The sequence below is a fragment of the Amycolatopsis sp. genome (assembly GCF_036008905.1).
Lineage (GTDB): Bacteria > Actinomycetota > Actinomycetes > Mycobacteriales > Pseudonocardiaceae > Amycolatopsis.
In genome coordinates this window covers 1-54,877 of the sequence record NZ_DASYMU010000072.1, presented here as the reverse complement: position 1 = coordinate 54,877, position 54,877 = coordinate 1, and the positions used below count along the sequence as shown (strand labels likewise).

Genomic DNA, 54,877 nt, shown 5'->3' with positions numbered 1-54,877 from the left:
TTCATTGCACCAGGTCCTCGCCGGACTCAACCGGTGCCTTCCCGATCTGCCGGCCGAAGTCCGTGCCGAGCGTGACGACATGGCCCGTCAGCTGATGGTGCACATGTTCGCCGAACGCGAGCGCGCGCTCGCCGAAGGCACCCCCACCCCCCGGTCGACCTGGCTCGACGCCGCGGCCGGGCTGGCCGACGCGATCGTCGGCCTGTACCTGGCCCCGGTCACCCGACGGCCATGACGAGAGATACGAACAGAGGAAGCTCATGAAAATCAGTGTGGACGAGGAAAAGTGTTGCGGCGCCGGACAGTGCGTCCTGATCGCGCCGGAGGTGTTCGACCAGCGTGAGGACGACGGGATCGTGATCCTGCTCGACGCCGCGCCTGGCGAGGACCAGTACGGCGCGGTCAGGGAGTCCGCCGACGTCTGTCCCGCGGCCGCGATCGTGCTGCACGAGAACGCGTGAACCCGCCGGCCGACGTCCTGGTGGCCGGCGCTTCCGCGGCCGGGCTCGCCACCGCGGAAGCTTTGCGGCGCAAGGGTTATCAGGGCCACCTGACGATACTCGGCGCCGAGACACATCTGCCCTACGACCGGCCACCACTGTCCAAACAGGTCCTTTCCGGTAGCTGGCTCCCGGAACGGACCCAGCTGCGAACCCAGGAAGTCCTGTCCGCGCTGGACGCCGAGTTCGTCCTCGGTGATCCGGCCGTCGGCCTGGCTGTCGCGGAACGGACCGTGCACACGGCGTCGGGAAGGGCCTTGCGAGCCGACGCTGTCGTCGTGGCCACCGGGGCACGACCCCGCACCCTTCCCGGGCAAGCCGATCTCGCCGGGGTGCACGTGCTGCGCACCCTAGACGACGTGCTGGCGTTACGGGCGGACCTCCTGGTCTCCACCCGGCTCGTGGTCGTCGGCGACGGTGTGCTCGGCGCCGAAATCGCCACCACCGCAAGGGAAATGGGCCTCGACGTCACGATGGCCGGACCCCAGCCGGCCCCGATGGCCAGTCAGGTCGGGTCGCTGGTCTCGGCGATGCTCGGCGAGCTGCACACCGAACGCGGGGTGCGCCTGCGGCTCGGAACCGGCGTCAGCGGACTGTCCGGTGTGGACGGACGGGTCACCGGGGTGCGCCTGGAAACCGGTGAAGTGCTGCCCGCGGACGTCGTCGTCGTGGCGGTCGGTGCCATCCCGTCGACGGAGTGGCTCGAAGGCAGCGGGCTGCGCCTCGAGAACGGGCTGGTGTGCGACTCCCGTTGCCGCGCGGCGGACGGCATCTACGCCGTCGGTGACGTCGCCCGGTGGCACCACGAGAAGCTCGGGACGTTGCTACGGCTGGAAAACCGGACCAACGCCACCGAGCAGGCCATGGCCGTCGCGGCCGACCTCCTCGGCGCCGAACAGCCCTACCACCCCGTGCCCTACTTCTGGACCGACCAGTTCGACGCCAAGCTCCAGATCCACGGTCTACTGCCCGCCGACGCCGACGTGACCATTGTGGACGGTGAGCACGCGAGCCGCCGCTTCGTCGCGCGGTTCAGCCGGCACGGCCGGGTCACCGGCGTCCTCGGCTGGAACATGCCCAAACAGACCCGCCGGCGCCGGCAGGACGTCGTCGACGCGTTGTCCCACCACGTTTCCTAGGAGAAACCTTGACCAGCTCCGTGCATCCCACCGAGATCCCGGACTACCCGATGACCAGGGCGGCCGGCTGCCCGTTCGACCCGCCGCCCGCGCTGCGCGCCCAGCAGGAGGAGGGCGCGCTCGCCAAGGTGCGCCTGTGGGACGGCACCACCCCGTGGATCGTGACCCGGTACGCCGAGCAGCGCACGCTGATGGCCGATCCCAGGGTCAGCGCCGACATCACCCGCCCCGGCTATCCGAGCCCGGCCCCGCTCCCCCGCCCGGCTGAGGACGGCTCCTCGAAAAACAGGCCAGGCTTGAGCTTCATCCTGATGGACGACCCCGAGCACGCGCGGCAGCGGCGGATGGTGACCGGGCAGTTCACCGTCCGGAAGGTCGAAACGCTCCGGCCCGCCGTGCAGAAGATCGCCGACGACCTGATCGACGAGATGCTGGCCGGGCCGAAGCCGGTGGACCTGGTCGAAGCGTTCGCCCTCCCGGTGCCGTCACTGGTCATCTGCGAACTGCTCGGGGTCCCCTACAGCGACCACGACCTGTTCCAGAACCACAGCAAGACCATCATCAAACGGGACGCGACCCAAGAGCAGCGAATGGCGGCCACCGGCGCGCTGGTGGCGTACCTCAACGGCCTGATGGACGAGAAGCTCGCCGCCCCTGCCGACGATCTGCTGTCCGGGCTCGCCGAGCGGGTCAGGGCCGGGGAACTGACGCGGGAAGAAGCGGCGCAGATGGGCGTCCTGCTGCTGATCGCGGGGCACGAGACCACCGCCAACATGATCGCTCTCGGCACGCTCGCCCTGCTGGAGCACCCCGAGCAATTGGCGTTGCTGCGCGACACGGATGACCCGAAGCTCGTGGCGTCGGCGGTGGAGGAACTCCTGCGCTACCTGAACATCACGCACAACGGGCGGCGCCGGGTCGCGACGGAGGACATCGAAATCGCCGGGCAGGTCATCCGCGCCGGCGACGGGCTGATCATGGCCAACGACATCGGCAACCGCGATCCCGGGGTCTTCACCGACCCCGACGACCTCGACCTGCGCCGCGACGCCCGGCGTCACGTGGCCTTCGGTTTCGGCGTGCACCAGTGCCTCGGCCAGCCGCTCGCTCGCCTCGAACTGCAGGTCGTCTACAGCACGCTTTACCGGCGCATCCCGACGCTGCGGCTGGCGGCCGGCCTGGACGAGATTCCCTTCAAGCACAACGGTTCCGTCTACGGCGTCTACTCCCTCCCCGTCACCTGGTGACACCCCGCTCCCACCACGACCAGCCGAAGGGGACTTCATGACGGTATCCATCGACGAAGACAAGTGCGTCGCATCAGGACAGTGCGTGGTCGCCGCCATGGAGGTGTTCGACCAGCGCGACGAGGACGGTGTCGCCGTCCTGCTCAACTCCGACCCGTCAGCCTCGCAGGCCGACGACGTCCGGCAGGCCGCCGCCGTCTGCCCCGCCATGGCCATCCACGTCCAGGACTAGCGCCCCCCGAGGCCGCCATCTGTCGACAGATGGCGGGTGGGGGTCGTGAGTGCGTAACAGTGTTCAAACACTGTTACGCGCTCACGACTGCGGAGACGAAGGTGTCGATGAGGGCGAAGGTGGCTTCCGGTTGTTCGATCTGGGGCAGGTGACCGGCCTTGGGGATGATCTCGAGTCGTCCGTTCCCGAAGGCCTCGGCGTAGGCCGCGCCATAGGCCGGGGTGACGACACGATCGCTTTCACCCCACACCAGAAGGACAGGGAGATCGAGACGGCCCAAGCGGCGAAGCAGTTTGGGGTCGTGCATGTACGGATCGCCCGCGAGGACGCGCATGGTGGCCATGTTCGCCTGCTGGGTGGCGAGTTGGGCGGCGGGGATGTCGGCGGGATCGCGGTAGAAGCGGTCCGAGTCGTGCCAGGCGTAGTCCGCGACGCCGCGGGCGTCCAGCGCGAAGAAGTCGACGATCGGTTCGGACTCGACGTGGACGCCGGCGGCGTCGATCAGGACCAGTCCGGTGATGATCCCCGCGGTGTCGCGCACGGCCATTTCGGCCGCGGTCCAGCCGCCGAGCGAGGAGCCGATGACGAGTACGTCGCGGAGCCCGGCGTCCCGAAGGTAGTCGAGGTAGGTGAGCGCGAGGTCGTCGATGCCGGTCAGCCAGGCGGGGCGCTCGGTGCCGTCCCAGCCGGGGTGCGTGGGCGTGATGGTGTGCGTGGTCCGCGCGAGGTGGTTCGCGAGCCCCGCGACGGTGGCCGGTCCCCCGCCTCCGTGCAGGATCAGGACGGGACGGCCGGTACCGGCTTCGGACAGGGTGAGGGACAGCTCAGCTGGGTTCGCAGGCATGACGACACTCTAACTAAAGATGTTTAGATAAGCTAGTTTAGTCATGGTCTAGACTGAGTCCGTGCCCGACGAACTGCAGGTCCTCGGAAGAGCGGTCAAGCAAGCCCAGTACCACCAGCACCGCGCGCTGGACAGCCGGCTCACGAGCGTGGGCACGACACTCGCGCAGTGGGACGCCCTCCGCGCGATCAGCCGCTCACCCGGGGCATCAGCCCGCGAACTGGCCGCCGCGACGTTCCAGAGCGAGCAGGCGTTCGGAACGCTCGCCGGCCGATGCGCCGCTCAAGGCCTGATCGAACGCAGGCCCGGCAACGGCAGGCGCATCGAGCACTACCTCACCGAAACCGGCGAACAGGTCCTGAAAGCCGGACACCGGATCGCCGACGAAGTCCTGGCCGCGTGCTACTCCGCGCTTTCCCCCGCCGACCGCACGACCCTGCTCGACCTGCTTCAGCGCGTCGAGGCCGGCAAGGACGCATGAATCAAGCGAGGAAATCGAGCACCAAAGGGCTTGCCACAGCACGGAATTCCTCGAAGTAGGCGTGCCGGGCGCCTTCGATGAGGTGCAGGCGGGCATCCGGGATACGGGCGGCGAGCACCGGGGCGTTGGCCGCGGGGTTGAACGTGTCGTCGGTGCCGTGGACTACCAGCGTCGGCGCGGTGATGTCCGGGAGGACGTCCCAGGCGTTGTGCCGATGACTGGCGACGAGGTGCCGCCGCTTGGCGTAGTCGGGCATGTCCGCGTCGCCGAGAGTCGCGTACGGGCCGTGATGCGAAACCAGCCACGACGGCGTGTACATGAGGTCCAGCAGGATTTCCCGCGCCCCGGCCGGGGTGGCGTTGGCCAGCGCCCGCCGGATCGACGCGTCCCGTTCGACGCTGTGCGGCCCACCCGGCGCGGCGCAGCCCAGCACCAGGTTCCGCACGCGGCCGGGATGACTTGCGGCGAGCCGTTGCGCGACCCGGCCTCCCATCGAGGTGCCGTAGACATCGGCACGCTCGATCCCCAGATCGTCGAGTACCGCGATCGCGTCTTCGGCGAATCCGGCGGTGCTGTACGGCTCGTCGGGCTTGTCGCTCTGCCCGGTGCCGCGGTAGTCCAGGACGATCGTGCGGTGCACGGCGTCGAAGTCCTCGCGCACGACGTCCCACCAGTGGTGGTTGTTCGCTTGTCCGGCGAGCAGGAGCACCGGGGTGCCCGTGCCGTGGTCCTGATAGGCGATTCGACAACCGTCGGCGGCGGTCGCGTGCTGCATGGCGCTCTCAATCACAAGTGGAACAGGACCGCCGCAAGCATAGGCAACGGACGCGGCGTGACCGCAACTACCGCCATCTGTCGACAGATGGCGAAGGTCCGATGCCGCCAACTCGGCAATCCCAAACAGGAACCCCTTGTTCAAGGTGAATGGACAACATGTCCGATCGGGATATTTCCGGTGCCCTGAACGGATTTCGGGCCAGAAGAATGGTCTGGACCTGTTAGGGTTCGCCAATCTCTCTTCCCCGTGATCCCGAAGGGAAAACCGTGAAACGCTTACCCGCCTTGGGTACCGTCTTGGCGCTGTCGCTCGTGTTGTTCTCGCCACCGGCGGCCACCGCCACCCCGTCCCCCGCCCAGACGACAGGCCATTCCCAGGGCAAGGTGATGGCCTACTTCGCCGACTGGGACGTCTACGCCCGCAACTACCACGTCAAGAACATCGAGACGTCGGGGTCCGCGGCCAAGCTGACCCACATCAACTACGCGTTCGGCAACGTCGCCGACGGCAAGTGCACCGTCGGCGATCCGTGGGCCGACCACGACATGCCTTACGACGCCGCGAACAGCGTCAGCGGCGTCGCCGACAGCACCGAACCCGGCTCCCTCCACGGCAGCTTCAACCAGCTGCTGCAGCTGAAGAAGCTGCATCCCGGTCTGAAGGTCCTCTGGTCCTTCGGCGGCTGGACCTGGTCGAGCGGGTTCACCGAGGCGGCGAAGAACCCGGCCGCGTTCGCGGAGTCCTGCTACAACCTGGTCAACGATCCCCGCTGGGCCGGGGTGTTCGACGGTATCGACATCGACTGGGAGTACCCCAACGCCTGCGGACTGGTCTGCGACACCAGCGGCCCGGACGCCTTCACCAAGGTGTCCAAGGCACTGCGCGCGAAGTTCGGCCGTTCACAGCTGGTGACCGCCGCGATCACCGCCGACGGCACCCGCGGCGGCAAGATCGACGCCACCGACTACGCCGCGGCGAGCAGGTACCACGACTGGTACAACGTGATGACCTACGACTACTTCGTCGCCGGCGCCAGCCCCACCGGTCCCACCGCGCCGCACTCGCCGCTGCGGCCCTACGCCGGTATCCCCACCGCGGGGTTCCATTCGGACGCCGCCATCCAGAAGCTGCGCCGCGCGGGCGTGCCCTCGGAGAAACTGTTGCTGGGGCTGGGTTTCTACGGCCGCGGCTGGGAAGGCGTCACCCGCAAGCAGCCCGGTGGCACCGCCACCGGACCGGCGCCGGGCACCTACGAAGCCGGTGTCGAGGACTACAAGGTCCTGAAGGACACCTGCCCGTCGAACGGCCTCATCGCCGGAACCGCGTACGCCAAGTGCGGCTCACAGTGGTGGAGCTACGACACCCCCGCCACCGCCTCGGCCAAAGCCGGATACGCGAAGTCGCAGGGACTCGGTGGGGTCTTCGCGTGGGAACTCTCGGGTGACACCGCGAACGCCGAACTGCTCACGGCCATCTCCCGCCGCTGAGCCAGCACGGAGAAGCGGGCCCCGGGTGCTGAACCCGGGGCCCGCTTCTTCCCCGCCAACGGACAGGTCCACAAAGGACTACTCGGCTTCGTATCAGCGCTCCTGGATAAAGGAGGCCGCCTTGATGCAGGCCTCGTATTCGTCCGCCGCGCGGGAATAGTCGAGCTTCCCGGACATCACGCCGACGTCGACCACTTCCAGGCGCGCCTGGAGATCCTGGGCCCGGGCAAGGTGTTCTTCGACGTTGTGCGACTTCAACAATTGCGTGGCAATGGTGGCGGCGATCGAGCATACGGCGGCCAATGCGCACAGCAGCCGCCACGACGGGGCGGAAAGCCCCAAGGTCGTGGTGAGCCAGTCCGCCAGTGGCTTGCCCCCGAATGCCGGCGCCGCGGTGAGGGCGGCGGCGAAAGTGCCCGCGATGATGGTCAGGTTCAGCAGCCTGCGACGACGTGCCGCCGCGCCGGCGAGGTAGATCTCGACCTTCGCACGCTTGGCTCTGATCCAGAGCAAAAGATCGCCGCGAGGATCCTTACCGGGTTGCGCGGTAACCTCGGTGAAAGCTGACATAGCAGAATCCCCTCTCGGCCCCAAAGCACGTTGATCGCGTTACGAAACCCTATGGGCCAGGAAGTCCGGGCACCTGACCGGAAATGGCCGACTTCGCCGATGGCGTCGCATAGTCAAATCTGGTCATACACACCGATTACGCGTCGGGCGGTACACCGTCGACTACCTGAGGTAGCCGCGGTGAATACCGAAATACCTATCCAGTCATATTCACCCCGAGTAATATCGAAGGGGTGGTCAGCTGGGTTCGCCCACCATTGCCGCCGAGCTGGGCAGGGGCAGCGCGGCCGACCTTCGTGGGCCGGGGCCGTGAACTTTCCGCACTCGAGGACGTGTGGTCAGCGGTGACCGACGGTTCTCGCCAGGTGGTGTTCATCGGCGGGGAACCCGGGGCAGGTAAGTCGCGGCTGCTCGCCGAAGTGGCCACAGCGTTGTACCGGCAGGACACCACCGTGCTGGTCGGCGGCTGCATAGCCGAACTGGGTCTCCCCTATCAGCCGTTCGCCGAGCCCATCGAGACGATTCTCCCCGCCCTCGTTCGCGACGAGATACCGGGCGAAGCCGGTGATCGCCCGATCTCCCGGCGACTGATGGCGCTGGCAGGCCGGCGTGAAGGGGACTGGGGCCTGGGCGGGCAACCGGAGCATCACCGTGACCTGTACGACGCCGCCGTTGACGCTTTGCGCGCTGTCGCGGCGGAAAGTCCCCTCGTGCTGGCACTGGAAGATCTGCATTGGGCCGGTGACCCTGCCCTGCAGTTGCTGACCTACCTGGTGGAACGCACCTCCGACTGCCGGGTGCTGCTGCTGGCCACCCATCGCACGACCGCCCCCGAACGGGCCGCGCCGCTGACCCAGGCGATCACGCAGCTCCACCGGCTCGGCGGGGTACGACGCCTGGATCTCGCGCCCTTGGACGTCGATGACATCACGACCTATCTGGTCCGCGAAGCCGGCGTGCCGACGCGGCGAGCGCGACGGCCTGCCACGATCCTCCGCGAACAAAGCGGCGGCAATCCGTTCTTCCTGCGCGAACTGTGGCGCGACCTGTCCTTGCGGGGCGGCTTGGCGGCGATCGACGCCGGCAACGTCGTGGCGCCGGAGTCGGTCCGGGACGCTTTCCGGCTCCGGCTGGACCGGCTCACGGCGGAGCATCGCGAGGTACTCGAACTGGCCGCGGTCATCGGCGACACCTTCGAAGTGGCGATCCTGCTCGCCGCACCCGACTGCGGCACTGGCGCGGTGCTCGCCGCACTCGACGACGCGGTCGCCCTCGGCCTGATCGAACGTCCGGCCGGTGCGGCCGAAGCATTCCGGTTCCCGCATGCACTCGCCCGGCAAGCCGTACTCGATCTGACCCCGCCGTCGCGGCTCATCCTCGCCCACGCACGGGTGGCCGACGTGATCGAACGCCGGTTTCCCGCGATCGACCGTCGCGTGCAGCGGCTCGCGCACCACTACACGGCCGCTCAAGCCTTGGGCCTCGCCGAGAAGGCAGTACGGTACTTGAGCGAATCCGGTCGGCTCGCCGATCGGATTCTCGCGCATGCGGACGCCGCCGCGTTGTTCGACCGCGCCTCGGCCCTCGCCGAGGATCCCGCCCAGCGTGACGAACTGCGGCTGACGGCCGCTCGCAGTTATTTCCTCGGCGCGGACTTCGTTCGGGCTCGTGAGATCGACGAACTCGTGACCACCACAGGGAATCCCGGCACCAAGGTTCGCGCCGCGATCGGCTACGAGAGTGCCTGTTTCCGGGATGGTCTCCCCGGACACCGGGCAGTCGAGCTACTCACGGCAGGACTCCGTTCGATCGACGCCGATCCCGCGGACCCCACCTACGTCCGTGCCCTCGCCAGCCTCGGACGAGCACTCTCGTACTCCGGGCACGTCGAGGAGGCCGACTCGGTGACGGACCGGGCCGTGGAGTTCGCCCGTGCCCTCGGCGACGACGGCCTGCTCGCGGCCGCGCTCCAGTCCAGCGTGACAGCACTTCGAAAACCGTTACATCAACCCCGTATCAGGTTCGACCGCGCCACTGAACTCTGCGACCTCGCGAAGCGAACCCACAGTCTGTACGACCTCGGACCGGCGGCGATGTTCCGGGGACTCGACGCCTACCTCTTGGGTGAACCGCGCTACTTGAACGCGGCCAAGGCCGACCTCCTACGCGCGGCGAACGCGACGGGGCAAGGACATTTCGAATATCTGTCCGGTTGTGTGCGCTATTGCCAGCACTTCCTCGCGGGTGAGTTCGACGCCGCGGAACGTACCTGCGCCTTCCTGCGTGAACTGGGCGAATCCTTCGGAAATGACGACACCGCGGGATCCAACGGCCTGCAGATGTACATGATCCGGCGGGAAACCGGTGCCCTCGAACAAATCCGTCCCTTGATCACCGGCGACGAAGACCCGGCCGAGCACTGGCCGCCTGGTCTCCTCGCGCTCTACACCGAGCTGGAACTCGGCGGGCCGGCGGCGCGGCTGCTGCGCTGGCTGCTGGACAACGATCTGTCCAAGTACCACAACACCTCGCAGTGGCCAGGGGTCCTCGCCTTCATGGTCGAGGCGGCGTTGTTCTTGCGGGACGAGACCGTGGCACACCAGCTCCGGCCGCTCATGGCCGACTTCGCGGGGCACAATCTGGTCGCGGGGGAATTCAACGCTCTCTTCGGAAGCGCCGATCACTACCTCGGCTCGATCGATTCGCTGCTCGGCCGAGGTTCGCCGGAGGAATTGTTCACCTGCGCGCTGGAAATGGACGTACGGAGCGAATCACCAGTGCACCAGGCACAGACATTGGCAGCACACGCCGCGCATTTACGGCGTCACGGAGCCTCGGCGTCGACGGAAGAGGTGACGGCGCGGGCACGTTCGCTCGCCGAGAGTCTCAACCTTTCGCGGGTCCTGCGTATGCTCAAACCGCCGGCCGGCTCCTCGCGTTCACGGCGACCGGACGGCCTGACCGTCCGGGAGATCGAAGTACTCACTTTGCTCGCCGAAGGACTGGGCAACCGGCAAATCGCGGACCGGCTCGTGATCAGTGAAAACACCGCAGCCAACCATATCCGGAGCATCCGGGGGAAGACCGGCTCGGCCAATCGCACCCAGGCAGCCATCTACGCCGCAACACGAGGGCTGCTCACCTAACGTACTTCACCGGCAAGTCGGGCTACAGTGGACTCAGGGCCCCATCCGGTGAGACTCTGTCGGCCACCTCGACAATCACGTCCGCGGGCAACCCTGCCCGCCGGGCGGCATTCCGGACGGCTTCCTCCGACGGAGCGTCATAGAGGCAGTAGCTCTTACGTTTGTCTTTGGACAGGAACGAATACAGCCAGCGCACGCCCTCGTCGTCGTTGATCAGGTTTATCTGACCGGCACGTTCCGCGCTGGCCTCGAATTGAGCCGCGTAACGTCGTTCGATCAAGAAAACAGGCATCGATATGCCCTTCTCGTCGGAAATCACCGTTCAACCTACGCTCGGCCACCGCGATAGTCGAGCGCACCGCATCACCGAGAAATAAACCCGGACAGCGTTGCCCGTGGAATTGACGCCTATTCCGCCGGAAGCCTCGCCATAGTCTGGGCGAGGTTGTTGCTCAGGTGCGCGGCCGTGGCACGGGCGGCGCGGCTTTCCCCGACTTCGCCCCGAAATCCACTGGCAGTCGGCCGACGGCGGGCTCGTCACCACCTACAAGCACTACCACGGCACCCACCAGGGTGACATCTTCGGCATCGCCCCACCGGGCGGAAAATCAGCTTCTACACCGTCGACGTCATCCGCGTCACCGACGGCAAGATCACCGATCACTGGGGGCGCCACGCTCCTCTACCTCGTCAAGCAGCTCGGCGCTTTCCCACCGGAACTCAAGGTCTGAACCGCCTGGCGCTAGGCGTCCACCAGCGTGGTGACGATGGTCCGGAACGACTTGGCGAGGCGGTCGCCCTCGCCGCGTTCCAGCATCCGCAGGATCGGGTCACTGCTCAACGTCGACAACAAGATATGGGCCACCAGCTCGGTATCCAGATCGGGGCGCTGTGCCGCGAGCAGCTCGGTGATGTGCCCGTGCCAGAAGGAGTAGACCGGATGAGCGCTGCGTGAGTCCGGTTCGGGCTTCTGCGTGGTGGTCACCGCGTGGCCCAGCGCGGCCAGCAGGCCCTTGTTGCGGGCGACCACGTCGACGACGCCGTCCAGGAACGCCAACAGCCGCTCGCGCGGCTCGGCGCCGGGGCCCAGTGGCGGCGGACCGGACGTGACAGCCTCGCGCAAGGCGAGCGCTCGGTCCTCGACCAGTGCCAGCATGAGGCCCATGCGGCTGCCGAAGCGGTGGAACACCGTGCCCTTGCCCACGCCGGCTTCGGCGGCCACCAGCTCCATCGAGATCTGCTCCGGGCGGTGCCTGGTCAGCAGTTCCTCGGTCGCCTGCAGGATCGCGCGCCGGTTGCGCTGCGCGTCGGCGCGTTCGCGACGGGCCATTTTCCCTCCAAGATTTACTGGACCGGCGGTCCAGTAAGCGTTATATTGACCGTCAGTCCAGTTTAGCTGTTGAGAGGGGATCCCTATGCGTCGCGTCCGCTATTACGAGTACGGCGGCCCGGAAGTACTCCAGGTCGAAAAGGCAGAGGTCCCGACGCCGGGACCCGGTCAGGTGCTCATCAAGGCCGAGGCGATCGCCGCCAACTTCGTCGACACCAAATACCGGCGTGGCCCGGAGAGCGGCGTGATCTTCAACCGGCCGCTGCCCGGCAAGCCCACCGGTGACGTCGTCGGCACGATCGAAGCCCTCGGCGAGGGCGTCGACTCCCGCCAAATCGGCCAGCGCGTCGCGGCGCTGGCGGCGGAGGACGCGTACGCGGACTTCGTACTCACCGACGCACAGTGGCTCGCGACGGTGCCCGACGGGCTCGACGTCGGCTCGGCCACCATGCTGCCCATGGGCGCCCCGGTCGCGCTGCGGACCCTGCGTACCGGCAACCTCATCGAGGGCGAGACAGTGCTGGTCCACTCGGCCGCCGGCGGCATCGGGCACCTCGCCGTGCAGCTGGCGAAGCTCGCCGGTGCGGGCACGGTCATCGCCACGGCCAGCTCCGAGGCCAAGCTCGAGTTCGCGGGCAAGTACGGCGCGGACCACGGCATCAACTACACCGACGAGGACTGGACCGACCAGATCCGCAAGGTCGCACCGAAAGGCGTCGACGTCGTGCTCGACGCCGTCGGTGGCGACATCCTCCTGCGCAGCTTCGAAGTACTGGCCCCGTATGGCCGCATCGTGATCTACGGCGCGGCCACCGGCGAGCTCGTCAGCGTGCCCGTCACGAGTATCTTCGGCCTGAAGTCCCTCGCCGGGTTCAACCTCACCGCCTGGCGGATGACCCGGCCCGAGCAGGCGCGCGCGGAAATGGACGAGCTCGCCGAACTGTTCGCGGCAGGCAAGCTGACCTCGGCCGTGCACGCCACCGTGTCGCTCGACGAAGCCGCCGAGGCACACCGGCTGCTCGACGACCGGTCCGTCTTGGGCCGCGTTCTCCTGCAGCCGTAAGGACTTTCGGTATTCAAGGAGCTCAGGCGACGACGGGCGCCAGCCGGAGATCCCTGGCCAGCGCGGCGGCTTCACCCCGCGAGCTGACTTCCAGCTTCTCCAGCAGGTTGCGCACGTGGAACTTGACCGTGTGCTCGCTCAACTGGAGCTGCTCGGCGATCTGGCGGTTGCGCTGGCCACGCGAGATGCCTTCGAGAACCTCGAGCTCGCGGGAGTTGAGCCGGTCGAGCGGGCGCACCGTCAGCGGTTCGGTGATCTCCAGCGGTAGCACCGCGGTGATCGTGGTGCCCCAGCCGGGCACGGCATCGACCTCCCACTGCCCGCCGAGCGGAGCGATCCGCTCCGACAGCCCCGGCGCCGGGGTGACGCCGTCGGTTTCGGGAGCGTCGTCGCGAACGGTGATCCGCAACGACGGACCGTTCAGCGTCCACGACGCACGGACCCGCCGGGTACCCGGCCGAGCGAGCGCGGCGAGCACGAGCCCGGTGGTGACCGTGCGCGCGGTGTGCGCGATGGCCTGCGCCAGCGAACGGTCCTCCGCCGGACCGGCCAGGTCCAGCGCGACGTCGATGTGCCGGGCCAGCGGACCGAGCCGTTCGATGAGCTCGGCGAAGGCGGTCGATGCGAACTCGGCGGAGAGCACTTGGTCGCGGTCGGCGACAGCGCGCAGGTCGAGCAGCGCGGTCGCGGCCAAATCCGTCGCGGTCCGCCGGGCGACCTGGTCGGTCAGCGACCGTGAACGCAGGACGCCGAGCAGCGCGACCAGCGTCGTCGCCTGGGTCAGGCCGAGGTCGGTGATCGCCCGCGCCCGCGCCGTGGCCGCGGCGAGCGTACCGGCGAGCAGGTCCGGGGCGGGATCGACGGCGCGCTGTCTTGCCTCGACGCTGACGATGTTCCACAACCGCTCCACGACGGCCAACGCCTCTTCACCGGGCTGACCGGACGGCACCAGCACGGCCATCGCCCTGTTGCCGACGGCGGGGGCCGAAGTGACCAGGACCAGCGACCGCCGCGCGCCGGCCAGGACGCCGTCGACCACAACGGCCCGGCCGGGTTCACCGGCCGCGTCCAGATGCTGGAGCTCGGTGCTGGTGATCAGGTCCGTGACCGTCTTGTCGCCGCTGAACTTGACCGGGGTCCGCGGGCAGTCACCCGTCTGCATGACCGCGGCGTGATGCGGCAGCACGCCGCTGATCTCACGGGCGAAACGGGGCAGCAGGTCCGGCACGGGCGCGTTCAACACCCTGTCGACGACGTCGAGCACGTGCAGCGCGTCGGACCACGACTCATCCATGACCACCAGCGTAGGCCGATCGGCTGAGGGGCCACTGCTCGTCCGGCTAGTGAACACTGCTCGTCCGAGTGGTTCGGCGGGCGCGTCAGTGGACTTTGCTGGACAAAGACGTTCACCACCGACCGTCACGACCGAGGAGAAGAAGCATCATGCGAGCCATCGTCTACACCCAGTACGGCGACGCGGACGTCCTGCGCCTGGAAGAGATCTCCAAGCCCGAGCCCGGCCCGGGGCAGGTCCGGATCGCGGTGCGGGTCGTCGGCGTCAACCCGATCGACTGGAAGATCCGCTCCGGCGCCATGGCACAGGGCGCGGCGCTCGAAGGCACCAATATCCCGGGGGTCGAGGCGGCGGGCGTTGTCGACGCCGTCGGCGAAGGCGCGCGGTTCGCGGTCGGCGACGAGGTCTTCGGCTGGACCGAAGGCGGCGCGTACACCGAATACGCCCTGGCGTCGGCCGGCTTGATCACTCTCAAGCCGGAGTCGGTGTCCTGGCGGGAGGCGGCGGCGCTGCCGGTCTCCGGGGAGACCGCGCTGCGGGCGCTGCGGCTGCTGGAGGTCGGCGACGGCGACGTCCTGCTGATCCACGGCGCGAGCGGCGCCGTCGGGCGGGTCGCGACCCAGCTCGCGCTGGCGCTCGGCGCGACCGTCATCGGCGTCGGCGGCCGCCGGGCACAGGACGATCTGAAGTCGCTGGGCGCGATCCCGGTGCTCTACGGCGACGGCTGGGCCGACCGGGTCCGGGAAGCCGCGCCCGAGCCGGTGGGCAAGGTGCTCGACGCGGCGGGTTACGGCGTCCTGCCGGAGTCCGTGGAGCTCGTCGGCGACAAGGCTCGGGTGGTCACCATCGCCGACGCGGCGGCGTTCGAACTGGGCGTCACCTTCACCACCGGTGCCGGGGAAGAGGAGCGACTGGCGGCCCTCGAGGAGATCGCCGCGCTGGCGGCCGACGGCAAGGTGCACGTGGTGCTGGGCAAGGACTACGCACTCGCCGACGCCGCCGACGCCCAGCGGGAAAGCGCCACCGGCCACAGCGGCGGCAAGATCACGCTGTCCGTCTAGGACACGGCCGAGGACGCGGGGTGAGCGGCCTGACCGCTCACCCCGGGCCCGGTCGTGCCGTCCGGCGGCTCAGTGCCCGAGCACGTCCTGAACGTGCTCGGCCTGAGCCGGGCTCGCGAAATAAGGGCCGGCGAGTTCCCGCCACCGGGCGAAGTCCAGCCGGGAGGCAGGTGCCAAGACCGGTCAGGAATCGAGAAGCGCCGGTCGCCGAGCCGCACCTAGCGTGATGGCCATGGCATTCATCGAATCCGTCACCCTCGACGTGACCGACCCCACCACCGCCCACCGCTTCTACACCACCGCCTTCGGCCTGGATACCCAGCTACGCCTGCGGGCCTCGGAGGCACCCACGACCGGCTTCCGCGGGTTCACGCTGTCACTCACCGTGTCCCAGCCCGCCACCGTCAACAGCCTCATCGACGCCGCCCTCGATGCCGGCGCCACATCACTGAAACCCGCCGCGAAGTCGATGTGGGGCTACGGCGGTGTCGTCCGAGCCCCGGACGGCACGATCTGGAAGGTCGCCACCTCGGCGAAGAAGGACACCGGCCCCGCCACCCGGCAGATCGACGACATCGTGCTCCTGCTGGGAGTCACGGATGTGGCCGCGAGCAAGCGGTTCTACACCGACCGCGGCCTTGCCGTGGCGAAGAGCTTCGGCCGCATGTACGTCGAGTTCGCGAGCGAGTCGAGCCCCGTCAAGCTGGCGCTGTACCGGCGCCGTGCCCTGGCCAAGGATGCCGGTGTCTCCCCCGACGGCACCGGATCACACCGGCTCATCATCGGCGGCGACACCGGCCCCTTCACCGACCCCGACGGGTTCGCCTGGGAGGCCATCTCGCTGGCGCCCACGCCCTGAGGTGTCCCCATGACACGGAATCTCGTCGACGCCGCCCGAAAGGCCGAGGTGCCGCCGCATCTGATGACCGGGCTTGACCTCGCCTCAGGTCGAGGTTTTAGGCTCTGCCGCTATGACCGACGCCCCACTGTGGACCAAGGACAAACCGCCTCGTCAAGGCCTGGGCCTGATGCGCCTGCGTGACGCCGACGGCGGCACGCCGGACGCGGACCGCGACCCGGTCGCCGTCGTGCATGCGGCCCTCGACGCCGGCATCACCCTGCTGGACACAGCCGAGCTGTACGGCAACGAGGATCTGGTGGGCCGCACCATCGCGGGACGGCGACACGAAGTCACCTTGTGCACCAAGTTCGGGGTGGTGTGGGGCGCGCAATCCGACGACTGGAGCGTCCACGCCGACCCCGCCTCGGTCGTCGCCTCCTGCGAGGCCAGCCTGAGCCGCCTCAACATCGAGACGATCGACCTGTACTACCTCCACCACCGCAGCGAGGACACCCCGATCGAGGAAACGATCACCGCGATGGCCGAACTGGTCGACAGCGGCAAGATCCGCGCCATCGGGCTGTCCAACGTCACGGCCGAAGACGTCCGCCGCGCCCACGCGGTGCACCCCATCCTCGCCGTCCAGGAGCAGTGGTCATTGGCCTCCCGAGACGTCGAGACGACAATGCTGCCCACCGTCGTGGAGCTCGGCATCACGCTCGTCGCCCACTCACCGCTCGGGCACGGCATCCTCGGCGGAACTTCGGATCCGGCGTCGCCGGACGTCGCCCGCACGCTGGCCGACATCGCCACCGGCGACGGTGTGAGCGCCGGGCAAGTGGCACTTGCGTGGGTGCACAGTCAAGCGGAGCGGCGAAACCACCCGGTGGTACCGCTGCCGGGCTCGACAAGCGTTCAGCACGTGCTGGCCAACGTGCTCGCCTCGACGATTCGGCTCCGTGACGAGGACATAGTCAGGCTGGATGAGGTCAGCGCCGCCACCGGACCCATCCCCAGCAGGTGACGGCGGCCTCGAAGAACAGACCGGCGTTGAGCGCCGCGTAAGGCAAAACGCCGGCGAGCGGTGGCAGAAACGCAGTCGTCCCCTGGGATCTGGCCACACTCGACGACATCCGTGACCACTCAGCAGACCGCGCGTGCGCGCTCAGTGGCCGCGGACCGGACCGTGAGGAATGGGCTCGATACCTGCCCGGCTTGATTCACTCGTTCCCCTCGGCTCCGGCCGACAGCAGTCTTTCCGCCAGCACGCGACAGCGCGCCCCGAGCTCCGGCGGGTCGAGTACCTCGAAGTCGTGCCCCAGCAGGAGCACGTGCATGAGCACGAAGTCGAGGCTGCCGGCGCCGCTGAGCACCTCGCAGAGTTCACTCCCCCGCTCTCGCACGACGGCCGCCGACGCCGGAATCTGCGCGCGCACTGTGCCGGCCGACGCGTGCACGAGGAAACGCGCCTGGTGCGGGTAGACCCGGCTCGCCACACTCTCCTGCACGTAAGTCGCCGCGTCGGGCGCCTCGCGCGGGCGAAACTTCCAGGCCCGTGCGGACACCTCGGTCATCCGGTCGACGCGGAAGCTGCGCCAGTCGTCGCGATCGAGGTCGTAGGCAAGCAGGTACCAGCGCCGGTCGGAGGCGACCAAGCGGTAAGGCTCGACCCGCCGCCTCCGTATCTCACTTCCTGGGGTCACCTCCCGGACGAAGTCTGGGGGAAGATAGTCGAAGCCGGCCTCGACCTCGTCGCGGCAGGCTCTGGCCAGCGTCATGAGCGCCCCGGGATCGACCGGCGTTCGGCCTCCGCCGAAGGACTCCACCGAGCCGGAGAGCGCGCGCACCTCGTGGCGCAACCGGGTGGGCAGCACCCGGTCGAGTTTGGTCAGCGCCCGGAGTGCGGCGTCGCCGGCGACCGCGCCACTCGCGCCGGCGAGCAGGGAGACCACGGTGGCGATCGCCTCCTCGTCGTCGAGAAGCAGCGGCGGCAGGTCCTGCCCCGCGCCGAGCCGGTAACCGCCGCCGACACCCTGGCTGGCATGCACCGGATAGCCGAGCGTGCGCAGCCGCTCGACATCACGCCGTACCGTGCGCGGCGTGACCCCGAGCCGGTCGGCTAGCTCGGGGCCGGTCCAGACCTGGCGCTGCTGCAGCAGCCCGAGCAGGGTGAGCACCCGCTCCGTCGTGCCCCGCTCCTCACCGCTCGCGACGTCCATGGATCCACTTTGCCAGAGATAGCGGACCGATCCTGTCCGCTAGAAGTGCCAAGGTGAGCTCATGGACGCAAACGAACTCGACTGGAACCGGCCCCTGCGCGAGCAGTGGGAGTTCCACTGGAACCATCAGCTCCGAGCCAGGCTCGACGGCCTCACCGACGACGAATACTTCTGGTCGCCGGTGCCGGACGCCTGGAGTGTGCGGCCGCGCGGCAGCTCGACGGCGCCGGTGCAGGCCGGCACCGGGAACTTCACGATGGACTATGCCTTCCCCGAGCCGGTTCCAGCGGCCTTCACCACGATCGCCTGGCGACTCGGTCACGTCATCGTCGGCGTGCTCGGCGCGCGCAACGCGGCGCATTTCGGCGCGCCGGCGGCGTCGTACGAGACCTGGGAATACGCCGGGAGCGCGGCCGGCGCGCTCGACCAGCTCGAGGCTCAGCTCGACGTCTGGCTGGCCGGAGTGCGCGGCCTCGACAATGCCGCGCTCCGGGTCCCGGTCGGCGCGAAGGAGCCCTACCCCAAGGCGCCCATGGCCGATCTGGTGCTGCACATCCACCGCGAGCTGATCCACCACCTGTCCGAGGTCTGTCTGCTGCGCGACCTCTACCTGCACACTGAAACCACTACGAACGGAGCATCCCGATGAGCCGCCACATCCAGGTCACCTTCGACGCCCACGACCCGCGGACCCTGTCGTCCTTCTGGCGCGATGTCCTGGGCTACGTCCACCCCGCCCCACCGGGAGTGGACCTGCCCGAGGGTGCCGACCCGCTGGCCGCGTGGGACGAGTTCCTCGTCCGGGTCGGTGTCCCGGAAGAGCAGCGCAACTCGAGCTCGGCCGTCGAGGACCCGGACGGACACGGCCCACGGCTGTTCTTCCAGCAGGTGCCGGAGGACAAGGTCGCCAAGAACCGCGTCCACCTCGACGTCCGGGCTGCCCCCGGACTACAGGGAGACGAGCGGATGGCGGCGCTGGAGGTCGAGTGCGAGCGGCTTCTCGCACTGGGAGCGGCGAGGGTACGTCGCGACGAGCCCGCTCCCCCGATGAGCAACGGCTACATCGTCATGACCGACCCCGAGGGCAACGAGTTCTGTTTGGACTGACGCGGCTCGGCCACCATCAGTCCTCAGTGGACTCGGCGAGTGGAGCGCAGCAGGTCAGGTCCTGTGCGCCGAACTGAGCCGTTCCGCCATCCAAACCCGCCGAAAAGTGGCTGGCCGCTTGGGGGAACAATGACGCCGCATGACGCTGAGTCCGACCTTCATCGACTTTTCGGCCGACCCGCCTCGAACGGCGAACGCCTCCGTTCAGGCGCAGGGGGCGGACAACGCCGGGAACCACTGGATCATCGGCGCGGGCGGCAGTGTGCGGGTGCGGTTCGCCGGCGACGCCCAAGCCGACGAGGTGACGTTGAAGATCCGCGCGCTGGTGTCGAAGAACGGATCGGCCGTGGGGTACGCACCACTGGACGTCGTGGTCAACGGGCAGGTCGTCATCGAGCGGTTCCGGATCCCGGGCGGTGGCGACCTGCCGCAGACGATGACGTTCGTGGTGCCGGGCGACTGGCTGGCCGGGGACAACACGCTCGAACTACGCAGCGCCGCGGCTGCCCGATCGATGTTGTGGCTCTACGACGTGCTGCTGGAATCGGTCTGGGACCGCGACGCCGCGGAACGAGCCATGCTGACCGACGGTGCCAAGAAATCGGCGTTCACCTACCGCACCTACCACTCGGACGGACACCTGTGGGACTGGCAGCCGGCTCCCCGGCTGCGGTTGTGGATCGACGACGGCCGGGAGGCGATCCCCGGGGAGCTGACCTGGCGCGGCACGGACGGAAGTGAAGGGGCCCTTACCTTCGCGCGGGAGATGGACACCTTCCTCGGTCACGTCCGTACCGCCGAGGGGCGGTGGTCGCAGCTTCGAGGCGACCTGGTCGAGCGCGCGGAGCGACCGGCCGAGCCGGGGCAGCGGTTCCAGACCTACGTCAGCTGGGACGGGGACTGGCATGGAGCCGGTCAACTGGGCGTGCACGTGGACACCGGGGGCGCGCCGATCGAGCGGCTGGGCTGGCGGGATCAGCGCGGCAACCTGGCTTCGATCGGACTGGCCGGCGACGGCTCCTCGTTCATCGGGTACGCGCAGCGCGTCAACGAGGGCCCGATCGGGTACTACGGCTCGATTGTCCGTCCCGTCGCCGTCCCCGAGGTCGACGACAAAGCCGGTCCCCTCCGTCGATGACCGGCCGGTTCCGCTCGACGACGTCCGCGCGGACGAGACCGGTCAGGCCAGGGACGAGAACGGGGAACTGGTCTGCCTCATGTTCACCGCCTGCGACTTGTAGGTTCCCGGTGTCGTCGGTGTCCACCGCGTCGGCGCACGGACCGGGTCATACCGGATCCGCGGGCCGCACGGCGGGGATCCGGCCACCGCGGAAGGCGTCCACGAACAACCGGTGATCCTCCCGGGTCTGGTCGGCATAGGCCATCCCGAACTCGGTCAGCACGCGCACGAACTCGTCTTCGTCGTCGCCGATCACACCGGCGATGGCCGCCTCACTCTGGAAGCCGACCAAGGTCTGCTCGGAGTCGGAGTCCGACACGCAGTGCATCTTCGCCGTGGCACGGCCCAAATAGGCCAGCACCGGCTGCATTTCGGCCGGCTCGGTCAGCTCCGACCAGTCCAGATCGTTGGTGTAGGGCGACAATTCGGCGACCACGAAGCCGATGCCGCCGATGTCGGTGTGGCCGAGCCAAGGATCCGCGTGCGCCTGCAGCGCGCGTTGCGACACCGCGGTGCGGTGCCCTTCGTGCACGAAGTAGTCACGGATACGCTGCTCGTCCACGATCCGGCTGGGCGCGGCCACGTTGCCTTGTTTCATCGACAGGACAACGTCGTTCTCGAGCGCCTGGGTGCGCCCCTCGACCAGGACGTTGTACGCCGGCAGTCCCGCCGAACCGATTCCGAACCCGGTCCGGCCGACGATATCCTTGACCCGGTAGGTGATACTGCCGAACCGCTTCCCTTTCGGGATGGTGTCCAAATAGGACTCGAAGGCCCGGCGCGCGATCTCGTGCTCCGCGGCGTCGAGCACCCGCACGCCGGGCCCGTGCCGGAACCGGCGGTCGTAGTCCTCCACTGTGGTCACCTCGTCCAGCAGGTCGATCCGGGTCTTCAGCCTGGCGCGCAGCAACGCGTCGTGCAGCACTCCCTCGGTGCTGTCCAGGTGCAGCCGGACCAGCTCGTCACCGGGGCGCTCGGCATAGTCGTGGACTTGCCGCACATAAGCCCGCAGATAGGTGCCGAGCAGCGTCACGATGTCCTTGTCGGAGATGGCCTTGCTCCACGCCAGCAACGCGACACTGGCCACCAGCCGCTTGAGGTCCCAGGTGAAACAGCCGAGATAGGCCTCGTCGAAATCGTTGACATCAAAGACAAGCGTCCCTGACGAGTCCATGTAGCTGCCGAAGTTCTCCGCGTGCAGGTCGCCCTGGATCCACACCCGGCTGGTCTGCTCGTTCGCCCAAGGATCGTGTTCACCGGCCATGTCCGCGTAGAACAGGCACGCCGCGCCGCGGTAGAAGGCGAACGGCGCCGCGGCCATCTTGCGGAACTTGCGCCGGAACGCGTCCGCGTCCGCGCGCATGAGGTCATCGAACGCCTCCACCAGCACGTCGACGATCTGCGCCTGACGCTGCTCGGTGCCCAGTTCGTGAATCCGTCCGACAACACCTGTCATCAACACCTCCAGATCACCCCTCACGGTGCCACAGGTCGCGCCGGCGCGCCTCGACGTTCACGTAACGCGGCCGCCGGACGCCACGACATAACGTGGCCGGTGTCAGCGCAGCGAGGAGGCCTCCGTGGGTACTCCACACACACAGGCAGGTCAGCCTGCGCCTCGCCAACCGGACCATCCACCTGGTCACCGCCGACGGGTCGTCCCACACCTGTTCCTATCCCGGGGCTAGCGCTGCACCACCACATCAACGGCGCCCCCACCGGACAGGTGCGGGTTCCCCAGGGCGACCAACCGGACGGCTCGCTGTCCACGAGATGACCGCGTCAGCGCCGATCACCTGCACGTGTCGCAAGACGTAGCAGGTGCCGGATTTTCGCCGTGCCCGGGTGCGACGCCCAACGGTGTTGCCGCGCCGGTGGAAATTCGACTGAACCATAAGCCGCCGTGGGTCGTGTGAACGGTGTCAGGGTTGCCGCAGGATCGAGGTAGCTGACCGCGTCCCCCCGCTTCCCTCACCCTTTGCCGGGGTACTGACGGGAAGCCTGGCCATGGCATCAGCTCGTGTGCTGCGGGCGACGACGGGAGAAGTGATCACCATGGATCCAGCAACGCTGAACCATCGGGAATACGCGATCCTCTGCGCGGTCGCCCAAGGACGCGGAGAGTTGCTCGCCGGTTGCGAACCCGACCTGTCCGTCGATGGCGGCTGGTGCGACCACACCGCCGTCACCCACCTCGTCGGCGGCGGCTGGATCTGCTCGGCCCGCCCCGCGCGGGTCGGGGACCGGGTCCCCGCTCGTCTGACCGACGCGGCCCGCGACGCCCTCGCACCCCACCACCCACAGTCAGCCTGACCGGCTAGCCCGTCGGGCGTAACGCCGGGAAGCACTTTCTCGCCAAAGTGCCGGGGCTCGCTCCCCAGCACGCCACGTTTGACCTTCCCATCGATAACACTCACGACCCCGGCGCGCCGTTCGGGCCGGTGTCGACGATGCCCTCGCCGAAGGCCGCGGCGAGGGCTTTCGCGATCAGGCCGGGCAGTTCGGTCCGTCCGTCGTCCTCGGCCCAGCGCACCAAGGCCGTGTGCATCGCGGCCAGGCAGGCGCTGGCTGCCGCATGGGCACCGAACGCCGTGTCAGGATCGGCGGCGTCGTCCCCGAGGGCGTCGACGATGGCCTGCTGAAGGGCGTAGTTGTTGTCCAGATGCTTTGCCCGCAAGGCCGGTGTCGAGATCATGAGCCGGAGGCGGGCCAGCAGGAACTGCTTGCCCGCCAGGTCGTCTCCGGTCAGCGTCGTGGCCGCGTCGATGAGCGCACTGCCGATGCGGCGGACCAGTGGCTGAGCGGCGGACGACGCGGCGATCCGCTCCGCGACGAGCCGGCCACGCTGGTCGACGAGCACGAGGTCTTCTTTCGTGGGGAAGTGCCGATAGACGGTCATGGGCGACACGCCCGCGGCTTCGGCGACGTCGGTCACGGTCGTGGCGTCGTATCCGCGCTCGGTGAACAGCCGTACCGCGTGCGCCTGAATCGCGCGCTGCGTCTCGGCTCGTCGGTGCGCTCGCAACGTTGAGTGCTGCTCGGTCATGTGATAGACACTACCTCAGTGATAGTAACTACCAGATTGGTAGCAACTAACAACATGGGGTGGTTGACATGAGTGATCTGACCGGCAGAACGGCTCTCGTGACCGGAGCATCGCGCGGCATCGGGCAGGCGATCGCGACCCGGCTGGCGGCGAACGGGGCAGTGGTCATCGTGCACTTCGGCACGGACAAGGACGGCGCGACGGCGACGGTCGACGAGATCGAACGTACCGGCGGAACCGCGCTCGCCGTCGGGGCGAAGCTGGGCGTGGACAACGACGTCGAGACGCTCTTCGCGGGAGTCGAGGCCGGCCTGGCCGGGCGGCCGCTCGACATCCTGGTCAACAACGCGGCGGCAACGCCCGCCGGTCCGCTCGGAACCACGACCCGGACGGAGTTCGACCACCTCTTCGCGGTGAACGTGCGAGCGCCGTACTTCATCATCCAGCGAGCCTTGCCCCTGCTCCGCGACGGTGGCCGCATCGTCACGATCTCGTCCGTGGCGACCCGGATGGCCAACCCCACCCAGACGTCCTTCGCCATGACGAAGGGCGCGGTCGAGACGATGAGCAGGACCTTGGCCAACGAGCTCGGGATCCGGGGAATCACGGTGAACGCGGTCGCTCCCGGCGCCACCCGGACCGCGACCAACGGACCGGCCTTCGAAGTGCCAGGCCTGGCCGACTTCATCACCGGCACGACGGCGCTCGATCGACTGGGCGAGCCCGACGACATTGCCGACATAGTCGCGTTTCTCGCCTCCGATGCCGCGCGCTGGATCACCGGTCAGGTCATCGACGCGAGCGGTGGCCTGTTCCTCGGCCCGCGCGTCTGAACGCAGCTTGTCGACCCTCTACCCGAAAACGCCTCGTAGGCACGAGCGTGCGGCCCCCTATCCAGAGGGCCGCACGCTCGTCCTCAGGGATTCCAGTCCACGACGACCTGCGCGCGATGGAAACGTCGCGCGATCAGGTCGTCGCGTTGGATCGCCCAGAAGATGGCCGCGCCCGCGCCCGGCCTGCTGACGTTGCACTCGGCCAGCAGGACCCAGTCATCGGCGTCGGACGACGTCGTGCCGGGGCCGGGCCGATAGCCCCCTTTCTCCGCCTGGATCGCGGCCCTGGCGGCCATTTCGACAGGATCACCGCCGTTGTAGTCCGTGCCGTATCCACCGATCAGCAGCGGCGCTCCACCCCACTGGTCCGCCCACACCTCGGCCAGTTCCTCGGAATGGGGATGTCCGGGCAGCGGCTCGGACCACGGCGGCCCCGGAAGCTCGACCGTGCCGACGAAGGGCAGGGAGATATCGGCCGTCAGGCGCAGCTCGCCCTGCGGGAGCTCCCGGTAAACCCCGGCGTACTCCTCCTCATCGGCAGGAAAGTGGGGCGGATACTTCTCTCGTTCCTCGACTGCCGCGCCTGCCGGTACATAGACCACGTCGCCCATGCCGTCCTCTTCGGGAAAGCCGAAGAACATCAGCTTGCCGCCGGACGGCAGCGGAAGATCCGTCACGTCCGCCGGAAGGGCCGCGCAGTCGATGGTGGCGAGAAGGGGGTAAGTGGGGTCCTCGGCGTCGGCGGGAAGCAGCACGGGTCCGCCGAACCGGCCCACGACCGGTCCATCCCCGCCCTCCGTCAGGAGTGCGCACGGGCGGACGAGCCCCATCCATCGCTCCACGTCGGCAGCCGCGATGTCCCGCTCGAGCGCTTCGGCACGGATCTGATCGAGGATCTTCACATTTCGGGAATTCACGGGGGAACCATAGGGCAGGGGCACGACACTTTCGGTGCCCCCACAGGGATTCGGCGACGCTTCCGGCTCGCATAGGGTTCACCGGTGCCTGATGAAAAGATCGCGATCGACGACCCACGCGCGGCGGACGTCCGGACATTGCTGGAGCGCCACCTGGAGTTCACCGACTCCCAGAGCCCTCCCGAGGATGTCCACGCCCTCGACGTGGACGGTCTCCTCGACCCCGCCGTCACGTTCTTCAGCTTCCGCCTCGACGGGGTACTTCTCGGAATCGCAGCACTGAAGCAGCTCACCGAACATCACGCCGAGGTGAAGTCCATGCACACCGCTTCGGCGGCGCGGGGCCGCGGGATCGGGCGAGCGCTGGTCGACCATCTCATCGAGGTCGCCCGCGATCGCGGCCTGGAGCGGCTGAGCCTTGAGACCGGGTCCGTGGCGTCGTTCGCGCCCGCGCGGGCACTGTACGCAAATGCGGGATTCAGGCCGTGCGAACCGTTCGGCGATTATGTCCCCAGTCGCCACAGCACCTTTATGACGTTGGTGCTGGACGCCCGGAGATGAGGGAGCCGGCGTGGGTTTCCGGTTTGTCCGGAGTGAGGGGCTGACCACGGCGACGTCCACGATCGCCGGTTCAAGCCGCGCCGCGGCCTCTCGCCCGCTTCGTCTGGCGGCGCGCCGGCCTTGGGGAGTTCACACCGCGGGCGCGGTGACGAGCGCGGGCGAGATGTCCATGTGCACCTGGTAGGCGACGATCTGCGCACCGGACATCTCGATCACGGTGACACACGGAAGCCGCAGTTCGATGCCGTCGGGCTTCGTGACCTCGATGACGAAGCGGCAGAACAGCTGCGACCCGACGTGCGCGATCTGTTCGACGTGATGCCGCGCGGGGTGGATCGCCGAGACGGTGCCCGCCGTGGACTCGGCGATCGCCGCCCGGCCGGTCAACGGTTCGTTGTTGCCGAACCGGAACACCGCGGACTCGCTGAAGAACGACGCGAACGTCTCCCCGTCACCGGCATCGGCCGCCGCGCACATCGTGTGGACCATGCGCTCGGTCCGCTCCACTGTGGACTCCACCATCAGTCGCCTGCCGGCTTCGGCGCCAAGGAAAGCCCGTGGCGGGTCATGACCTCCGCGACCTTCGTCATGTCACGCGGTCCCGGTGGCAGCTGGCTGAGCTCCCGGTAGTAGTTCTCCAGACCGGGAGGCGACACGACGGCGATGACCCGGGTCTCCTCGTCGAACGGGTTGTGGAACATATGCGGGACACCGCGCGGCATCTGGATGACCGAACCGGCGGGGATGATGTGCTCGGTCCCGTCGAGCTGGACGGCGACCTTGCCCGCCACGCAGATGAACAGTTCGTCCTCTCGGCTGTGCGTGTGGGTCGGCGGGCCGCCTGTGCCGGGCGGAACCACGTACTCGAACAGCGAATAGGCCCCGGCGGTGTCGGCTCCGGTCAGCTTGACCAGGATGCCGAGTCCGATGGCGCCGGTGTTCTCGCCCGCTCCGGGGCCGATCACCGGGCTCAGGTTGGTCTCCATGTATGGCTCCTCACCGGCCGTTCGGCCGTCTTCGAAGTGGACCTGTCCGGACATTACCCACGCCCGGGGACGACCACCCAGCTCCAGTCCCGCTCGGCGGGACTCCCAGGTCGGGTCGGGGCCCACCTGCCCAGCGGAAGTGCCGGGGCTCGCTCCATAGCGACGGCACACTTTGGCCTCGTCAGACGTTGTCGGAGGTTCGGAGGTCGGCGGCGGGTTGGGGGACGTCCTGCGCGAGGCGCCGCAAGACCGTTGGAGTGATGTCCCGGTACGCCGCCGGGTCGACCGGGTTGAGCCAGTGCGACGCCCGGATCCTCGTCTTGATGTTGACGTCGAGGTCGCCGAGCACCTCGTCGACGTTGTGCATGGAGAACGGGATGATCTTCGTGCCCCGGCAATGGTGCTTGTCGGTGGCGGTGTCGAGGAAGGCCAGCTGGTCGACGACGGCCTGCCGCATGGCCACACTGTCGGGCAGGGGCACCGCGCCGGCGACGTCGGCCGCGATCCACACCGCGGCCATCTCCGCGTTCAACGGGCTGAAGAACGACGAGTTGTAGCCGTTGAAGTACAAGCCGGGCACGTCTACCGGCAGGATCTGCCGGTAGAGCATGAAGTTCCCGCGTTCGTCGAAGAGCCGCTGCTGGACGTCGTCGGCGAGGAACGGAACCCCTTGGGTGAAGCCGGTCGCGCAGACGACGAGGTCTGCGGGCAGTTTCGTGCCGTCGCCGAGTTCGGCGAACGGCTTGCCGTTGTCGGCGAAGAGCCGCGAAACAGTTTGGTCGCGGTGCACGGTGATACTGCCGTCCGCGACGCCTTCGAAGAACCCCTCGGTCGCGAGGCCGATGGCGCCGCGGACGATGTCCTCCATCTGTCCCGAAGGCACCAGGCCGAGCTTGTCGAGGCCGAACTGCCGCACCGACACCGAGCCGATCGAGTTGAGCATCTTGCGGCGCAGGCCGTTGCCGGGACCGTGCAGGAACTTCTCGACCCCGCGCAGCCGGAGGTAGCGGAAGAGGGCCTCGCCCATCCGGGTCAGCAGCAGCATCTTGAAGTTGAGGAAGCCCCCGATCTTGCGCGGCACCTTCCACAGCAGCTGCCGGGCGATGACGTCGGTGCTCGCGGCGATCCCGCTGAGCGCCACGGTCACGTCGCAGGCCGACTTGCCGTAACCCACCACCAGCACGTGTTTTTCGCGCGCCTGCTCGGCGTCGTGGAACTCACTGCCCGCGCACAGCCGTCCGCCGGTCGCGGTGAACTCGTCCAGTCCCGGGTACGCCGGGACGGCGGGTTCGCAGAAGACGCCGTTGGCGACGACGAGCCGGTCGAAGGTCTCGGCGCCACCGTGGGTTTCGACCGTCCAGCCGTCCGCGGTCTGACGCGCTGCCGTGACCTCGGTATCGAGCCGCAGGGCGCGGTCGACGCCGAACTTCGTGGCGTAAGCGGCGAAGTAGGCCTGGACCTGTGCCCCGGTCGGCCACTCCGGATAGTCCTCGGGCATCGGGAAGTCCGAGAGCGAGTACTGCGCCTTCGGGCTCTGTGTCGTCACCCCGGGATAGCGCCGCGTGCGGCTCCACACTCCGCCGACGTTCGGTGCCTTGTCGAAGACCTGGACGTCGTGCCCGGCCGCCAAGAGCACTTTCGCGGTGGCGAGCCCGGCGACACCCGCTCCGATGATCGCGATCCTCGCCTGTCCTTCCCGCGAGCCTTCCCGCGAGGGAAGCATGTTGCCGCCACCCAGAGTCACCGTCGTCTCCTTCGGATCGCCGCACCGCCGGATCGCCGGTGTCCGCGTGCACAGCGTGGGGCGCGGTCTCGGCGATCCGCAAACGCCGGTCCCGCTTAGCGGGACAACGGTCAACGACGCGTCGAGTAGGCGCGGGACGCCGCGGCCCCGGCGAGCCGGACGGCGGGGCCGATCCGGTTGGCGTGCACGAGTTTGCTGGGGCCGGTGACAGACAGCGCCGCGACGACGTCGCCCAGCGGGCCGAAGATCGGGGCGGCCACGCAGGTCACGCCGACGTTGCCCTCTTCGCGGTCCAATGCCCAGCCCTGGTCCGGAATCGCGGTCAATTCGCGCAGCACGGCCACCGGGCTGGTGAGGGTGCGCGACGTCCGCGCCGGCATGCCCGCGCCGAGCACCGCGTCGACGGTCGCCCGGTCACGGTAGGCGAGGATCGCGCGGCCCAGCCCTGAGCAGTACGCGGGGATCGTCCCGCCCGCCTGCGAGAGCACCGGCGACGGGCGGTGCCCGGTGATCTTCTCCACGACCAGGATCTGCGTCCCGTCGAGCACACCGAGCTGCACGGTCGTCTTCGTCGCGTTGTGCAGGTCCTGTAGGAAGGGCAGCACGGCCTCGCGCAGCTCGTGCCGGATCGGCGCCAGGCTGGAGATCTCGAACAGGCGGTTGCCGATCCGGTACTTCTCCCTCGGCTTGTCCAGCCAGCCGAGCCGGATCATCCGGTCGGCGGTGCGGTGCGTGGTCGACCGCGGCATGCCGCTGCGCTCCACCAGCGCCGCCAGGGTGAGCTCCCGGTGGGTGGCGTCGAAGGCGCCCAAGATCGCCGCCGCCCGGTCGAGCCCGCCCATGGCGTCGGAACTGCCGTCCCGCGCAGCGGGACTCATCGTTGGCTCCACGAGTACATGCGGGACAGGCTAACCGGGTCGCGACCGGCGGCACAGCACCACGGACCCGGCTCGAACCCTGGAGGTCATCATCACCACTCGGATCGCGCTGGTCGGCGGCGGCGCCACCGGCATCGGATACGCGGCCGCCGAGCATCTGGCGCGCGCGGGCCACCGGGTCGTCATCACCGGACGCCGCGCGGAGCGGGTCGAGGCCGCGGCGTCGCGGCTGCGGGACCTTACCGGTGCCACTGTGGACGGCCTGGTGAGCGATGTCGCCGACCCGGATTCCGCGGAGACCACCGTCGGCGCGGTCGGCGCGCTCGACGTCCTCGTGCTCAACGCGGGCGGCCCGCCACCCGGTCGCATTCTGGATCTCGACGACAAGCGGTGGTACGAAGCCTTCCAATTGCTCCTGCTCGGTCCGTTGCGGCTGGCCCGGCTCGTCCTGCCGGGGATGGCCGAACGCGGCTTCGGGCGGGTGGTGTTCGTGACCTCCGCAGCCGTGCGCCAGCCGCAGCCCGACCTCGCGGCGTCGGTGGTGCTGCGGTCCGCGGTCACCGCGGCGGCCAAGCTGCTGTCGAAGGAGTTCGCCGCCGCCGGGGTGACCGTCAACTGCGTGGCCCCGGGCGCCACCGCGACCGAACGCCGACAGCAGATCCTGGACAGTCGCGCCCAGGCCGCGGGCCGCACCTACAGCGAAATCGACACCGAAGACGCCGCGTCGATCCCGGCCGGACGCGCGGGAGAACCCGCGGAAATCGGTGCGGCGGTGGCCTTTCTGGCCTCGGCGGCGGCGAGCTACGTGAACGGGACCGTGCTCACGGTCGACGGCGGACGAACGGAGACGATCTGATGGCCGAATCCGGGCCGGAGTTCAGGATGGGCGATTTCCTCGGCGCGATCTCGGCGGCGGTCCAGCCAGGTGCCGCGCGGCCGTTCGTCGTGCGGGCCAACGAACTCGAGACGCTGCCCGCCGGGGAAGTGCACAACCCGAGCACGCTGTCGATCGCGGGCAAGCTGCCGACGACGACGTTCGAGATCTTCCGGCAGACGATCCCGCCGGGCCTGAGCACCGACATGCAGCGGCACCACCACGAAACGGTGCACTTCGTCATCTCCGGTGACGGCCACACCGAACTCGAAGACGAGTCCGAGACCTGGTCGACCGGCGATTTCGTCTACACGCCACCATGGACCTGGCATCGGCACTACAACGACTCACCCGAGCATCCGGCCGAGTTCCTCACCATCGAGAACTCCCGGCTGCTCGGCCTTCTCGGCGTCGGACGGCGGCAGAGCGCCGGCCTCGTGACCGTGGAGGAAGCCCGCGCCCGCTTCGAAGGAGACCGGGCATGACCGAATTGCCCGAGCACATCAGCATCTGGGCCGAACTGTCCGATGTGGACCATGAGCTGCGGCACGTCGACGTGGGCGGGGTCCGCACCAGGGTGCTGCGAGCCGGGTCGGGGCCCGACCTGATCCTGTTGCACGGCACCGGCGGGCATCTCGAGGCCTATGCCCGTGACATCGCCGGGCTGGCCGCGGACTTCCAGGTCACCGCCTACGACATGGTCGGGCACGGCTGGTCCGATCTGCCCGACCTGCCTTACACGATCGACGTCCTGGCGGCCCACCTGATCGGGCTGATGGACACCCTCGGCATCGAGTCGGCGCATCTCTCGGGTGAATCGCTCGGCGGCTGGGTGGTCGCCTGGACCGCGGCGCACCATCCAGGACGGGTGGACCGATTGGTACTGAACACCCCCGGCAACATCGCGAACAAACCGGACGTGATGGCCAAGATGCGCGACAGCACCATGGCCGCCGTCCGGGATCCGAGCGACGAGACGGTCCGCCGCCGGGTGGAGTTCCTGTTCCACCACAAGGAGATGGTGACCGACGAGCTGGTGAACCTGCGCCGCGCGGTGTACAGCAGGCCCGGTTTCGTCCAGGCGATCACCAACACGCTGGTACTGCAGGATCCCGTGGTACGCAAGGACTTCGCCTGGGATCCGTCCTGGGTGGGAAAAGTAACCGCGCCGACGCTGTTGCTCTGGACCGAGCACGACCCCACCGGCGGGCTCGACGAAGCCGCGATGCTGCTGGACTGGCTGCCCGACGCGCGCCTGCACGTGATCGCCGACGCCGGGCACTGGCCACAGTGGGAGAAGACCGGCGAATACCTGCGCACCCACCGGGATTTCCTTCTGCTCGGAAAGGATCCGGCATGAGCGAGGTGATCGGGCTCGTCGCGATGTCGCACTCCCCCTTCGCGACCATGATGCCGCCGGAGGATGCCGCACAGCCGGGAGGCACCTTCCTCGCCGACGCCGCGCGCGTGGCCGAGGCCGTCGCCCGGCTGGCGCCCGACGCGATCGTCGTACTGGGCCCCGACCACTTCCACGCGAACTTCTACGACCTGATGCCGCCGTTCGTGCTCGGCGTCGAGGAGGTCGTCGGCTTCGGCGACTTCGGCAGCCGGTCGGGTCCGCTCCCGGTGGCCCCGAAGCTGGCGTGGTCGATCCGGGACGGGCTCACCGACGCCGGGTTCGACCTCTCGTTGTCCTACTCGCTCACCGTCGACCACGGCGTCGTGCAGAGCTACGACATGGTCCGCGGCAACGCCGACATCCCGATCGTGCCGCTGGTCGTCAATACCGCCGGGCCGCCGCTGCCGAGCATGTCGCGCTGCGTCGGCCTCGGGCACGCGCTCGGTGCCGCTATCCGCGGGGCCGAGTTCGACGGCCGGGTCCTCGTCGTCGCCAGCGGTGGCCTGTCCCATTGGCTGCCGTCCAACGACCCGCGCGATCCGTCGGTGGCCGGAGATCGCCGCGAGTCGATGATCCACGGGCGCAAGGACTCCCGCGCGTTCGCCGCCGCCCGCGAACCACGGGTTCGTGCGCTGGGCGGGAATCCCTCGGCCCAGGTCAACAACGCGTGGGACACCTGGTTCCTCAAGCAGCTCTCGGCCGCCGATCTCGCCCACGTAGTCACACTGGGCGACGAGGGCCTGGAGTTGCACGCGGGCAACGGCGGACACGAGATCCGGACCTGGCTGACCGGGCTCGCCGCGGTGGACCGGCCGTTCGTGTGGACCAGTTACGAGCCGGTTCCCGAATGGATCACCGGCATGGGCATCGGGACAACCTTCGCCGTCGACTGAACCACAGCGTGAGGACGCATTCCGGGCATTAGGCCAACTGCCTGAATTTGGCACGCGGAGGCAAACGTCGCACCCAGGATCGCTAGCCTGTGGCAGGCCATTCCATCGTTGATTACATTCCATCGTCGATTGAGGGAGCCTCATGACAGCGGCACGCACGGCGCCGGACATCCTTTCCGCCGAATTCGCGGCCAACCCCTATGCGGCGTACCGGATCATGCTGGACGACACGCCCCTGATCTGGCACGAAGCCATGCAGACCTACATCGTCTCGAGGTATGAAGACGTGGCGCGGGCCTTCAAGGAGCCCACCTTCACCACCGACAACTACGACTGGCAACTCGAACCCGCACACGGCCGCACGATCCTGCAGATGAGCGGGCGCGAGCACGCGGTGCGCCGGGCGCTGGTGGCACCGGCCTTCCGGGGAAGCGAACTCGAGCGGAAGTTCCTGCCGGTCATCGAAAGAAACTCGCGCGAATTGATCGACGCCTTCCGCGGCGCCGGGCGGGCCGATCTGGTCACCGACTTCGCGCGGCATTTCCCGATCAACGTCATCGTCGACATGCTCGGCCTGGACCGCGGCGACCACGAGCAGTTCCAGAAGTGGTACATGGCGATCATCGGTTTCCTGAGCAACCTGAGCCAGGACCCCGACGTCACCGCGGCCGGAATCGAGACCCGTGAGGAACTCGCGGCGTACCTGATCCCGATCATCCAGGAGCGGCGCGCGAACCCGGGCGACGACCTGCTGTCGACCCTGTGTGCCGCCGAGGTCGACGGCACACAGATGGACGACGAGGACATCAAAGCCTTCTGCAGTCTCCTGCTGGCCGCAGGTGGCGAAACCACGGACAAGGCCATCGCCAGCATCTTCAAGAACCTGCTGGAACATCCCGAACAGCTCGAAGCCGTCCGGGCCGACCGGAGTCTCATCCCCCGCGCGTTCGCTGAGACCCTGCGCTACACGCCGCCGGTGCACATGATCATGCGCCAGCCCGCCCAGGACGTCGAACTGGCCGGCGGTGTCGTCCCGGCGGGCAGCACGCTGACCTGCCTGATCGGCGCGGCCAACCGTGACGAGCGACGGTTCGCCCATCCCGACAGGTTCGACATCTTCCGGGACGACCTGCCGACCGACACCGCGTTCTCGGCCGCGTCCAAGCACCTCGCTTTCGCGCTGGGCCGCCACTTCTGCGTGGGCGCGCTGCTCGCGAAGTCCGAAATCGAGGTCAGCGTCGACCAGTTGCTCGACGCCATGCCCGACGTCAGGATCGACGACGACGTCACCCCGGTCGAGCAGGGGGTGTTCACACGAGGGCCCGCGTCCCTGCCCGTCCGGTTCACACCGGTGGGTTAGCCGTCACCACATCCCTGGCGTGGCGGGCTCCCTGGTGCGGGCGGCGACGTAGATCGGGGTGAACGTGACCGGGAGCGATTCCAGGCCGCGCATCCACACCGAGGGCCGCCACGCCAGGGAGTCCGCATGGACCGCCAGCCCCAGGTCGGGCAGGCGGTCCAACAGGACCTCGACGGTTTTCTTGGCGATGACCTCGGCCACTTCCGGTGCGGGGTAAGGACATCCGTGTTCCCCGTGGCCGAAGGACATGTGCGCCTGGTTGCCGACCGAGCCCGCCGACGCGTTCGGCCGGACCAATGGATCCGCGTTCGCCGCGGCCAGGCCGAGGATGAGCAGGTCGCCCGCGCGGACCCGCTGGTTGCCGAGCTGGGTGTCACGGGTGGCGAACCGGCCGATGAAGTTCTGCGTCGGCGTGTCCTGCCACAACACCTCGTTGAGGGCCTGGCCGACACTCCCCCGGCCGCCCGACAACGTCATCGCGAACCGGGCGTCGGTCAGCATGAGCCGGATCGTGTTGCCGATCCAGTTGGCCGTGGGCTGCTGCGCGGCCGCTGTCACCACGATCAGGTCGTTCAGGATCTCCTCGTCGCTGAGATGCGACGGGTGCGCCAGCAGCTGCGACGGGACGTCTGCGCCGGGGACCTCACGTTTGTGCGCCAGCAGCCGCGCCATGCTGGCCTGCACCCGCAGGTGCGCGTCCATGGCGTCGGGTCCGGCGTCCAGTGAGGTGGCGACGTCACGCACCAGGTCCGGGGTCTCGGACTCCGGCATGCCGAACATCTTCGCGACCGCGAGCAGCGGGATCTGCGTGGCGTACTGCGCGATGAGGTCCGCCTCGCCGGTACCGGCGAACGCGTCGATCAGGTTGTCGGCGATCCGCTCGCAATGCGTGCCCAGCTCGAACTGGTCGACCCCGGCGAGCGCGTCGCTGATGGCCCCGGCACGACGCCGGTGCTCCGGCCCTTCGGTGAACATGACCGACGCGTTGTGCGCGACATACGGCAGCAGAGGCCAGTCTCCGGGCACCTGCGGCCAGGCGTTCCAGCGCCGGGTGTCCCGGCCGAAGAGCTGCGAGTCGCTGGTGACCTGGTGGACCTCGCGATACCCGGAAACGAACCAGGCGGGGAGATCGCCGTCGAGCAGGACGGGGGCGACCGGGCCGAACTGCTGCCGGATCTGGGCGTAGAGCGCGGCGGGATCGGTCTGGAACTGCTGCCCGTACAGCCGGATCGGAGCCGGCGCGGTTTCGGGTGAGCGGTGGAAATCGGTCACGACGTGGTCTCCCTGGCGCTGGACAGGACGTAGAGATGGTTGACGAGGGCGATCAGGACCTGCTTGGACGAATCCCGGTGCCGCGCGTCGCAGTCGATCAGCGGGATGTGGTCGGGCAGGGTGAGCGCGCGGCGGATGTCGCTCAGCTCATGCGTCGGCGGCTCGAAGTTGTTGCGTGCCACGATGAACGGTGTCCCGTGGTGCTCGAGACGGTCGATGGCGTACCAGGAGTCCTCCAGCCGTCGCGCGTCCACCAGCACGACCGCGCCGAGGGTTCCGGAGAACAACCTGTCCCAGAGGAACCAGAACCGTTCCTGCCCCGGCGCGCCGAACAGGTACAGCACCATCTGCTCGTTCAAGCTGATCCGGCCGAAGTCGAAGGCGACCGTCGTGGTGGTTTTCGCTTGCGCGCCGGTGTTGTAGTCCACGCCGACACCGGCCTGGGTCATCGTTTCTTCGGTGCTGAGCGGATTGATCTCGCTCACCGAACGGACCATCGTCGTCTTGCCGACGCCGAACCCGCCGACGATCACGATCTTGAGGCCTTCGGTCGCGGTGGTCTGTAACGGCGTACGGGCGGGCCGCTCAGAGATTTTTGAGTCCAACGAGCACCTTCTTCAGGAAATCGAGTTCGGGCAGCTGCGCCAGGGTGCCCACGGACGAGGGATGACGGGCGGAGACACTGCCGGCGCCGAGGAGGTCGGCGATCAGGATCTTCACCACGCTGATGGGCAGTGCGAGTTCGGCGGAGATCTCCACGACCGAGGTGGGATGACGGGTGATCCGCAGGATCCGGACGTGTTCGGACTGCATGCCCGCGACCGGATCGGCCTCGCCGACGATCAACGTGACCAGGTCCAGGTCGACGTCGTCGGCACGGCTGCGCCCGCCGGTCAGGGTGTAGAGCCGGTCCGGGTCCTCGCTCTCGACTGCCCTGCGGATCATGCCAGCGGGCTGGGCTGGGCGTACCTGGGCGGCGAGGTCAGGAATCCGCCGATCTGCTCGACCAGTTCGTCCATGTTGTGGCCGATCAGGCCGACATCGGCGGTGTCCGACGCCAGCACCGCGAGATGCGCGCCTTCACCGGCCTCGATGATGAACAGGATCCCGCCGTGGAACTCGGTCATGGAGTTCCGCACGCCGCCGCTGCCGTCACCGAACTCCACCGAGGCACCGTGGGACAGCGACTGGAAGCCGGCCGCGATGGCGGCCAGCTGATCGGCTCGGTCGACGATCAGGCCGCTGGTGTGGCAGAGCTTCAGCCCGTCCTTCGACAGCACCAGCGCGTGCCGGGCGCCCGGCGTGTTGTCCAGCAGGTTCTGCAGCAGCCACTCGAGTTTCGGGTCAGTCACGTTCATATAGATGTTCGGGGCGGCGCTTCCGGGCTGGGCTCGGAGAGAATCGACCCCATGCTCCAATCTCACGTCAAGTGCGGTCGGGTGGTGAAGCGGACTCAGGCGCCGTCGCCGGTGGGTGGCTCACCCTCGGGTGTTTTCGAGAGTCCTTGACGGAAGGCCCCGAACCTCGAGCCGGAGTCGGCAGGCGGCCGGGGGTTCTGCGGCCGGGGTTGCGGCTGCGGCCTGGCCGCGGCGGCCATCGTCTGACCGGGCGGGCGCCGCGGCAGCTCACCCCGCTCGACGGTGGCGACCGAACCCGAGACACCGGGCTGGACGTCGTCCGCGCTGTTTCGCGAGCTGGGGACGTTCGCGACCGCCGCCAGGGCCGCGGCGCGATGGCGTGGCGCGGGCGGCATCTGCGGTGCGTCCTGGCGAACCTGGGTGATGAGCTGGCTCGGGATCCTGAGCACCACCCCGATCCCGCCCCGCGACGACGGCCGGAAGAAGACCTGCAGATCGTGCTTGCGCGCCAGGCAGCCCACCACCGCCAGTCCGAGCCGGGTGCCGGACAGGGTGGTGAGGTCGAGCGGCCGGGTCGACGACACCGCTGCCTCGGCGCGCTCCAGCGCCTGCGGTTTCATCCCGAGGCCGCCGTCTTCGATGGTCATCACCACGCCGCTGTGCAGGTCCTCGACATAGACGTGGACCTCTTCCGAGGGCGCGGAGAACTTGGTCGCGTTGTCCATGAGCTCGGCCAAGGCGTGCATCACGTCTTCGGCCGCGTATCCGGCGACCGCGGCGGAACTGGTGTAGTGCAGCCGAATCCGCTGGTACGCCCCGATGCGGCCCATCGCGCCGCGAAGGATGCTCTCCATTTTGATCGGCTTGGTCCACCGGCGGCCGGACCGGGCGCCGGTCAGCACGGCGATACTGTCCGCGATCCGGCCCGCCTGCGCCGTACTGTGGTCGAGCTTCAGCAGATCGCCCAGAACCTCGTCAGGACAACGGTTCTCCAGATCACGCAGGTCGGCGAGCATACTGGTGGACAGCGCCTGGACGCGTCCGGCGGCGTTCGCGCAGGCCGCCGTCGCCGCCGCCCGGCGCCGCTCGCCGACGCCGACCTCCCCGACGAGGGTGCGCAGGATCCGGCCGTGGATCTGGTTGGCCTGCCGGGGAATCTCCGCGAGGATGGAGTCCGGTGACGCGCCCTCACGCAGCATGGTCACCGCGGTGGGCATCGTGTGGTCGGCCAGCCGCGCGAGTTCGGCTGTCTGCCGGGCGGCCCGGTCCTCGAATTCACGGGTGGCGACGCGTACCTGCCGCAGCTCTTGCGTGCGGTGGATCGCCAGGAAGACGGCTGCGCACAACAGAATCCCGGTGACCGCGCCGACGGTGACCACCAGCGGCCGCGCGCTGCCGGGTGTCTCGAACGCCACCCACACCCAGACGGCGCCGAGCACCACGACCGCGGCCGCGGTCCCGGGCAGCGCCGCCCGGATCGGCGGGAGTTCCGCGTGGCGGCGAACAGGTACAGGTTCCGACATAGATCAGGTTCCTCGCGTCCGATGGGCGGCAAGACAATACTGAGTGACGCAATACCGGGAGCACGGTACCGAAAAGCAGGCGCGGCATACGCGAGCACGCCGCGATAAAGCCTTTCCGGAGCCGACTACACTCCTCTCCGGCCCGGGTAAGGACCGTCGACAACGCGAAGACCTTAGCGCTCATCGGGACAAGCTTCACGAGCCGTCTCCGGTCCCGGCCGCCTGTCGTCTGCGCTATATGGACATGACACTCAGTGATCATCACCGCTCGGCCGAGCCGAATACGGGGAAGCGCCGGTCGCTTTCGGCGCTATTGGCGAAGTGTCACCATAAAGCCCGGCCATCACAATTCACTCTTTCGGCCTAAAGTGCACGGGAATCGTTGCCTTTGGCCGGACAAAAGCCGGAAACACCTCGACGACGACACCCAGGTGGCCAAAGGGGCAGCCACACCTTCCCCCGCAACCCCGGGCAAAGGCCATGCCCTGGCAGCGGCACAGCGCGTTCACGCCGGAGTGGCGCTGCCCTGAACGACGCGTTCGTGTCAGTCAACGTCCTCAACGCGTCGTTCAGGGCAACGCCGCGCCACAAGCGAATTCCGCGATTTCGCTATTCGATTTCAGCACACCGGAATAATCGGCGGTATAGCAGGTCAGCCGGACCGTCACATCGTCCGCACGGCCGTCGGCCTGGGCTTCGAAAACCCCCGCTTCCCTGGCCGTACCTGGCGTGATGGCCACGCCGAGTTCCTCGCCTATTTCGCGGCCAAGGGTTTCGATGTCATTTTCAGCCGATTCCTTCCCTGATTGGACTGCTGACGACCCGCACTAAATCATTATCGGCAACCTGCGGCACCCGATATCCTGCAACCGTCCTGCTTGCTCACTCCGAGGGGTTTCGACCGATGCGTACCAGCCTGCGTGACGACCTGAGAGCGGCCCTCAAAGCCCGCGACCGCGTCGCTATCTCCGCACTCCGCTCCGCCTTGGCGGCCATCGACAACGCCGAGGCCGTCCCCGTCGAACACTCCTCGGGCAGTGCCGCCGGGAACGAGCACGTCGCGGGAGCGGCGGCCGGGCTGGGTGCGGCGGAAGCAGAACGCCGCCACCTCACCGAGGCTGAGCTACGGTCGATCGTCGGAAACGAAGTGCGGGAGCGCTTGGCCGCCGCCGAGGAGTACGAGCAACTCGGGCGCGCCGACCCCGCCGAGCGGCTCCGGGCGGAGGCCGACGTGCTGAGCCCGTACCTGAAACCGGCTGTCTGACTCGACAGGTCTCCTTCAACCGGATACCGGACGACGACTCACAAATGTGGCGTGGCGTGGGATGTCCTGAACGCGCCGGTCGAACACACGACCTAACCGTGCAGCGCGAGCAAAGGAGCGACGGCCAGCAAGGCGACGATCATGACGCGGATGAGATGGCGGCCGGGGATCCGGCGTGCCAGCTGCCAGCCGATCAGGACTCCGCAGAGTTCCGGGAAACCCACGACCGCGGCCAAGTGCCAGTCGAGGGAACCTTGACTGAGGTAGCCGACCGCGCCGACGATCGAGATGATCACCGACTGAACCTGGGCCACGGCGACCGCCGAAAGCATGGGCGTGCCGACAGCGACGAGGAGCGGCACGGTGAGCAGCGGGCCGCCGACCCCGAACATCCCGCTCACCACGGCGACGGCCACTCCCCCGCCCACCAGCAGAGCCATCGCGAGTCGCGGAGGCCGGTCGTCATGCTCGGCCGCTCTCCGCTGGCGAAACCAGACCAGCAGGGCGACGAACACGACGAACGAGGCGAGAAGGATCCCGAACAACCGTCCCGGAACCACGAGATTGACCAGGACGCCGACGGGTGTGCCCACTACCGCCGTACCGGCGAGCACGCGCGCCGTGCGAGCGGTACTCGGTTCGGCCAGGTGGCCCGAGCGGAGATACGCGAACGCTCCCACCACACCGGTAGCGATATTCGTGACGATCGCCGTTCCCGCCACCGCGGCCGGTGGGAGGTCCGTGAGCAGGAATAGGCCCACGGTCGCGAGAACGCCGCCCGGACCGACCGCGGTGATACCGATACCGGCGACCAAACCGAAGGCCGCCAACAGAACGAGCACGATCACCGGCTCAGTCACCGTCGGGACCCTTCAGCTCTCACCTTGCGGGCAGTTCCGTCATCTCACACACCTGCTTGACGTTGTCTCTCGCGACTCCGGAAGAAGATTACACGCCGCCATTATTGAATGTCTATCTTCGCTGACGTAGATTTACTGCGCCGGAAGTGGAGGCGAAGAACCGGCGATCGACGGGACACGGAGAGGACGGCTCTCATGAACGACGCTGTCGTGCCGCAGGATCCGATCGGCCGGATGTCCACAGTAGTGCGGTGGTCCGGCCGGGCCGTGGTGGTGCGGGTCGCCGGAGAGGTGGACATGCTGACCGCTCCGCACCTCGAGGATGTGGTGAGCGGGGTGCTGCGCGAGACGCCGGAGGCCGCGGTGATCGATCTGAGCGAAGTCGCGTTCCTGAGCGTGGCCGGGGTGTCCGTTCTGGTGCGCGCGAACCAGCGGACCGAGCCCGGCGCGCTGCGGGTCGTGGCCACCGGCCGGCTGGTGCCGCGCATACTGCAACTGACCGGCCTGACCTCGCTGCTCACGATCTATCCAAGCCTCGATGCGGCACTGTCAGGATCTCCGGCGCGGTAGCTTCGGCCACAGCACAACACCACCCCCCGGCGCCACCTAAGATGGCCCGCGCCGGGCCCGCCTGGGACCGGCCGAGGGGTCTGGGCGAGTGGTGTGGCAATTCGGTCCGTACCGGATGGACGGCCTGATCGCGCGCGGTGGCATGGGCGAAGTGCACCGGGCCTACGACACCCGGCACGACCGGGTGGTCGCGCTGAAGCTGCTGACCGACCACACCGCCGACGAGCCCGAGTTCCGGCAGCGGTTCAAACAGGAGGCGCACACCGCGGCCCGGTTACGCGAGCCGCACGTCATCCCGATCCACGCCTACGGCGAGATCAACGGCCGGCTGTACCCGGACATGCGACTGGTCGAAGGCACCGACCTGAGCAAGACCATCACCGGGCAAGGCCCGCTGCGCCCGGCGGACGCGGTCGACGTGATCACCCAGATCGCCGGCGCACTGGACGCGGCCCACGCCGAGGGCCTGCACCGGGACGTCAAGCCGTCCAACGTCATCGTCGGCACGAGCGGCTCGCCTACCTCGTCGATTTCGGTATCGCCCGCTCGATCAGCACCACCGACGACATCACCGGGACCGGCGACACCGTGGGCACGCTCGCCTACATGGCGCCGGAGCGGTTCGGCGGTGGGCCGGTGGACCACCGGGTGTACGTCTACGCGTTGGCCTGCATGCTGTTCCAGTGCCTGACCGGCGCCAACCCGTTCACCGCGGAGAACGCGCTGGCCGTGATGTACCTGCACCTCACCAACGAACCGCCGAAGCCCAGCGAGGTCCGCCCGGGCGTGCCGGCCGGGTTCGGCCGGGTGATCGCCCAGGGGATGGCCAAGGATCCGGAACTGCGGTTCGCGAACGCGGGCGACCTGGCCTCGGCGGCCCGGCGCGTGTTGACCGACCGCGGAACCAAGCAAATGCCGGTGGTGGCACCGGAAATCCCATCTGCCGCCGTGGTCGCGGCCGAACCGGCCAGGCCCCGACGCCAGGGCCGGCTCGCCGTGGCCGCGGCCGTTGTGGTGGCCGTGGCGCTGGGGGTGGCCGCGGTGATCTGGTCGCAGTCGGGCCGGACTCAGGAAACCGGCCAGAGTGCGCCGAGCTCACCGACGCCGATCGACAACCCGGCCTGCGACGGCCGCTACATCGTGATCGTGGGGTCCGCGGTCAACCCGGCTGCCTATGCCAAAGACGTCCAGAAGTTCCTGGATCTCAACCCTGGCGCGAAATACCTGCACGCACCGACGACGGGCTGCCGCTCGCTGCGTACCCACGTCAACACAGCGGAGATCTACTCGGTGTTCTACGGGCCGTTCCCGGACGAGAACAAAGCCCGCGGCCACCGGGCAACCGTGGGAGGCGACTCGTTCGTCCGCCGCCTGGACAGTACTTCGACACCGGAACGGGCCGTCAGTTGCCGCTGAAAACCTTGGCGACAATCGCTCCGCGCTCACCTGCCCCGAGTACCAGCACAGCCAAAGCCCAGGCACTCCGCCGAAGAAGTGCCTGGGCTTCCTCACGCCGAGCGCAGACGCACCTGGTGGCTGGCCACGACGACCATTCCAGAGGACACTTTTCCCCGTATCGGCCATCACGGAACGAGGGGAACATGGCCGAAAGATTGCCACCGACCACGCTCATGGGCGAATGGAGTATCGAGGTCCGCCGGGAGTCCGCTTGTCTCATCGGCACGGGCTACACGAACCACCTCGTCAACAACAAGGCGGAACCACGGCACACACCGCGGATGCTGCGCGGTTCCGCCGGAAACGCCGTGCCTCCACAGGTGGAGATCCACGCCGCGTTCGCGATCCCGGCCGAAGACGTCCTCAAGGTCATCGCCGCCCTTGACCAGGTCCTGAGCCATCCTTCGTACGTGAAGTACTCGATCGGCCATCCGCCGAGAACGCGGTTGTGGACCACTCCCGGGCTCCACGACGGGCTGATACCGCTGCACGGCCCGGTCATCTTGCTCGGATCACGAATTCCCTGGGCCGTCACCGACAGCGTCGAACTCCCGTACGACACCGTCGAGGACCTACGGGCCCGCATCGCGACCCTCGCCTGACTCCGGTACCCGTGCCAAGGTTGTGCCGTCTGGAGCATTGGCGGGATCGTTGACATGCAGCACCATAAAATTAACGGGAGGTGCCGGTGCGTAGTGGAGACATTGTGATGTTTGAGCAGGGCTGGACCGTCACACTCCTCAGCGAATCAGCGACCCTGGCGGGAAGCGGGTACGTCACGTGGGGCACCACTCACGACGCCTCCACCCCTCATCTGATCCGGCTGCTCCGCCGCCGGTTCTACCCGCGTCCCGGTCTCCGCCATCGGACCGAATACGGCCTGGGTTTCGGTTTCCCCGCCGCCGACCTCTCCGACGTGCTGACCCTCTTGGACTCCGTCCGACGACAACGCCTGTATCAGGACTACACCGCTCAGGAAGGTTCGGACACCGGCGCGTGGTCACCACCGCACATCCGCCACGACCAGATCCGGATCTACGGCCCGGTGATCGCCACCGGTTCCCGCGAACCCTGGGCTCCCGCGGCGTCGGTGGAACTCGAGTACGCCACTCTCGCCGATCTCCACTCGAACCTGCGCACGCTGGCCGATTTCGCGCGGCACGGCTCGCCCGCAGCTCACAAAGGCCAGCGATCCACCACGCGGATTTGCCCGGACAAAGGCCGTTTGGCGAGGGAAAGGTACGTGGCCGCGCGCCTCGCCTTCGAAACAACCGTAAGCGAAAGCAGGCGCCTCCTCGAACTCGGCGCCCGGCGGCGCTCGCGAACCCACGACAGGCCGCTGTTCGCCGACCGTGCCCCGCTCCCTTCCGAGGGCCCATTGTTCGGGCTACCACCGTGTGGTGGCCCGCCACCGACCCGTGCGAACGAGCCTGCGTCGAGCTGACCGGACGGTGCCGCACCAGGTGACCAGCGTTCCGTCAACCAGGGTGGGTGGCTGGCGGAACGCCGTGAAGCACTTTCTCGCCAAAGTGCCGGGGCCTGCCGCGCACGGGCTATTCGGCGGGGCCGCGCAAGGTCAGCACCACCCGGAGCACATGCTCGACGGCCGAAGGAAACACCGCGCCGCGCAGCTCACCGCGGGTGGCGAGATTCCGGGACGCGAACTCCAGCATCGACTCCGCCCCCATCCTCCGGACGACAAGGGCGGCGATCTCCTCCAGATCGAGGTCCGGGTTGTCGAGACGCGTCAGGGCGAACTCGACGATCAGCTCGTCATCTGTCATGTTCCTCCAGCCACTCCCCCGAGCATAGCCAAAAGCACCTGTATCAGCCGCCTCATGGACGGCACCCCGAACCGGTGTGTTTCGGTAATATCCCTCCATCGGGCCCTCCGGCATCGACACCGTGAACCTGCCGGGTCACAGCGATTTCGTGGTCATCGCACAGCGTCGCCGGAAACCGAGCACGCCCACCATCTCGCCGACATCGTCGAGCTGATCGAAGCGGCGGCGTTGGCCCAACCGGTCGAGCGGTTCGCCATCGCCGTGTTCAACCGGCTGGCCGACGCCGAGGCCGCCGTGCACGGCATCGAACGGACGCGGGTGTACTTCCCACGAAGTCGGCGCACCGGACGCCATCGTCGACGTGGTGGGCGGCGGCACGGTCACAGCGGCGTACGGCAGGTTGCCGGTTCCCCGCCCGCGGTGCTCGCGTTGCTCACCGGCGCGGCCGCGCCGATCGCCGCCCACCCTGCCGCCCGCGAACTGTGCACGGCGACGGGTGCGGCCCTGCTAGTCGCACTGGCCGACAGGTACGGCCCCATGCCCGCCTGCGCGCCGGTCAAAGTGGGCGTCGGCGCGGGCACCGCGGATCCGTCCAGCCACGCGAACGTGGTGCGCGCCGCCGCCTGGGTGCGTGGCTCGTGAGTGTTCGCGGGGTTCTCTTGGTGGGTAACAACCTTCGCCATCTGTCGACAGACGGTGGTAGTTGCGGACGCGGAATATCACGTGATGTCGACATCTCGTGGCGCCGGGCTCGGCCAGGTGGTCGGCTCACGCGGCGAAGATTGTCGTACCCCCTCGGTAGCGTGCCCTCAAGATCAGCGAGAGGGAGACGGACACACCATGGAAATCACGTCGCACCTGCGGCCCGAAGACCGCGAGCGGGTTGAGCTCCGGCTGCGTCAGAACCTCATGGCCTGGCTGACGACGGTGCGGCCGGACGGGCAGCCGGTCAGCGTCCCGGTCTGGTTCCTGCTGCGCGAGGACGGCACGATCCTGCTCTACAGCCAGCCGGGGAAACTGAAACTGCGGAACATCGCCCACAACCCCAAGGTGAGCCTGGGACTGGACGTCACCGACATCGGCCGGAACATCGTGCGCCTGGAAGGCGTAGCCACGGTGGCGGCCGGCCAGCCGGCCGCGAACGAGAATCCCGCCTATCTGGCCAAGTACACCGAGCGCATCGGAGCGTTGTTCGACACGCCCGAAAAGTTCGCCGGGCTCTTCTCCACCACGGTGATCATCACCCCGGCGAAACTGCACATTTGAACGGCTTTCCACCCACACTGGACCAAGAAGGGAGCGTGTCGCCATGAAAGCCCCGGCCGCTCCACGATCACCGCCACGGCACGTGCGACCTGCCGCCGGAACCGGCGCGGGAGGACACGGGCACACCGCCGCTGGGAACCCGGCATGCTGCTGTTCGGCGACACCTGTACACACAGCACCCCGAACACTGCCACGGCGGTCATCGGCCACCTCGGTTTCACGACTCCGAAGTGCGCCGCAGCGATCCGGACGGCCGCCGAGCGCGGGAAAATCGGGAGCGCCAAAGGACTCCACCGCGCTACGGTCCGACGATGAACGATCCGGATGGTTATTTCGGCGAACCTGTCGCGACGACCTACGACGAGTCGTCGGCGGACATGTTCGAGCCCGGCGCCGTGGAACCGGCGGTTGCCTTCCTCTCCGACCTCGCGGGCGACGGTCGGGCGCTCGAACTGGGCATCGGGACCGGACGGATCGCACTGCCCCTCGCGGCCCGTGGCGTGCGCGTCCACGGTATCGACCTGTCCCGGGCGATGGTCGCCCGGTTGCGCGCCAAACCGGGTGGCGACGCGATCCCCGTGTCCATCGGCGACTTCGCGACCACGACGGTGGAATCGACGTTTTCCGTCGCATACCTGGTTTTCAACACGATCATGAACCTGACGACCCAGGCGGCCCAGGTCGCGTGCTTCCGCAATGTCGCGGCACACCTCGAACCCGGAGGCTGCTTCGTCATCGAAGTCGGCGTCCCCGACCTTCGCGGCCTTCCGCCAGGGCAGAACGCCGTGCCGTTCCACGTGAGCTCGACACGGTGGTCCTACGACGTCTACGAGGTGTCCACCCAAGCGATGAGCTCGAACTATGTCGAGGTGGTCGACGGCCGCGGCGAATTCCGGTCGATCCCGTTCCGCTATGTGTGGCCGGCCGAGCTCGACCTGATGGCCGAGATCGCCGGACTCCGGCCGCACGAGCGATGGGACGGGTGGACGCGGGAGTCGTTCACGAACGAGAGCCGGAAGCACGTCTCGGTCTGGCGGAAACCCGCAAGCTGATTCAGCGAGTCCGGTCACGCGCCACGACATGTCGACATCACGTGATACCCCGCGTCCGCAACTACCGCCATCTGTCGACAGATGGCACAGGTGATGGCGTATTACGCCCGGCGCGCCGACTGACTCACGGAGTCAGTAACGAAGGGTCGTGCGCGCTGAAGATGGCGAAGCCGGCTGCAGTGTCACGGTGGAGCCTCGCCAGTTGTTCGTGGTTGGCCCGCACCCGGGCCCGGTCCATGGCGACCATCCGTTCCTGCAGGGTGAGGATCAGGGGCTCGCGTCCCTGTCCGTCGATCGTGCTGTGGTGGTAGAACGCGTCACCGGCGTGGAGTAGCCAGCCCTTGCCGGTATCGACGGCGTATGCGGCGTGGCCGCGGGTGTGGCCGGGCAGCGAGATCATGACGAGGCCGTCCGTGATCTCCGAAAGCTCTTTGGCCGCGGGGAATCCGCGCCAGGCCTCCCCTGCGGGGTCATGGGTGACGACCTGCGGGCCGTGGCTCCATTGGACCTGCCGGTAGCGGTTGCGCTCAACCAACGTCGCGGGCTCGCGGGCGGCGGCCCACTCGGTGGCCGTGGTGTGCACGCGGGCCTGCGGAAAGTCGGCCAGGCCACCGGCGTGGTCGGAGTCGAGGTGCGTGAGCACGATGTGCCGCACGTCCTCGGCCGCGAAGCCGAGGGCCTCGACCTGGCGGATCGCCGTCTCGGCCGAGTCGAGCACGGGCCGGATGACGTGCCGGTAGCTGCCAAGGCGACCCCGGGGATCGGCGATGTCCCGGAGCCCGAAGCCGGTGTCGACGAGGATCAGCGACGTGTCGGTTTCGAGCAGCAAGACGTGGCAGACCAACGGCGCGGTCGGCAGCCGCATCGTGCCGCAGTTCAGGTGATGGACCTTCGGCGCGCCCATCAGTCGGTGAGGTCCGGCGGGGTGGTGTCGAGCAGCCTCGGGTCGGGCTCGTCGCCGGCCATCGACAGCAAGCCGATCACCGCGCGCCCCAGGGTGAGCAGGTCACGCGGGTTCTTCTTGTCCAGGCCGCCGATGAGCTGTTTGAGGACGGTCAACTGGTCGAAGTAGACGCGCTCGGTGACGAGGTTCTCGTTCTCGTCGAAGATGAAGTAGGCCGTCATCCGGGTACGGTGCTTGGCTCCGGTCGGCGGGACCTTGCCGAAATTGCCGAGATGGGTGCCCTTCAACCAGAACTCCACGATCACCGCGTCGGCGCTGTGGCGGAGCGCGATGATTTCGTGGTCCTGGTCGGGAAAAGCGACGCGGGTGTCGTTGTAGTAGTTCCGCACCTCACGGTCGCCGTCGTGGACGGTCATCGACGCGATCAGTTCGTAATGGGGATGCGGGAACGTGGACAGGACGTCGTCCCAGTCCTGAGTGACCTCGTCGTGGAAGTGGTCGAGGACCAGTTTCTGGCGGGCGCGCAGGACGTCTTCGGGGGGAAAAGTGAAGGTGGTCATGGGTTCTCTCCTGGTCATGCCGGGACGGTGGTGGTCTGGTGGGTGATATGGCCGTGCGTGAACGTGGGGCTGGTGCCGGGGTTCGTCCACATCGGAGTCAGTTCGCTGGAGGGAAAGAACTGGAGGAACCGCGAGTCCTGCTGGGACACATCGACGAGCGTCTTCTCCAGCACGATCGAGTTGTACTGGCCGGCGGTGGTCTCCAAGGTGTTGGCGTTGAGGACGATCTCCTGTTCCCACGCACGTGACCATTTGGCGATACCGGGCATCCGGGAGTGTTGCGGTGTCAGGCATTCCGCGGCGATCGCGTTCTCGCTGCTGGCCCAGATTCCGGTGGAGGTGTTGAGCACCAGCGTCTGGTTGCCCATGACGTGGCCCGGTGTCGCGACGATCGCCACCCCGGGAGCCAGGACAACCGAACCGTCGATCGGCAGGAACCGGCCGGGATCGACGTCGTCGAAGGTGCCGGGCTGGTACCAGGGCCGCTGCAACGGGTGCAGGTCGGCCATCGCCACGAGCTCGTCACGCTGCACGATCACCTTGGCGTGGGGGAACACCGCCTCGACCTCGCCACCAAGATCGGCCTGTGGCTTGGTGACGCCGATCCAGCGGCGCAGGTCCTGGGTGTGCAGGTGGTCGAAGAGGAGGTAGTCGACGTCCGCGGGGTCGATGCCGAGACGGCGCAGATGCCCCGGCACGTCGCCGTGCTCGCGGACGGTGATGGATTGGACGAAGGCCGGGAATTTCCTTGCCAGGGCGGCGAAGTACGGCGTGTTCCGGCCCAGCTCGACGTCGCTGGGTTCGAACAGCAGGGTCCTGCGACGTCCATCGGTTTCGGTCCACCGGATCACCAGCATCCGGTTGGTGATCGCCACGAACGGCGCGATGGCCCGGCTGGCGCGGAACAACCCCATCCGGGTCGGGTAGGGCAGCGTCACCAGGTCACAGGTGGTGACGCTGTCCGGGGTGCCGGTCGAGGCGAACTCCGGCCGGAACGCCGCCGCTCGCCGGCGTGCCCACGACAACCTCGCGCCGAAGCCTCCGGGCACGTCCCCGAGTCCGCCCAGAGTGTCGATCGGGGTCCCGATGGTGGGCATGTCCGCGGCATCGGTGGTCAGCCACGGATGTTTCAACGTCATCGCCCTGCTCCTCAAACCTACAACGTAGAAATACCGGGGAGACCGTAAGCCTACGGTGTAGGATTTGTCCAGCGCCACCCTCCGGAGCGCGGAACGAGGAGACGACCAGTGGCTGACAGCACACCGCGGCGCGGTCGCCCATCGGGTGGCAAGGCGGTCCTCACCAGGGAGCGCATCGTCGCCGAAGCGGTGACGATGGTCGAAGAAGCGGGTCTCGACGCGGTCACCATGCGCGGGCTCGCCAGACGGCTGAACGTCGACCCGATGAGCCTCTACCACCACGTCGACAACCGGGACACCTTGCTCGACGAGATCACCGAGCTCGTCCTGGCCGGCGTTGAACTACCGCACCCCACCGGCGTGTTCCGCGACGACGTACACGCCATCGCCCAGGCATTCCGCCGGGCCGCGGTCCGGCACCCGCATTGCACCCCGCTCGTCCTCACCCGCCAGCTCGGGTCCTCCTCGGCCCTGGCTACCACCGAGATCGTGCTGTCCGTCCTGCGCGAAGCGGGTTTCCCGCCCGATCGAGCCGTCCACGCCCTGCGAGCGGTACTGGCCTTCGTGGTCGGAGCCCTGCTGCGCGAAGTGTCCGCGAGTCCCACGTTCAGCGGGGACAACCTGAGCGGCGTCCAACGGCGGGTGGCCGAGCTGAGCGCCTCCGAGCTGCCCCACCTCACCGAAGTGGCGCCACAGCTGGCCGTGTGCGACCACGAAGAAGAGTTCACCTTCGGCCTCGATCTGCTGATCACCGCCTTGGAACTGCAGCGACCGTGACCACCACATCGACCCGTTCGGCTGATCGAGCTTTCAGGGCTTCGCTGGTTAGGGTGACGGGGTCTCATCGACGAAGCTGGGGTGCCGGGTATGCGATCACGTCGTTGGCAAGCCGTATTGATCGGCGTAGCCCTTGCGGGCGGTTCGATGCTCGCCGCACCGGCCGCCGTCGCCGCACCGGCCGACGACCGGCCCACCGCCGTGGTGTCGCTGGGTGACAGCGCGATGTCCGGCGAGGGCGCGGGTGACTACGAGCCCGGGACCCGCGGCGAGAACGGCGACTGGTGTCACCGGTCGACCAAGTCGATGATCCACCGCACCCAGCTCGCCGATCGGACGGTGAACCTCGCCTGCTCGGGCGCGGATTCGGCCAACGTGTCGCTGGCCGCCACGACGCATTACACCGAGGGCTCGCAGGCGCGGCGGCTGATCGGCGTCGCCACGACGTATCGGGTGACCACGGTGCTCGTCCAGATCGGCGCCAACGACGAGCCTGCCTTCGCCGATACCCTCGTCGACTGCATCAAGGCGTGGTTCGACCCGTTCGGCCGCGGGTGCGCGCCCAAGCTCCGGCAGGAATGGCCGGGACGCCTGGCCGCGATGGTGCCGCGGGTCCAGTCCGCGCTGACCGACGTCCGCTCGGCCATGCGTCAAGCCGGGTACGCCGACTCGTCGTACGCGTTGGTGCTGACTTCGTACGCCTCCCCGCTGACCGAGAAGATGGATCCGCTCCTGCACGGGCCGCAGGGCTGCCCGATCAAGCTGGCCGACGGGAAGTACGCCAGGACCGAGGCCGTGCCGCAGTTCAACGACGCCCTGCGCACCGCGGCGACCCAGGCGAGTGCCCGGTTCCTCGACTTCTCCCGCGCGACCGAAACCCACGAAGCGTGCAGTGGCAAGGCGAACCCGGCGACGGAGTGGCAGCGGCGGCTCACCGTCGATCCGGCCGCGCTGGTCTACGGCGGACTCGACGCGATCGGCATCCACCTGGCACAGGAGTCCTTCCACCCGAACGCGGCCGCGCACGGCCAACTCGGCCGGTGTGTGACGCAGTTCGTCACCAGCGGCGCGGGCAGCGCGCGGTGCCTGATCGGCGGCGACGGCAACCTGAACGCCGTCGCCTGACCTACTGCCATCTGTCGACAGATGGCGATCCCTTAGCCTGGATCCGTGGATCAGGCTTGGGGTTGATCTTGTTGTGGGTTGGTGGTGAGGTTCGGGTGGGTGTCCTGGTTGGATGCGTGGTTGAACTGCTGGCCTTCCCAGTTTGTCCACTGTTGTTTCCTGGTCGGACCGGTCACGGCCGGGTGGTGTAGTGGTCAGGCCGCTCTGTGTCGGCTGTGTTCGGTGAAGATGTTGTCCCATAAAGCTTTCCAGGGTGTGGCTCGGGGCCAGTGGGCTGGTAGGTGCAGGATCGGTGTTCCTTGGGGACGGGCGATGCGGGCGGGGACGTTGACCAGATGCCGGCGCAGGGTCGCCCCGCGGGCGACAGCGTGGTCGGTGAGGGTCCCGGCGGCGCGCAGCAGGTTGTGGGTGATCGCGGCCAGCACTGCCCAGGCGGCGTTGGCGGTGAAGACCCCGGAGGGCAGGTGCGCCAGAGGTCCGTCGATGAGGTCTGCGAATACCGATTCGATGATCGCGTGCCGGCGGTGGGTGATGTCGGCGTCGGTGACCGGTTCGGTGGTGTTGGTGAAGAACGGGTGATAGCGCCAGACCGGGAACAGTTCGTCGGGGTGGTTGCGGTCGCGGACGCGCCGGACGATGAGCCGGGCGGTGATCTCGTGCTTGGTGCCGGCGAATGCGGTGTAGCCGACTTCGGCGACTTCGGCGTCGGAGATCAACTCGCCGGTGTCGGGGTCGGTCACGGCGCCGGGGTAGTCCACTGGGGTCCATGCGTTTTCGGCGATGGTGGTGATCGCGCGCAGCACCGACGGGGTTTTGGTCAGGACAAACGAGAACTGGGCGCCGTGGTTGACGACCGCGGCGATGGTTTTGCCGTTGCCGAACGCGGAATCACCCCGGCACACGATGTCACGCGCGCCGGCGGCTTTGGCGGTGTTGATGGCTTCGGTGATCATGCCGGCCGCGCCTTTGCCGGAGCCGGCTTTGCCCGCGCGCAGTCGGATCCCGGCCACTACCGGGGCGGCGGTGCGGGTGGAGATCGTGGTGACCAGTGGAGACAACCCTTTGCGCAGTACCTGTTTGTTCGCGATCTTCGCGTGTCCGAACGACGCGCCTTGTTTGGCGTGGCCGTAGACCGGTCGCAGTAGTGAGTCGATGTCGACGAAGGTCTGCTCGGCGATCCCGTCGAGCAGGTCGGTCCGTTCGGCCAGGGCCAGCAGATGCCCGCGCAGTACCGAGGACAGTTGCCGGGTGTGGCCGTGGGTGAATTCCCGCAGCAGGATTCCCATTGTGGCCGGTGCGCAGACACCGTCGAACAGTTTTTTCATGCCACCGGCGCGGATCACGTCGAGATCGTCGATGCTGTCGGCGCCCGCGGCCATGCCCGCGATGACCGACGCCAGTTTCGGTGCGGGGTTGGCCGCGCCTGATCGGATCCGTTCGGAGCGGAACACCACACGCTGTTCGAGCAGGTCCATAAGGCCGGTCTGCGTGGCCAGTTCCATCACCGGCACCAGCCCCGCGCACGACACCAGGTTCTCGTCGTCGAACTCGGCAGCGCCGCGCTGCCAGTTGTGGGACAATTTCACTGAAAGTGTCCTTCCGGTCCGCGCTGATCAGGTCCTCAACAAACCCGATTATCGCAGGTCGAAGGACACTTTCCTCATGTCCACGCCGGTCACGGACCCCACCAATCCACGGATCCAGGCTTAGTCCCTAAGAGATCACGAGATGTCGACATCTCGCGGGAGCGCGGTGCGGGTTTCGGCGAGGTCGGCGAAGAGGTCACCGAGTTCGTCGACCCGGTCGAGCACATCGTCGGCGGTGAAGACCAGCTCCGCCGCGCGCCGGCACGTGCGGACCTCGTCCCAGGTGAGCGGCGTCGACACGGTCGGGAGTTCACGGCCGCGCAGCGAGTACGGCGCGACGGTGGTCTTGGCCGGGTTGTTCTGACTCCAGTCGATGAACACCTTCCCCGGCCGCTGCGCCTTCGCCATCGTCGCCGTCACACGATCCGGCGTCTCCGCGGCGAACCGCTCGGCGACGCTCTTGGCGTAAGCCGACGGGCGCTCCGCGCTCCGGGTCCGGATCCCGCAGTAGACCTGCATCCCTTTGGAACCCGAGGTTTTGGCCACCGGGGTCAAGCCGTCGGCGACCAGGAATTCGTAGAGCCGCTCGGCGACCCGGGCGCACTCGACGATCGTCGTGCCGGGGCCCGGATCGAGGTCGAAGACCAGGCGGTCCGGTGCCCGGCGGACACCTCCGCGACCGACTGTCCACTGTGGAACGTGCAGTTCCAGTGCGGCCTGGTTGGCCGCCCACACCAGCGCGGGCAGCTCCTCGAGCAGCACGTACTCGACCGCTTCACCACCACTGCGGGAACTTTCGCTGGGCAGCACCACGGTCGGCAGCCATTCCGGTGCACTCTTCGCGACGTTCTTCTCGAAGAACTTCTGCCCGCCGACCCCGTTCGGGAACCGGACAAAGGTCACCGGCCGTCCCGTCAGGTGCGGGAGCAGCACGGGCGCGATCCGGGAGTAGTAGTTGATGACCTCGCCCTTGGTGAACCCGTCGGGGTACAGCGGTTTGTCCAAATTGGACAACGTGAGCTGCCGTTTCCCGGCCTGCACGACGATCCGCTTTCCCAGTGCGGGGGCAGGCTCGGCCGGAGGCGTCGGCGAGGCCGCGGCCCGGGGCGCGATGACCTCGGACGGATCGCGATCGTCGCGCAACCCGCGCCAGCTGGTGTGCCGCAACCGCCCCGCGCCCCGGGTGAACTGCCGGTACTGGACCTCGCCCGCCAAGACGGGGTCGACCCACCGCGCGCGGCGGACGTCCTCGCGTGGCGGGTCGATGGCGAAGGGATGTTGGGGGCGGGCCAACGGTTCCAGCCGGGCTTGCAGCTCGTCTCGTGCACGCTCGCTGAACCCGGTGCCGACGTCCCCGAGGTAGACCAGTTCGCCGGTTTCCGGGTCGTGCGCGCCGAGCAGGAGCCCGCCGAGCGTGCCGGTGAAGCGGTTCTGGCCGGGGCGCCAGCCGCAGAGGATGACCTCCTGCGTCTGGACGAGCGGATGCTTGAGCCACGAGTCCGGGCGGCGCCCGGGGATATAGGCCGACTTCCGCAGCTTCGCGACGAGACCTTCGTGTCCTCCAGCCGCCGCCCGCTCGAGCAGCCCTTGCGGGGTGAGCCTGTCGGCGGTGAGTTCGTCGAAGGTCACCGCCGGGACCACGGACACCAGCTGCGGCACCGGCATCGGTATCGCTTCGAGCAGCCTGCGGCGCTCGTCGTAGGGCTCGCCGAGTAGTGAGGTGTCGCCGAGCTGGAGCAGGTCGAACGCGAGGAACCGGACAGCCACGTCGTCGAAAGGGTCGTCACGGTCGAGCGAGCCACTGTGCTTGCGGTAGCGGCCTCGGCGGTCTTGCAGCAGCCCGAACTCGACGTGACCGGCGTCGTTGTAGACCACGATTTCGCCGTCCAGGACGGCGGCGCGGCCGTCGAGCGCCTCGCCGAGCACCCCCGCCAACGCCGGGAACTCTTCGGTGAAGTCGATACCGTTGCGGCTGGTCAGCACCGTCGTGCCGTCGGGCGCGATCCGCATCGCCGTCCGGTATCCGTCCAGTTTGTACTCGTAGATCCACTCGGGACCGCTGCGCAGCCTGCCGCCGTCGGGTTTGGCGAGCATCGGCTCGACCCAGCCGGGAACCCGGGACAGGTCGTCATGGACCGCGCGTGCCATGACGACCTCCGTCCCACGGCGGCGCTGCCCGCCGTCTTCCGACCGTAACCGGTTCGGCCTACCTCCGCTGGTCAGGTGGTTCGTGAGTGGCAACAAGTGTTAGAACACCTTGGGTTCTAGGGGTCGTTGCAACATCACCTGTGTGAGGGAGTTGTGATGACCGCTAGGCGTCGATGGTTGCCGCGTGATGTTCGGGTGGCGTTCTGGGATCAGATCCGTGG

Annotated in this window: 60 protein-coding genes and 1 pseudogene (1 of these 61 cut by a window edge); 34 read left to right on the top strand and 27 right to left on the bottom strand. The window is 68.2% G+C overall.

The features are described from left to right. The 5 genes in view from VGP60_RS14215 to VGP60_RS14195 are tightly spaced (at most 50 nt apart) and all read left to right on the top strand, a layout consistent with a single transcriptional unit that may run on beyond the window. A protein-coding gene (locus VGP60_RS14215) for a TetR/AcrR family transcriptional regulator (protein ID WP_327548450.1) crosses the window boundary here: on the top strand, window positions 1-235 show its 3' portion. The gene continues 416 nt to the left of window position 1, outside the view; the window shows 235 of its 651 coding nt (coding positions 417-651); the start codon falls outside the window, past its left edge; it ends in the stop codon at window positions 233-235. A gap of 25 nt (window positions 236-260) precedes the next feature. Continuing rightward, window positions 261-461: a ferredoxin gene (locus VGP60_RS14210; RefSeq protein WP_327548449.1), complete on the top strand. Its 201-nt coding sequence runs from the start codon at window positions 261-263 to the stop codon at window positions 459-461. Continuing rightward, window positions 458-1,639 (top strand): NAD(P)/FAD-dependent oxidoreductase, encoded by a 1,182-nt coding sequence (locus VGP60_RS14205; RefSeq protein ID WP_327548448.1) that lies wholly within the window; start codon window positions 458-460, stop codon window positions 1,637-1,639. The genes VGP60_RS14210 and VGP60_RS14205 overlap by 4 nt, the downstream gene beginning before the upstream one ends. A 50-nt stretch (window positions 1,640-1,689) precedes the next feature. After that, on the top strand, window positions 1,690-2,886 hold the full coding sequence (locus tag VGP60_RS14200; RefSeq protein ID WP_327548457.1) for a cytochrome P450: 1,197 nt from the start codon (window positions 1,690-1,692) through the stop codon (window positions 2,884-2,886). A gap of 37 nt (window positions 2,887-2,923) precedes the next feature. Then, window positions 2,924-3,118, top strand: a complete 195-nt coding sequence (locus tag VGP60_RS14195; protein WP_327548447.1) for a ferredoxin — start codon at window positions 2,924-2,926, stop codon at window positions 3,116-3,118. A 73-nt stretch (window positions 3,119-3,191) separates the two neighbouring features. Here the strand turns inward: VGP60_RS14195 and VGP60_RS14190 are convergent, their stop codons facing one another. After that, a complete protein-coding gene (locus VGP60_RS14190) occupies window positions 3,192-3,962 on the bottom strand; it encodes an alpha/beta hydrolase (protein ID WP_327548446.1) in 771 nt (256 codons plus the stop codon). Between the two features lie 61 nt (window positions 3,963-4,023). Between VGP60_RS14190 and VGP60_RS14185 the strand changes: the two genes are divergently transcribed. Beyond that, the gene (locus VGP60_RS14185) at window positions 4,024-4,443 is read left to right on the top strand and encodes a MarR family winged helix-turn-helix transcriptional regulator (RefSeq protein WP_327548445.1); all 420 of its coding nucleotides are present in this window, start codon (window positions 4,024-4,026) and stop codon (window positions 4,441-4,443) included. A gap of 1 nt (window position 4,444) precedes the next feature. Here VGP60_RS14185 and VGP60_RS14180 read toward each other — a convergent pair whose 3' ends face one another. Then, window positions 4,445-5,218, bottom strand: coding sequence for an alpha/beta hydrolase (locus tag VGP60_RS14180; RefSeq protein ID WP_327548444.1), 774 nt, complete (start codon window positions 5,216-5,218; stop codon window positions 4,445-4,447). A gap of 314 nt (window positions 5,219-5,532) precedes the next feature. Between VGP60_RS14180 and VGP60_RS14175 the strand changes: the two genes are divergently transcribed. Then, window positions 5,533-6,708, top strand: coding sequence for a glycoside hydrolase family 18 protein (locus VGP60_RS14175; RefSeq protein ID WP_327548456.1), 1,176 nt, complete (start codon window positions 5,533-5,535; stop codon window positions 6,706-6,708). A 93-nt stretch (window positions 6,709-6,801) separates the two neighbouring features. Here the strand turns inward: VGP60_RS14175 and VGP60_RS14170 are convergent, their stop codons facing one another. Then, complete coding sequence (locus VGP60_RS14170; RefSeq protein ID WP_327548443.1) at window positions 6,802-7,278, bottom strand: hypothetical protein; 477 nt, start codon at window positions 7,276-7,278, stop codon at window positions 6,802-6,804. A 233-nt stretch (window positions 7,279-7,511) separates the two neighbouring features. On the opposite strand from VGP60_RS14170, the gene VGP60_RS14165 reads away from it, so the two are divergent. Then, entirely contained in the window at window positions 7,512-10,424 is a 2,913-nt protein-coding gene (locus tag VGP60_RS14165) for an ATP-binding protein (RefSeq protein ID WP_327548442.1), read from the top strand. Between the two features lie 22 nt (window positions 10,425-10,446). On the opposite strand, the gene VGP60_RS14160 is transcribed toward VGP60_RS14165, so the two are convergent. Further along, window positions 10,447-10,743: a DUF4242 domain-containing protein gene (locus tag VGP60_RS14160; RefSeq protein WP_327548441.1), complete on the bottom strand. Its 297-nt coding sequence runs from the start codon at window positions 10,741-10,743 to the stop codon at window positions 10,447-10,449. Window positions 10,744-11,166: 423 nt separating this feature from the next. Continuing rightward, window positions 11,167-11,754, bottom strand: a complete 588-nt coding sequence (locus VGP60_RS14155; protein ID WP_327548440.1) for a TetR/AcrR family transcriptional regulator — start codon at window positions 11,752-11,754, stop codon at window positions 11,167-11,169. A gap of 85 nt (window positions 11,755-11,839) precedes the next feature. Here VGP60_RS14155 and VGP60_RS14150 point away from each other — a divergent pair, with 85 nt between their 5' ends. Then, window positions 11,840-12,817 (top strand): quinone oxidoreductase family protein, encoded by a 978-nt coding sequence (locus VGP60_RS14150; RefSeq protein ID WP_327548439.1) that lies wholly within the window; start codon window positions 11,840-11,842, stop codon window positions 12,815-12,817. A 22-nt stretch (window positions 12,818-12,839) separates the two neighbouring features. On the opposite strand, the gene VGP60_RS14145 is transcribed toward VGP60_RS14150, so the two are convergent. After that, on the bottom strand, window positions 12,840-14,111 hold the full coding sequence (locus VGP60_RS14145; RefSeq protein ID WP_327548438.1) for a helix-turn-helix transcriptional regulator: 1,272 nt from the start codon (window positions 14,109-14,111) through the stop codon (window positions 12,840-12,842). Between the two features lie 149 nt (window positions 14,112-14,260). On the opposite strand from VGP60_RS14145, the gene VGP60_RS14140 reads away from it, so the two are divergent. From VGP60_RS14140 to VGP60_RS14130, 3 genes are all read left to right on the top strand, one after another. After that, on the top strand, window positions 14,261-15,172 hold the full coding sequence (locus tag VGP60_RS14140; protein ID WP_327548437.1) for an NADP-dependent oxidoreductase: 912 nt from the start codon (window positions 14,261-14,263) through the stop codon (window positions 15,170-15,172). A 232-nt stretch (window positions 15,173-15,404) separates the two neighbouring features. Further along, entirely contained in the window at window positions 15,405-16,031 is a 627-nt protein-coding gene (locus VGP60_RS14135; RefSeq protein ID WP_327548436.1) for a glyoxalase, read from the top strand. 112 nt (window positions 16,032-16,143) lie between these two features. Then, entirely contained in the window at window positions 16,144-17,037 is an 894-nt protein-coding gene (locus VGP60_RS14130) for an aldo/keto reductase (RefSeq protein ID WP_327548435.1), read from the top strand. Between the two features lie 196 nt (window positions 17,038-17,233). Here the strand turns inward: VGP60_RS14130 and VGP60_RS14125 are convergent, their stop codons facing one another. Further along, a complete protein-coding gene (locus VGP60_RS14125; protein ID WP_327548434.1) occupies window positions 17,234-18,232 on the bottom strand; it encodes a YafY family protein in 999 nt (332 codons plus the stop codon). 61 nt (window positions 18,233-18,293) lie between these two features. Here VGP60_RS14125 and VGP60_RS14120 point away from each other — a divergent pair, with 61 nt between their 5' ends. From VGP60_RS14120 to VGP60_RS14110, 3 genes are all read left to right on the top strand, one after another. Next, a complete protein-coding gene (locus VGP60_RS14120) occupies window positions 18,294-18,881 on the top strand; it encodes a DinB family protein (RefSeq protein WP_327548433.1) in 588 nt (195 codons plus the stop codon). Then, complete coding sequence (locus tag VGP60_RS14115) at window positions 18,878-19,339, top strand: VOC family protein (RefSeq protein ID WP_327548432.1); 462 nt, start codon at window positions 18,878-18,880, stop codon at window positions 19,337-19,339. The genes VGP60_RS14120 and VGP60_RS14115 overlap by 4 nt, the downstream gene beginning before the upstream one ends. Before the next feature lie 139 nt (window positions 19,340-19,478). After that, on the top strand, window positions 19,479-20,477 hold the full coding sequence (locus VGP60_RS14110) for a hypothetical protein (RefSeq protein WP_327548431.1): 999 nt from the start codon (window positions 19,479-19,481) through the stop codon (window positions 20,475-20,477). A 148-nt stretch (window positions 20,478-20,625) separates the two neighbouring features. On the opposite strand, the gene VGP60_RS14105 is transcribed toward VGP60_RS14110, so the two are convergent. Continuing rightward, window positions 20,626-21,975 carry a DUF2252 domain-containing protein gene (locus VGP60_RS14105; RefSeq protein ID WP_327548430.1) on the bottom strand — a complete coding sequence of 450 codons (1,350 nt, stop codon included), beginning with the start codon at window positions 21,973-21,975 and terminating at the stop codon, window positions 20,626-20,628. A gap of 551 nt (window positions 21,976-22,526) precedes the next feature. Here VGP60_RS14105 and VGP60_RS14100 point away from each other — a divergent pair. Continuing rightward, window positions 22,527-22,832, top strand: a complete 306-nt coding sequence (locus VGP60_RS14100; RefSeq protein WP_327548429.1) for a hypothetical protein — start codon at window positions 22,527-22,529, stop codon at window positions 22,830-22,832. A gap of 100 nt (window positions 22,833-22,932) precedes the next feature. Here VGP60_RS14100 and VGP60_RS14095 read toward each other — a convergent pair whose 3' ends face one another. Continuing rightward, window positions 22,933-23,565, bottom strand: coding sequence for a helix-turn-helix domain-containing protein (locus tag VGP60_RS14095; protein WP_327548428.1), 633 nt, complete (start codon window positions 23,563-23,565; stop codon window positions 22,933-22,935). A gap of 68 nt (window positions 23,566-23,633) precedes the next feature. Between VGP60_RS14095 and VGP60_RS14090 the strand changes: the two genes are divergently transcribed. Continuing rightward, a complete protein-coding gene (locus VGP60_RS14090) occupies window positions 23,634-24,398 on the top strand; it encodes an SDR family oxidoreductase (protein ID WP_327548427.1) in 765 nt (254 codons plus the stop codon). 83 nt (window positions 24,399-24,481) lie between these two features. Here the strand turns inward: VGP60_RS14090 and VGP60_RS14085 are convergent, their stop codons facing one another. Continuing rightward, window positions 24,482-25,315, bottom strand: a complete 834-nt coding sequence (locus tag VGP60_RS14085) for a DUF1963 domain-containing protein (RefSeq protein ID WP_327548426.1) — start codon at window positions 25,313-25,315, stop codon at window positions 24,482-24,484. 84 nt (window positions 25,316-25,399) lie between these two features. Between VGP60_RS14085 and VGP60_RS14080 the strand changes: the two genes are divergently transcribed. Beyond that, window positions 25,400-25,876 carry a GNAT family N-acetyltransferase gene (locus tag VGP60_RS14080; RefSeq protein WP_327548425.1) on the top strand — a complete coding sequence of 159 codons (477 nt, stop codon included), beginning with the start codon at window positions 25,400-25,402 and terminating at the stop codon, window positions 25,874-25,876. Between the two features lie 129 nt (window positions 25,877-26,005). Here the strand turns inward: VGP60_RS14080 and VGP60_RS14075 are convergent, their stop codons facing one another. From VGP60_RS14075 to VGP60_RS14060, 4 genes are all read right to left on the bottom strand, one after another. Beyond that, a complete protein-coding gene (locus VGP60_RS14075; protein WP_327548424.1) occupies window positions 26,006-26,398 on the bottom strand; it encodes a nuclear transport factor 2 family protein in 393 nt (130 codons plus the stop codon). Then, window positions 26,398-26,862, bottom strand: coding sequence for a cupin domain-containing protein (locus VGP60_RS14070; protein WP_327548423.1), 465 nt, complete (start codon window positions 26,860-26,862; stop codon window positions 26,398-26,400). The genes VGP60_RS14075 and VGP60_RS14070 overlap by 1 nt, the downstream gene beginning before the upstream one ends. 181 nt (window positions 26,863-27,043) lie before the next feature. After that, window positions 27,044-28,606, bottom strand: coding sequence for an NAD(P)/FAD-dependent oxidoreductase (locus VGP60_RS14065; RefSeq protein ID WP_327548422.1), 1,563 nt, complete (start codon window positions 28,604-28,606; stop codon window positions 27,044-27,046). Between the two features lie 110 nt (window positions 28,607-28,716). Then, window positions 28,717-29,484, bottom strand: coding sequence for an IclR family transcriptional regulator (locus tag VGP60_RS14060; RefSeq protein WP_327548421.1), 768 nt, complete (start codon window positions 29,482-29,484; stop codon window positions 28,717-28,719). Between the two features lie 79 nt (window positions 29,485-29,563). On the opposite strand from VGP60_RS14060, the gene VGP60_RS14055 reads away from it, so the two are divergent. From VGP60_RS14055 to VGP60_RS14035, 5 genes are all read left to right on the top strand, one after another. Then, window positions 29,564-30,340, top strand: coding sequence for an SDR family oxidoreductase (locus tag VGP60_RS14055; protein ID WP_327548455.1), 777 nt, complete (start codon window positions 29,564-29,566; stop codon window positions 30,338-30,340). After that, window positions 30,340-30,843: a cupin domain-containing protein gene (locus VGP60_RS14050; RefSeq protein ID WP_327548420.1), complete on the top strand. Its 504-nt coding sequence runs from the start codon at window positions 30,340-30,342 to the stop codon at window positions 30,841-30,843. Before VGP60_RS14055 ends, VGP60_RS14050 begins: the two co-directional genes overlap by 1 nt. Next, window positions 30,840-31,718: an alpha/beta fold hydrolase gene (locus tag VGP60_RS14045; RefSeq protein ID WP_327548419.1), complete on the top strand. Its 879-nt coding sequence runs from the start codon at window positions 30,840-30,842 to the stop codon at window positions 31,716-31,718. Before VGP60_RS14050 ends, VGP60_RS14045 begins: the two co-directional genes overlap by 4 nt. Continuing rightward, window positions 31,715-32,650: a 2,3-dihydroxyphenylpropionate 1,2-dioxygenase gene (locus VGP60_RS14040; RefSeq protein WP_327548418.1), complete on the top strand. Its 936-nt coding sequence runs from the start codon at window positions 31,715-31,717 to the stop codon at window positions 32,648-32,650. The genes VGP60_RS14045 and VGP60_RS14040 overlap by 4 nt, the downstream gene beginning before the upstream one ends. Window positions 32,651-32,792: 142 nt before the next feature. Then, complete coding sequence (locus VGP60_RS14035) at window positions 32,793-34,010, top strand: cytochrome P450 (RefSeq protein ID WP_327548417.1); 1,218 nt, start codon at window positions 32,793-32,795, stop codon at window positions 34,008-34,010. 3 nt (window positions 34,011-34,013) lie between these two features. Here VGP60_RS14035 and VGP60_RS14030 read toward each other — a convergent pair whose 3' ends face one another. From VGP60_RS14030 to VGP60_RS14005, 6 genes are all read right to left on the bottom strand, one after another. Continuing rightward, window positions 34,014-35,282 (bottom strand): cytochrome P450, encoded by a 1,269-nt coding sequence (locus tag VGP60_RS14030; RefSeq protein ID WP_327548416.1) that lies wholly within the window; start codon window positions 35,280-35,282, stop codon window positions 34,014-34,016. Further along, on the bottom strand, window positions 35,279-35,815 hold the full coding sequence (locus VGP60_RS14025; RefSeq protein WP_327548454.1) for an ATP/GTP-binding protein: 537 nt from the start codon (window positions 35,813-35,815) through the stop codon (window positions 35,279-35,281). The genes VGP60_RS14030 and VGP60_RS14025 overlap by 4 nt, the downstream gene beginning before the upstream one ends. Before the next feature lie 52 nt (window positions 35,816-35,867). Then, entirely contained in the window at window positions 35,868-36,227 is a 360-nt protein-coding gene (locus tag VGP60_RS14020) for a DUF742 domain-containing protein (protein WP_327548415.1), read from the bottom strand. Further along, on the bottom strand, window positions 36,224-36,640 hold the full coding sequence (locus VGP60_RS14015; protein ID WP_327548414.1) for a roadblock/LC7 domain-containing protein: 417 nt from the start codon (window positions 36,638-36,640) through the stop codon (window positions 36,224-36,226). Before VGP60_RS14015 ends, VGP60_RS14020 begins: the two co-directional genes overlap by 4 nt. Before the next feature lie 95 nt (window positions 36,641-36,735). Continuing rightward, window positions 36,736-38,163 carry an ATP-binding protein gene (locus VGP60_RS14010; RefSeq protein WP_327548413.1) on the bottom strand — a complete coding sequence of 476 codons (1,428 nt, stop codon included), beginning with the start codon at window positions 38,161-38,163 and terminating at the stop codon, window positions 36,736-36,738. A gap of 569 nt (window positions 38,164-38,732) precedes the next feature. Then, window positions 38,733-38,903 carry a hypothetical protein gene (locus VGP60_RS14005; protein ID WP_327548412.1) on the bottom strand — a complete coding sequence of 57 codons (171 nt, stop codon included), beginning with the start codon at window positions 38,901-38,903 and terminating at the stop codon, window positions 38,733-38,735. A gap of 164 nt (window positions 38,904-39,067) precedes the next feature. On the opposite strand from VGP60_RS14005, the gene VGP60_RS14000 reads away from it, so the two are divergent. Further along, the gene (locus VGP60_RS14000; RefSeq protein WP_327548411.1) at window positions 39,068-39,427 is read left to right on the top strand and encodes a GatB/YqeY domain-containing protein; all 360 of its coding nucleotides are present in this window, start codon (window positions 39,068-39,070) and stop codon (window positions 39,425-39,427) included. A 92-nt stretch (window positions 39,428-39,519) separates the two neighbouring features. Here the strand turns inward: VGP60_RS14000 and VGP60_RS13995 are convergent, their stop codons facing one another. Next, window positions 39,520-40,287, bottom strand: a complete 768-nt coding sequence (locus VGP60_RS13995) for a sulfite exporter TauE/SafE family protein (protein ID WP_327548410.1) — start codon at window positions 40,285-40,287, stop codon at window positions 39,520-39,522. A 195-nt stretch (window positions 40,288-40,482) separates the two neighbouring features. Here VGP60_RS13995 and VGP60_RS13990 point away from each other — a divergent pair, with 195 nt between their 5' ends. The 5 genes and pseudogenes from VGP60_RS13990 (at window position 40,483) to VGP60_RS13970 (ending at window position 43,759) form a co-directional block, all read left to right on the top strand. Then, window positions 40,483-40,857, top strand: coding sequence for an STAS domain-containing protein (locus VGP60_RS13990; RefSeq protein ID WP_327548409.1), 375 nt, complete (start codon window positions 40,483-40,485; stop codon window positions 40,855-40,857). A 115-nt stretch (window positions 40,858-40,972) separates the two neighbouring features. Then, window positions 40,973-41,305, top strand: a pseudogene (locus VGP60_RS13985) (protein kinase domain-containing protein); the annotation flags it as partial. 89 nt (window positions 41,306-41,394) lie between these two features. Next, complete coding sequence (locus tag VGP60_RS13980; protein WP_327548453.1) at window positions 41,395-42,273, top strand: serine/threonine protein kinase; 879 nt, start codon at window positions 41,395-41,397, stop codon at window positions 42,271-42,273. A gap of 185 nt (window positions 42,274-42,458) precedes the next feature. After that, window positions 42,459-42,917, top strand: coding sequence for a hypothetical protein (locus VGP60_RS13975; RefSeq protein WP_327548408.1), 459 nt, complete (start codon window positions 42,459-42,461; stop codon window positions 42,915-42,917). Window positions 42,918-43,021: 104 nt separating this feature from the next. Beyond that, window positions 43,022-43,759 carry a hypothetical protein gene (locus VGP60_RS13970; protein WP_327548407.1) on the top strand — a complete coding sequence of 246 codons (738 nt, stop codon included), beginning with the start codon at window positions 43,022-43,024 and terminating at the stop codon, window positions 43,757-43,759. A 109-nt stretch (window positions 43,760-43,868) separates the two neighbouring features. On the opposite strand, the gene VGP60_RS13965 is transcribed toward VGP60_RS13970, so the two are convergent. Next, entirely contained in the window at window positions 43,869-44,099 is a 231-nt protein-coding gene (locus VGP60_RS13965) for a hypothetical protein (RefSeq protein WP_327548406.1), read from the bottom strand. Between the two features lie 54 nt (window positions 44,100-44,153). Between VGP60_RS13965 and larC the strand changes: the two genes are divergently transcribed. The 3 genes from larC (at window position 44,154) to VGP60_RS13950 (ending at window position 46,417) form a co-directional block, all read left to right on the top strand. Next, the gene (gene larC, locus VGP60_RS13960) at window positions 44,154-44,741 is read left to right on the top strand and encodes a nickel insertion protein (protein ID WP_327548405.1); all 588 of its coding nucleotides are present in this window, start codon (window positions 44,154-44,156) and stop codon (window positions 44,739-44,741) included. A gap of 198 nt (window positions 44,742-44,939) precedes the next feature. Further along, the gene (locus tag VGP60_RS13955; protein ID WP_327548404.1) at window positions 44,940-45,365 is read left to right on the top strand and encodes a TIGR03667 family PPOX class F420-dependent oxidoreductase; all 426 of its coding nucleotides are present in this window, start codon (window positions 44,940-44,942) and stop codon (window positions 45,363-45,365) included. A gap of 311 nt (window positions 45,366-45,676) precedes the next feature. Then, the gene (locus VGP60_RS13950; RefSeq protein WP_327548403.1) at window positions 45,677-46,417 is read left to right on the top strand and encodes a class I SAM-dependent methyltransferase; all 741 of its coding nucleotides are present in this window, start codon (window positions 45,677-45,679) and stop codon (window positions 46,415-46,417) included. A gap of 124 nt (window positions 46,418-46,541) precedes the next feature. Here the strand turns inward: VGP60_RS13950 and VGP60_RS13945 are convergent, their stop codons facing one another. The 3 genes from VGP60_RS13945 to VGP60_RS13935 are packed head-to-tail and all read right to left on the bottom strand — an operon-like array spanning window position 46,542 to window position 49,020. Beyond that, the gene (locus VGP60_RS13945; RefSeq protein ID WP_327548402.1) at window positions 46,542-47,321 is read right to left on the bottom strand and encodes an MBL fold metallo-hydrolase; all 780 of its coding nucleotides are present in this window, start codon (window positions 47,319-47,321) and stop codon (window positions 46,542-46,544) included. Continuing rightward, the gene (locus tag VGP60_RS13940; protein WP_327548401.1) at window positions 47,321-47,881 is read right to left on the bottom strand and encodes an ester cyclase; all 561 of its coding nucleotides are present in this window, start codon (window positions 47,879-47,881) and stop codon (window positions 47,321-47,323) included. The genes VGP60_RS13945 and VGP60_RS13940 overlap by 1 nt, the downstream gene beginning before the upstream one ends. Before the next feature lie 14 nt (window positions 47,882-47,895). Further along, window positions 47,896-49,020, bottom strand: a complete 1,125-nt coding sequence (locus VGP60_RS13935; RefSeq protein ID WP_327548400.1) for a hypothetical protein — start codon at window positions 49,018-49,020, stop codon at window positions 47,896-47,898. Window positions 49,021-49,128: 108 nt separating this feature from the next. Between VGP60_RS13935 and VGP60_RS13930 the strand changes: the two genes are divergently transcribed. Next, window positions 49,129-49,797 carry a TetR/AcrR family transcriptional regulator C-terminal domain-containing protein gene (locus VGP60_RS13930; RefSeq protein WP_327548399.1) on the top strand — a complete coding sequence of 223 codons (669 nt, stop codon included), beginning with the start codon at window positions 49,129-49,131 and terminating at the stop codon, window positions 49,795-49,797. A gap of 90 nt (window positions 49,798-49,887) precedes the next feature. Further along, window positions 49,888-50,922, top strand: a complete 1,035-nt coding sequence (locus tag VGP60_RS13925; RefSeq protein ID WP_327548398.1) for a GDSL-type esterase/lipase family protein — start codon at window positions 49,888-49,890, stop codon at window positions 50,920-50,922. 194 nt (window positions 50,923-51,116) lie between these two features. Here the strand turns inward: VGP60_RS13925 and VGP60_RS13920 are convergent, their stop codons facing one another. Both VGP60_RS13920 and ligD read right to left on the bottom strand, forming a co-directional pair. Next, on the bottom strand, window positions 51,117-52,508 hold the full coding sequence (locus VGP60_RS13920; protein WP_327548397.1) for an IS1380 family transposase: 1,392 nt from the start codon (window positions 52,506-52,508) through the stop codon (window positions 51,117-51,119). A 135-nt stretch (window positions 52,509-52,643) separates the two neighbouring features. Further along, the gene (gene ligD, locus VGP60_RS13915) at window positions 52,644-54,656 is read right to left on the bottom strand and encodes a DNA ligase D (RefSeq protein WP_327548396.1); all 2,013 of its coding nucleotides are present in this window, start codon (window positions 54,654-54,656) and stop codon (window positions 52,644-52,646) included. Window positions 54,657-54,877 lie beyond the last annotated feature (221 nt).

Coding starts and splice junctions, on each gene's coding strand:
- VGP60_RS13955 (WP_327548404.1), top strand. CDS start 44,940: ATGGAAATCACGTCGCACCTGCGGCCCGAAGACCGCGAGCGGGTTGAG.
- VGP60_RS14195 (WP_327548447.1), top strand. CDS start 2,924: ATGACGGTATCCATCGACGAAGACAAGTGCGTCGCATCAGGACAGTGC.
- VGP60_RS13940 (WP_327548401.1), bottom strand. CDS start 47,881: ATGACCACCTTCACTTTTCCCCCCGAAGACGTCCTGCGCGCCCGCCAG.
- VGP60_RS14125 (WP_327548434.1), bottom strand. CDS start 18,232: ATGGACGTCGCGAGCGGTGAGGAGCGGGGCACGACGGAGCGGGTGCTC.
- VGP60_RS14170 (WP_327548443.1), bottom strand. CDS start 7,278: ATGTCAGCTTTCACCGAGGTTACCGCGCAACCCGGTAAGGATCCTCGC.
- VGP60_RS13975 (WP_327548408.1), top strand. CDS start 42,459: ATGGCCGAAAGATTGCCACCGACCACGCTCATGGGCGAATGGAGTATC.
- VGP60_RS13965 (WP_327548406.1), bottom strand. CDS start 44,099: ATGACAGATGACGAGCTGATCGTCGAGTTCGCCCTGACGCGTCTCGAC.
- VGP60_RS14100 (WP_327548429.1), top strand. CDS start 22,527: ATGGCATCAGCTCGTGTGCTGCGGGCGACGACGGGAGAAGTGATCACC.
- VGP60_RS14135 (WP_327548436.1), top strand. CDS start 15,405: ATGGCATTCATCGAATCCGTCACCCTCGACGTGACCGACCCCACCACC.
- VGP60_RS14200 (WP_327548457.1), top strand. CDS start 1,690: ATGACCAGGGCGGCCGGCTGCCCGTTCGACCCGCCGCCCGCGCTGCGC.
- VGP60_RS14110 (WP_327548431.1), top strand. CDS start 19,479: ATGACGCTGAGTCCGACCTTCATCGACTTTTCGGCCGACCCGCCTCGA.
- VGP60_RS14075 (WP_327548424.1), bottom strand. CDS start 26,398: ATGGTGGAGTCCACAGTGGAGCGGACCGAGCGCATGGTCCACACGATG.
- VGP60_RS14105 (WP_327548430.1), bottom strand. CDS start 21,975: ATGACAGGTGTTGTCGGACGGATTCACGAACTGGGCACCGAGCAGCGT.
- VGP60_RS14000 (WP_327548411.1), top strand. CDS start 39,068: ATGCGTACCAGCCTGCGTGACGACCTGAGAGCGGCCCTCAAAGCCCGC.
- VGP60_RS14145 (WP_327548438.1), bottom strand. CDS start 14,111: ATGGATGAGTCGTGGTCCGACGCGCTGCACGTGCTCGACGTCGTCGAC.
- VGP60_RS14090 (WP_327548427.1), top strand. CDS start 23,634: ATGAGTGATCTGACCGGCAGAACGGCTCTCGTGACCGGAGCATCGCGC.
- VGP60_RS14155 (WP_327548440.1), bottom strand. CDS start 11,754: ATGGCCCGTCGCGAACGCGCCGACGCGCAGCGCAACCGGCGCGCGATC.
- VGP60_RS14015 (WP_327548414.1), bottom strand. CDS start 36,640: ATGAACGTGACTGACCCGAAACTCGAGTGGCTGCTGCAGAACCTGCTG.
- larC (WP_327548405.1), top strand. CDS start 44,154: ATGGACGGCACCCCGAACCGGTGTGTTTCGGTAATATCCCTCCATCGG.
- ligD (WP_327548396.1), bottom strand. CDS start 54,656: ATGGCACGCGCGGTCCATGACGACCTGTCCCGGGTTCCCGGCTGGGTC.
- VGP60_RS14150 (WP_327548439.1), top strand. CDS start 11,840: ATGCGTCGCGTCCGCTATTACGAGTACGGCGGCCCGGAAGTACTCCAG.
- VGP60_RS13990 (WP_327548409.1), top strand. CDS start 40,483: ATGAACGACGCTGTCGTGCCGCAGGATCCGATCGGCCGGATGTCCACA.
- VGP60_RS14010 (WP_327548413.1), bottom strand. CDS start 38,163: ATGTCGGAACCTGTACCTGTTCGCCGCCACGCGGAACTCCCGCCGATC.
- VGP60_RS14210 (WP_327548449.1), top strand. CDS start 261: ATGAAAATCAGTGTGGACGAGGAAAAGTGTTGCGGCGCCGGACAGTGC.
- VGP60_RS13925 (WP_327548398.1), top strand. CDS start 49,888: ATGCGATCACGTCGTTGGCAAGCCGTATTGATCGGCGTAGCCCTTGCG.
- VGP60_RS13935 (WP_327548400.1), bottom strand. CDS start 49,020: ATGACGTTGAAACATCCGTGGCTGACCACCGATGCCGCGGACATGCCC.
- VGP60_RS14190 (WP_327548446.1), bottom strand. CDS start 3,962: ATGCCTGCGAACCCAGCTGAGCTGTCCCTCACCCTGTCCGAAGCCGGT.
- VGP60_RS14020 (WP_327548415.1), bottom strand. CDS start 36,227: ATGATCCGCAGGGCAGTCGAGAGCGAGGACCCGGACCGGCTCTACACC.
- VGP60_RS14050 (WP_327548420.1), top strand. CDS start 30,340: ATGGCCGAATCCGGGCCGGAGTTCAGGATGGGCGATTTCCTCGGCGCG.
- VGP60_RS14120 (WP_327548433.1), top strand. CDS start 18,294: ATGGACGCAAACGAACTCGACTGGAACCGGCCCCTGCGCGAGCAGTGG.
- VGP60_RS14180 (WP_327548444.1), bottom strand. CDS start 5,218: ATGCAGCACGCGACCGCCGCCGACGGTTGTCGAATCGCCTATCAGGAC.
- VGP60_RS13945 (WP_327548402.1), bottom strand. CDS start 47,321: ATGGGCGCGCCGAAGGTCCATCACCTGAACTGCGGCACGATGCGGCTG.
- VGP60_RS14130 (WP_327548435.1), top strand. CDS start 16,144: ATGACCGACGCCCCACTGTGGACCAAGGACAAACCGCCTCGTCAAGGC.
- VGP60_RS13950 (WP_327548403.1), top strand. CDS start 45,677: ATGAACGATCCGGATGGTTATTTCGGCGAACCTGTCGCGACGACCTAC.
- VGP60_RS14040 (WP_327548418.1), top strand. CDS start 31,715: ATGAGCGAGGTGATCGGGCTCGTCGCGATGTCGCACTCCCCCTTCGCG.
- VGP60_RS14045 (WP_327548419.1), top strand. CDS start 30,840: ATGACCGAATTGCCCGAGCACATCAGCATCTGGGCCGAACTGTCCGAT.
- VGP60_RS14115 (WP_327548432.1), top strand. CDS start 18,878: ATGAGCCGCCACATCCAGGTCACCTTCGACGCCCACGACCCGCGGACC.
- VGP60_RS14060 (WP_327548421.1), bottom strand. CDS start 29,484: ATGAGTCCCGCTGCGCGGGACGGCAGTTCCGACGCCATGGGCGGGCTC.
- VGP60_RS14035 (WP_327548417.1), top strand. CDS start 32,793: ATGACAGCGGCACGCACGGCGCCGGACATCCTTTCCGCCGAATTCGCG.
- VGP60_RS14070 (WP_327548423.1), bottom strand. CDS start 26,862: ATGGAGACCAACCTGAGCCCGGTGATCGGCCCCGGAGCGGGCGAGAAC.
- VGP60_RS14095 (WP_327548428.1), bottom strand. CDS start 23,565: ATGACCGAGCAGCACTCAACGTTGCGAGCGCACCGACGAGCCGAGACG.
- VGP60_RS14140 (WP_327548437.1), top strand. CDS start 14,261: ATGCGAGCCATCGTCTACACCCAGTACGGCGACGCGGACGTCCTGCGC.